Below are 56964 nucleotides of genomic sequence, written 5' to 3' on the forward strand. Positions count from 1 at the left end.
CCCGATCCAGGTCCTTCGACGTCAGTACCTCCGGCCATGTTTCCGCATACAGAGGGGCAGGACACTCAGCCACCACCGCAGAGCACAGCGGAATTTATGTGGTCGATGGGATTAATACCGAGGGCCACAGGGTTCACGTAGACGAAGCCCGGATGCACGGGGGAAAGATTCTGACTCAAGGCGAAAATCATATTGAGATTGATAAATTAACCGCGGTAACCGTATCTGATCATGAGTCTTATCGAGGTACGGGAGTCAGTTTCAATGTAAATGATTTATCACGTCTGAATGGAGGAAAAGCAACCAATCATACCGGTGAGTCTGCTATTGCAGTTGCTGAAGTCACCCTGGAGCGTACGGACTATCTGGCAAGGACAACCCCCGTGATTTATGGTGAACTGGAAACCCGGATCCTTATTGACGAATTAGCGGGTGATCTGCATACGACATCGGCTAATGGAACTACCGTCGTCCGGGACGATGAGCTGCGACTGACGCTGGATGTTCCGATTACCACCGGCAGCCACATGCAGACAAGCCGGGAAAATATTAAAGCGGGCCTCGACAAAATAGCCTCCGCTCTCCGGCCAGCTGATATTCCTGCCATTGAGGCAGTGCGTCATGAGAGTGTCACGCAGCCCTCAGCCGGCAGACACGAAGAACAAGTGGATGCGGGCTCGGAAAAAACAGAAGCTGTTATAGACTGTGATTTGTCGTTATCGCCTGAAGAACAAAAAATACTGTGGGATGGTGTCTGGTCGCTTATGTCTGAGGATGACCAGATAAAAATCAAAGCAGATCTTATCACCGTCATGGCCGAATGGAACGCCGGGATCTTCAATTCGCCCGCTCAGAATAAGCTCGATAATGATATACAGTGCGCCTATCTGGAGGTGTTTAAAGCAATTTCAGTGGAGAAGTGGGGAGTAATAAGCCGGCAACTAAGAACAGACGTGGCCGACAAATTATTTCATGCTCTGAAATCTCCGGCTAATTTATCGACGGTGCATGTTCAGACCTGTTTCGGTCCCAAAGGGGTTTTAATCAGTTTTGTTTTTAATCTGGGTTTAAACTCCAAAAAAAATGTGCCGGATCTGATTAAAGCAGCTGTTACCACAACAGCGGGTGATGTTAGTTTCAGTATTGCGTTAAGTAGAGTATTGGGCTCTGCTGCGGGTCCTGTCAGCTGGACCGTGCTGGGCCTGCAAGCGCTGGATGCGATGATTTATGATTCGAAGTATGTAGATAATATGCTTAAGGATGAGGTTCGCTTAATTTATGAAGCGCAGAAATCAATCAAAGAAGGCAAGCTGTTACTGGGCATAGCTGAACAAATGATGGCTACCGATGAACTCGCACTGGCTAACGAAATGAGAGGGTTTCATAATGCACTGGCACTTGTATCCTGTTTTGGAGATGCATTTGCAGCCGTTTGGGATAAAGTAGCGGGTGCTGGAAAATCGGCCACGTCAAGGTATGAAAGACCACAGCAGGCGGCAGGTTCTGGGCATACTTTCTTCCGGACAGCACGACCGGCTGCAGCCGAACGCTCAGATTCTGAGTCGCTAAAGATGCCTGCATCCCGCTGAGGGAGGTAATCGGCTTGAAATCATACCAGACTGGTTTTGGTCTGAAGCAGTTTTTGAGGAATGATGTGCAGGTATCCCAGTGAAAAGGCTTTTTCCACCAGCTCTGATTTACTGTAGCAATTGAATTTATTTTTTATATTTTCAAAATAATATTCGATCGTCCTGACCGACAGGTTCAGAATAGCGGCAATGGATTTTGCCGAGTGCCCCCTGATAAGATAAAAAAAACACTCCGTTTCCCGTTCAGAAAGATTCAGCTCGGGATACTCATCTTCGATAATATAGCTTTTTTGATTATGAATATCGTTTGACTTATTTTTCGTCAGCGATTCAAATTCATACAACATTGTTAAATTAAAAACATTATTCTGGGTGACATCATAAAAATGCTGGGCAATAGCGGTTAACTGATTGTTTTCATTTTTTAGTATGAATTTTTCACCAAATATAATCCGCCAGTCATCATTGTTATAACAATAATGCCCAAGAATTCTTATTGACTTTTGTTGCTGGACAACCAGCCTGTCCTGATGACAAAACACCTCATGCTGTTCAGCCGCCTTGCATTTCATATCGCGGTAGGAATGGCCCTGCATTTTATCCAGCGTTTTAAAGCCGGAGAGTTGAAGAGAGCGGGTGTTTCCATACAAAAACCTGGAATTTAAATCTAATATTGAAAAATAGCCTGGAATTTGATCAATCAAATGGTTTGCATGAAATTCATAAGCAAAATGGTTCATATGTACATCGATTGATTAAAATTAAAGCTATTATCCGCTAAACTGAAAAAAAAAGCAAGATGTTCCTGTATAGTACAATGCCTGGCAAAATTAGCAAGCGGGCATCGGGCGCTTCTTCTTGAAGTAAGCGAAAATAGTACGCTACACTCTGCTTCGAGCTGTTTAGCTCGGTTGATGGATCAATTAAATGGAAATCGTACTAGTAGCTTATCAACAAGTAAATAAGGACACGTAAGATGTTTAGAGCACCGAAAAGTACAGAGGCAACCTCAAAATATGCTGGTATTATTTCTGAGATGCGCGACAAAACGAAAGAATTTGAAGACGCCCTCAGAAATGCTGATATCCTGCATTCCCAGCCCGACAGTCATCACTTCTCACCTGAGGAACGTAACAGTGTTGAAGTGGGTCATAATAATTTTTATTCCAGAGCGACCGTTATCAAGTTTATTGATGGGCTCAAGAGACGCATAGCCATACTTGAAGCAATCATCAGCGAAGAATCAATATCGAGTGAAGACCATGCCTTTTTGATAATGGCACCCACCTTCAAAGAAGATAAACATATTTCAGAGTACCCGAATATTTCGAGTGGCCCTAAGCCATAATCCAAACCTCTCCTTAAATAAACAAGCGTAGCCCGTATTAGACGAAGTCTTAATACGGGAACCTATCTGAGCAAACCGCTCAAATGCGCGCTCCACAACAATCTTTTGTGATGCGGAAGATATTCTCATGGAAATAGAGCATTCCCGATCCGATAATGCACTTAAGGACATGAAACAACGAATCCCTTAATCCTCTGAAAAATCAAAAAAAAATCCTCTCCACGCAGTCACAGTTTCCTCATTTTTATAGTGCCAGTAATAGTGGATAATTATTTTTATGTATGGTACTTTCCAGCCTTTTTAAAGCCAATAAGAGGACCATTATGTTTGCGATGCAATCTGCGATTAATTTTATGAATAGTATTAAAACGTCAAATAAAGCAATCAAATGTGCTTTTTTTGACGGTGCCAGGCAAATGATAATGGCGCACAGCAGACCAGAAGAATATGGAAATTTTTCATTAAGATGGCCGGCTATAACGAACAGCTCTGAGGTAATTGGCTTACTGGTACAAGACGAAAGTATAAGGGGTTGCCTAAACGTAATTTTTGCTATTTCAAACCTTGGCTCAGACAAGCCTTGCGTCGAATTTATGAATCAGGATGGTGAACTGGTAGCGCAGGATTTAAGCAAGGAATTACTATCTGACCTGGTAACAAAGTATCAATTACCGGAAGATTTAGCACGTGTAATATTTGAGATGTGCGATATTGCAGATTTCTCTTCCGTGTTCCGGGCCTAGGTCGGACGCTTCACTCCACATTTCATTATCTCCATAACCCGCCTGGTTGAATAAATCTCTCTTGAAATAAACAAGCGTAGCCCGTATTAGACGAAGTCGTAATACGGGAAATTATGAGAAATTCCTGGAGCGAGCATGGCAGAACGTGGGATCGCTAAAATGATGGTTTAATTTATAACAGGCACGCCGATCGCTTCAACAACCAGAGATCTTAATGACCTTGTTAAAAAAAATTCTCAAACGAACCGGCGAACTTAAAGCGACCCGTTATTTTTTAAATCTCGACCATATCAATTAATCACAGCATGTCCGGCTTTAGCCAATACGATTGAGCTGAGCGCCCGATCTGCGTTTCATATTGAAGTGTGCTGAAATAATACGCTACAATTTATTTCGAGCCGTTGTAGCTCAGTTGGCAGAGCAATTGATTCGTAATCAAAAGGTCTGCGGTTCGATTCCGCGCAGCGGCATATTAAATCAATGGGTTACGAGATTGTAAATTTAAAATTATCTTCCGTGTCGAATATGTGTCGAATACCTACGAAAGCAATTTCTTTATATGATCAGATTTCATACTATAATTCACGTACATATAAAAAATATGGAATGTCATGGATAAATGGACAGATAAATGGATTGATCGAATCTATTATGATCGAAGACGATACTCTTCAGACAGGTGTAACTATAGCCGAGATAGGGCGAGGATAATCCATTCTTCCGCATTTAGGCGCTTACAAGGAAAAACTCAAATTTTTGGATTGGGTGAAAGTGATTTTTATAGAACACGGTTAACTCACTCAATGGAAGTAGCTCAAATATCATCAGGTATTGTTGATAAACTAAAAAAAACCACAAAAAAATTTAAAGATATTTTACCTAGTCAAAATTTAATAGAGGCCATTGGGTTAGCACATGATATTGGACATCCTCCATTTGGACATGGCGGTGAGAAGGCATTAAATTATTGTTTAGAAAAGCATGAAACTAGTTTTGAAGGTAATGCCCAAACTTTTAGAATATGTACTACTTTAGGTGAGCATAGCGCAGAAAATGGATTTAATCTTACACGACGAACTTTGTTAGGGTTAATTAAATATCCTCTAAGTCTAGAGCAGGCTCGAAATCCTTTAAAATATGACAAAACCACAAGCCCACTATGTATTAAATCGTTTGATCCGCCAAAGTGCATTTATGAGCATGACAGAAACTTTTGTTGGGTTATAGACCCATTTTCACCTCGTGATAGAAAAACATTTTGTGAACCTAAAAAAACAAATGAGACTAATGAACACAAGAAAGCATTATATAAGAGCTTTGATTGTAGCATTATGGAGTTAGCAGATGATATATCCTATGGGATTCATGACCTTGAAGATGCCATTGCTTTAAAATTTATTGATAAAGATATTTGGCAAAAGGAAGTTATTGAGAAGATAAAAGGCTCAGATACAGATTTTCAAAAGAATTGTTATAATCCAAGTATTGTGGAAGACCTTTTCTCTGACTCAAGTTTTAAAAGAAAAAGAGTTATAAGTGATTTTATATTTTATTTCATTAGTAACGTTCAAATAGTCCAACAATCGATTTTCGAATCTGAGTTGCTAGATTTAAAAGCTCAATTTCCGGATTATGTTAAGGATGAGCTTAAAATTATGATGGATTTAGTGCGGAAGCATGTAATTAAAAACAAAAATGTTCAGATGTTGGAGTATAGTGGTGAACAATTAATAATAAAATTATTCGATGCAATAAGCTCTGATCCTGCAAGAATGCTTCCCAATGATTTTTATAATAAATATTTGGAAGATAAAAATATTCGTGTTATTTCCGATTATATATCTGGAATGACAGATGCTCATGCTGTAAGAATTTATCATCAGATTTTTTCCCCTGACGGAGGATCAATGTTCACAAAAATATAAGGATAATCTTTATATAATTATTTAAAATTATGCTTTTTAAGCGGTATAAAAAAATATCCTTTAATTATAGCTTTGACTTTCAATGTTGAAAGATTAGAACCCATCAATTCTACGTTTCAATTTTCACTTGAACTTTTATTAGAAAGATTTCTCTCTTTTATTTGAATACAATTGGTTTTCACTTTTAGATAAAGTTTTTCAAAGTTCAGATAAAAACCTATATCTTTTGATTTTCTCCTATAAGCAATATAAATACTAAAGATGTCATAAAAATAAACTATGGAGTTCCCTAACAGATCGCTTACTTCCTCTGTACTTATGGAGTCCTGTGAATGAAGGTAACCAATTGTTTCTAGAAAATCTAAAAAATTTAATAAGCTAATAAATTTTTCGGTTTTACGTTTATCATCATGGAGTTTCATTATTCCAAAGGAAATTATTGCCTTTATTTGCTCATTATTTTCTTTAAATTGGGGATTTAATTCTTTAGCATCAAGATATAGTTCATGGATAACCTCTCTAGCTCTAATTATTTCAGGGCTAGACCATCTTTCATCAATTCTTAATAAGTAATTGGTTCTAGATTGTTTAATTGCTTCTTGGGATTTTATTGAAGCTAATAATATCAAAATAGTAGATAGGGTTACGGTTAATATATAGTAGGCTAGATCGATTTCTAAATTCTGCTTATATTCATCGGCTAAATGCAATATATGATAAACCACAATGAAAATAACTAAAGTTAATATTAAAATAGAAAATGAGGAAATCCCAATATTCTTTTTAATCCATCTCATAATGTCAATCCACTGTTTATTTTACTATGTCGTCATTATCGCCATATTCTTTAATTATGGTGCGTGTAGGATTTAAATATTGCGCTTACATCCTCTTATATGTATCTAAGAGCAGCAAGCGTATCCCTTATTAGACGAAGGTAATACGGGAAAGCATCTTCATTAAAGCCGATACAACCTAATAGATTTTTACATAGAACAAAAAAATACGTGGAACAAATGGAACAAGTGGGACACCCTTGTGGTTACTGAACTTTGGACGTTCCACTATCAAAATCAACAGTGGAACGAGTGGGACAATTAAAACTCGTCAGACCAGACTTTCTCAGTAAAAACATAGAATCTAGGAATGCCAACACCTTTAATTCTTCGTTTTTGAGAGGCTTTACCATCATTACCCGGGACTATCCAACCAGCGTTAATAAGTACTCTATTCACCATTTTAGGTTCAAATCCTTGGCAAATCTCCGTCCTGTAAACTTCGGATAAAACCATAAAAATACGAAAACCTTCTTCATCTGTATGAAAAAAGCCTGCACGGTTATAAAGTCGTTCACTATTGGGATGATTTTCGCTTTCAAATCGACTTGCTCCTTCTTTTTCAAAGAAAGCTCGAACTTGCGATAGTATGGCTCGATCTTCTCGATTACCATGCTCACCAAAATCTGCGAGCCATGCTTTGAAACATGTTTCTGCTGCTTGACATGCTGTACCTCTTTTCCATCCTGTTAATTCAAAGTGAATCGCCATTTCCCCAGCCAGGGCAACTAAAGCAAAACGTCTAGCTACTCGTTGAATTTGACCAGAGTGTTCCGGCTTAGTCACCTTCTTTACAAACTGCTGGATTTTATTAGTGAGTATGGGAATTAATTCGGTACGATGACTAACAATTTTGTGGAGCCATGCTAGTCCAACTGCACCATGATACTGACTGGCAGCTTCTTTTAACGCGAGCGACATAGATGCTGGATTAATATGATCGTGTAACTGTTCAAATAACCCCATCTGAGCACCAGCATCAGCTTCAATATCTGCTAAACGAATTTCTTGCCCCGCATTACATCGCTGACCAGCTTTTGCCATTATTGATGTTAATGACTCCTCGCCAGCTGACAAAAAGAGTAATGACCAGCGCATCGATTGTCTTGCTGTACCACAACGAGATGCTCGTGTTTTACCTTGACCATTGGCAAGCAGATAGGCACATTCACCTGCTTCTTTGGGATCCATTTGACTAAGTTCATCTAAGATTAATAAACCATCATTATGAAGAGAGGCCAATCCTTCTAAGCCGTTAGATGTACTTCGCCACAAACGAATGTAACTGTCTGGCTTGCCCCAAACAGAAGCAGCCACCTTTAAAGCTGTTGTTTTGCCAGAAGAGGAGGCACCTCTAAAATGAAAGCCACCAGAATCTTCGCCAACAAGATTAGCTAGACTTGGTGCAAATGCAGTGGAAATTGCAAATATCAAACGGGAATTACCTTCTGCTAATCGTGCAATAGAATTCCGCCAATCCTCAACACTTCCCGAAGTGGACAATGCGGGTTCAAGACTATTAGCATTTTGAAAAACGATTTGGTCATCCGATTGTCCAATGGTTTCATGAGCGGTAACAAATACTTCTTTATACCAGCCGAGTTTATCGACACACCGAGCACGTTCTTCAACAGGAAAGACTTGTATGTAGGAGGCCAGCAAATCACGAGCTGTTTTACTAGGAGAGATAGTTAATCCCAATCGAGCTAGCTCTCGCCTTACATCACTTGAATCTCCTTGCAATAAAGCCAAAGGCATAGCCCATTGGTGTTTAATCCCATCATCATCGACCCATTCAAGCAACCGACCCCATTCGCCACTATGAGCATCACGAGTTTTAGCAACAACAGACAAAGAAGAGCAAATCCATCGAGGAGGTAGCTCATTATTGTCTTTATCCTTACCTACAAAAATCACCCCATCTGAGGTTAACTGGAATAGTCCACCAGCATACTGAAATGACTTAATGCGTTTAGACTGTTTAAAATCAACATGATATATTTGTTCTGAATTCATTTTCATTCTCTCCAACAACTTTCAGAGGAAGGTGAGCTACCACCTTCCAATTATTCAATAAGACCAAAGCAAGAAAGGCTAAACCGCTTCTTGAAGGGGGTTATGAACACATTGGTGTTGAAGATAATTAATAATATCTAATTTGCGATAGCGAACGGTACGACCAATTTTTAAGTAGGGCACACCCTGACCAGCCCAACGCTTACGCTCAAGCAATTGAACTGAGCAATCTAAAACAGCAGCAAGAGTATTTTGACTAAAGAGGGTAGATTCCGGAGCAGATTCGAATTCATTGATGAGTTGCAAGCGTGATACATTATTTTTAGACATAGTAATACCTTTAAAAGAATTTTCATTCGACATTAAAAAATGCCGCCAAAGAGGCTTTTTCCATAAATCCAATTTGAAAATTCCAGTAACCTGGTACTTTCTATCCAAAAATCCATATAGCTTTATAGCCATTTTTATAAAGCTATTTAATACAACGAACAGATTATTACGTGGTTTGAAAATTAAAGTCAAGAATTGAAAACAAATTCAAAGAAATTGAAACTATTGTGAGCAAAATATGGCTTTTTGTCCCACTGATACCATCATAGGATTTGATGGTGGTACTCCTGAAACTTAGTAATTATCAAGGTGTCCCAGTAGTACCACTTGTACCACTCAAAATTATTAGGGTTACTTTCATTTCAAATTTATACTATAATTCAAATATCACCAGATGATATCTTTGGATTTTTAATGAGGGATGTAGGCTTAGAAACATTACTTGCATTAGATGGTACAGAATACACAGAAGAAAATGGTTATTGGTATAAAATAGAGGTTTTTTTAACCGAGCCAACTGAAGAGAGGCCACATGGCATTAGATATAATTTAACTCTTCATGATAATTTTAATCAGCGAATTTTAGGTTTTGATAATGCTCATGGGATTAAAGTTAAAGGAAATGGTCGTTATTCTGGGCAGATTATTAAATATGATCATGTTCATAAATCAATAAATGATAAGGGTACTCCTTATGAATTTGAAAGTGCTGAGCAGCTTTTAAATGATTTTTTTAAAGAAGTGAATTCAATTATTCAACAATTGAATAATGGGGATAAAAAATGAAAAAACTACGAGTTGGTATTATGTCACGAGAAAAATTTCAAAGACGTACGATTGAAATTGCTGCTGGTCGTTATGTGCCTAAAAAAAATGAACCAAAGATCTGGTTTAGCTCTATTAAATCACTTTGCGAAGTATTAAATGAAAATAATATGAGGCTATTGAAAATAATTGATGAGCAAAAGCCTGAATCAATTAAAGAACTTGCAGTTTTAAGTAAACGTGCACCAGGCAATCTGAGTCGTACTTTAAATACTATGGCTCGTTATGGAATTATAGAATTGAGAAAATCAGGGAAAAACTCTAAACCAATTGCTAAAGCTTTAGATTTTGATATTCAATATAGAGTGGCTGGATAGAATTAGATTGTATAGCCATCCAGTCTCATTCTTTTAAATTTGGAACGCACTGCGTACCAAATTTATCTAAATCCATAATGAGACTTTATCAACCCGCATTATAAGAAATAAAAATTACTATTAATTTATCAGTGGTCAAGGATTACTTGATTACTGAAATTTCTCAATCTTATTAAGAAAGTAGAAAGCTCCAAAAATTAATTTATATTGAAACTCCTGAGTTCAAATTTAACTCTCCCGAAGAAAAGAATTTTCTAAGGGCGCAATATACATTGCTTTGCAATGTTTGAATTTGGACAAAATTGTTTAATGAAATTTGATCATTAAGATAAGTTAATTATTAGCAGCTAACTATACTTAGAGAAACTATTAAATGGAGTTAATGGATGGTATCCATAATGAAATGCAACACCGCTGATGGCTTTTTAAATGAATTAAGTCTCGCAAATAAAAGATGGCATGAAAAAAACGATATAAGTTGTAATTGGATTTTTCGTGGACACAATGATTCTAGTTACGATTTGATACCATCTCTTTACAGAGATACAACATATCTGAATCAATTTGATAAAATAATAGGAGATGTTATACCAGGTGTTCCTACTCCAGGTTTGAGGTCGGCGATTTCTAATATTATTTCTAGTACTTCATTACAAGATGAATTTAAAAATCGATTAGAAAATATAATAAAGAGCGCTTTTGTTGAAATCAGGTTAATCGAAGAGTTTTTGGTTAGAGCTAATAGTATTGGCTTACCAGTGCCTACGTTGAAGCTATTTCAACCACAATCCAATGAAATTAGTTCGGTAGATTATTTCTATCATACTTTATCAAACTATATAAATAATTTTATTTTCATAGATAAAAAGCAAACCGTATTAAGAGAGAATTTTCATCCAAATGACAATAATGCTTTTCCTTATACCTCATTGGTTGAATTTTTTTTCCACAAGCAACGGCATTAGCTCAACATCATGGCATACCAACTCGATATTTAGATTGGACTACTGATCCTTTAATCGCTGCTTTCTTTTCTGCAAGAGGGGTTAATAAATCTAGGACAAAACAAGACATATGTGTTTGGGCATTAAATACGAAATATTTACCGCATTCTACTTTAAAAGGGAGGGTTAAATTACATAAAAGACTACACAGAGTTGGGTTAGAGTTTCTACATAAGCAAAAAGGACTTTTTACTGAAATGATTGGAGCAGAAAGTTATTACTTTCATAATAAGGAATGGCCTAATTTCGAGCAATATTTGCAGGCTTCAAATTATTATAATGAAGGCTTGATTAAAATTGAATTACCTAAGAGTAAAGTAGATAATCTTGTTGGCACACTCAATAATATGGGCATTAATGAGTACTCATTGATGCCAACTTATGACAATGTTGCTCGATCAATTTTGCCTTAGTCCAATAGTGATTTGAAAATTGATAAGGAACTTATTTATTCTTTATATACCCCATTCTAAAGCTTATACTTTTTATTCGGCAAATGAGATTAACTTAATTTGGCTGACAATGTCTGCCAAAATCATATTCAAATGAGTTTGGAGAAAAAGTAGGTTTATTAATTATTTCATTCAATTTGGATCTCACTGCGATCCAAATTAGATGAGCTGGATTTTATAAGATCAGATAATTTAAGGATGCCCATACACTTTAAAAAATAATCTGTAATTAGTTGCATAGGTTTTCTAAGTCGCTCCACATCTGTAATGATATATCCAGCAGTTACATCGTTAGTCATTTTATGATTCATTAATCGTTTTAACGCATAAGCAGAGATATCTAAACTTTCTGCAATTGTTATAAAAGTTCTTCTCAAATCATGAACAGTAAAATGAACCCCAGAGGCTTTGGTCACATGTGCCATCTGTTTACGAGGTTCAATAATATGGCCCGAAGCACCGGTTCCCGGAAATACATAACCATTAATTCTCGCTTCATATCGAGTATTTAATAAATCATAAAGAAAATCAGAAAGGGGTAGGGTATGTGATTCATTATTCTTTGTTTTAACGACAGTAAAAGTTCTTGCTGCTAAATCGACGTTTTCCCATTTTAAGGTAGCTGCTTCCTCTCTTCGTAGACCTGTTAGTAAAATTAACAGCAAGTAATCTCGGAGAGTTTCATTTTCTATGTTTTTAAGAGCTTGATACCAGGCCTCTAATTCATGGGGTTTAATATATGTTTGGCGACGTTCGACTCGATACCATGCGCGAGTTTGTGAAAGGCGCCTTACAGGGTTCTCCATAATAAGTGATTTGCCTTGGGCATCTTCATATTGACCAGCAGCAAAATTGAAGAGGGCGCGTAAAACACGCATTGCAAGGTTGGCATAGGCTTCACCATGCTCTGTTCCTAATTTTTCATGATGCTTACTAATGCGATCTTTAGTAATTGACAAAATAGGCTTATTTTTCCATGTAGGGAATGCCTTATCAATCATATGAGTGTAATTATTAATGGTTTTATGTTTTAAGGTTTTTCGGGTTTGTAAGTATTCTTGAAAAACTTCGTTTAAAGTAATTTCACGCATAGATTGCGCTCTTTTCTCAGCAACAGGATCTTTACCCATAGCAATTTGTCCGAGGAGTTCTGTCGCTTTCTTTCGCGCCATATCAGGGCTAATTTCAGGGTAACGACCAATAGTTATCCGATTAAGTTTTCTATTGATGAGCTTTTCAACAAAAAATGCTTTAGTGCCTCCTGAGGTGACACGTACGCCAAATCCTTTGAGGTTGTCATCGTAATATTTCTTTTGAGCACTTTGCCCTGTTTTAATCGGTTGGGGAATAGCTAAGTTCTCAATATTTGTTTTGTTGATTCGCATATTGTTCTCACTATCTAAAGGTGGCGTGTCGTAACGTGTCGAATATGTGTCGAAGAATTAGGTCAAATTCATTAAAGGAACTTATAACCTAATATAGCTTTAATATCAAATAAGTAAAAGGAATTTAAAAGAAATTCATATCGTGTCGAAATGGCTAAAAACCGCTATTTTCTAATTCGTAATCAATAGGTCTGCGGTTCGATTCCGCACAACGGCATAGTATAATCAAGTAGTTACGTGCAAAGTCTTACTCCAATACATTCATGTGTCGCACTTCAAAAGGGTTTTTATCGTTGAAAATATCTTCGTAAAAATATGCGGAACCAATGCTTTTTTGTGTAAAGCATTACGGACATCATTAAATGTGAAAAATGTGATTAAAAGAATGCTTGATTATAATTGACGAGTTATAAAGCAAATATTTTAACATCATTGATGCTTGTGTTTGTGCTATATGTATATAATAGACCCCAAGGATTATATGAGGAATTTTAACCCGGCCAATATGGAATATACTTTTTTGAATGAGAAATTTAATCTTAGAGATATACAAGTTGTAATTGAACAAATAAAAAAGACTATTGAGCAAGGTGAATGTACAACTAACAACATAACACTACTCTAATGTAGTCTAGTTCGAATCAGAAATCCCGTTTGCAAGCAAACGGGATTTGACTACCTTATTCACTCGAAAAAATATAAGGTTTTAAAAGCTCAACGAGCTGATGTTTATTAACAACCCCTGAAGCTGCTTGTTCAATAATATCTGGTAATTCACTATTTTCCTCCAAGGCACAACCATTCAAGTCAAGAAAATACGTGGCGCTCAGAAAGGCGGTTCGTTTATTACCATTGGGAAAAGCATGTGATTTAGCAATGCCAATGATATAAATAGCCGTTAACTCAACAATATCATTGATATTTTCATAATGATGATATTGTTCAGCACGTTTAAGCGCAGATTCAAGTTTTCCTAAATCAGTAACGAAGCATTAGATAATATTTCGCCTTGAATAAATACCACATCTTCTACTGTTAAAAAAATTAATTCCATTATTTATCCGCTAAAGCCTTAATAGTGGCTGCATGACGCTCTTTTAGTTTAGCAATCGTCTGAGCACGTTTCTCGTACTTTGCTTCTTCAAGTTGAGCATCGGTCGGTGTGCCGATCTTCCCAATAATAAAAGGCTTTTGACCTTTACGAGTAAAGCAGATTTGCTCACCATTGGCGATTTTTTCCATGATTTCACATAAATGTTCGCGCATATGAGTATAAGACACTGTTTGCATGGTTTTTCCCATATTTCCTGTACATGTACAGTATTGTTGATTTTATATACTTGTTTCAAGTTAACCTGGCTAAACGAAGTGCAACCTAACAATACCCGCTAAATTTTTGAATCCGAGTTTTATTAAATTTGAGCACCAGTTTTGCCGTAATTCACTGTATCAGTGTCTAAGATGTCAAGGCACTAACTCATGCTTAATTTGTTCATAATTATTTAGTGTTCATTAAAAATGAACAACATAAAAAAATGAACAAGATTTTCAACAACTATTCTTACGCCATTTTCCTAATTTACTGAAAGATAAGTAATTTGGTTTCTTTCGTAATTAATCCAGGCAGAAATTGATTTATATTCGCAGTTAATTTTCGCCAAAAAATGCAATGATTTCGGTCCCAGCGGTTTATAAAGCGAGCCATAACAATTAACGATATCATTATGCCAATACCATGGCAGCCACTGACGGCCGATTGTGGCTTAAGGGAGGAGCATGACGCCGGTTGCGACCGTATTTATTACGGTAGATTAAAAAACAAATGCCTATAAAATGCTCGGTAGTTACATTTGCTCTCATTTGAAGCAGCAAAAATAACAAGGGCATGTTGACAATTGACCCATAACACCTACGTACTGCGCTTTATGCGCAGTATCCAGCAATTGTGACACCAGGATACGGATAAATTATTTGCCAGGAAAATTTTAACGATATTTCAGAGAGATACTTTTATGTTTGAAAATATTGCAACATGGTTTAAAAATCCCTCGGACTTCTGGTATGAGGCCGCGATGCGTAGCGATATTGATAGAATGAATTTTCATTGGAGGCCATGGTATGATCTTCAAATGGCTTTTTGTGGCAACCCCAATGGAGTTGATACCCATTTTCTTATCAATGCAGTTACCCTGCGCTGGTTACTCGAAAAAAACCTGAGTCTGGATGCAAGAAATGGAAAAGGTGAAACCCCTTTGCATGTAGCGATATTTCTTAGGGATGCGGCTTTAACCAGGGAAATTCTTGAAAAGAATGGAAATCGATATCTTGGTGATAATCAAAACTATTGCCTGAGAATGCCCATTCATTATGCAGCACTTTCGAGTGTCGCGGTTATGCGGTTATTATTCGAGTATGGTGCTGGCAGATATATCCATGAAACCGATATGAACGGTGAAACACCACTCCATGTGGCAGCCAGAGCGTGTAACCCTGGCGTCGTCAGTTTCCTGCTGAAAAATGGAGCGCATACTGATATACACACAGTCAGTAACAGAACCGTGGCATGGAGCGAGCATCGAAGAAACCGGTACGCAGCATCTCATGGTTTTCCGAGCCGCGATGGATTCGAGGATTTTGTGGATGGTACAGCTACTCCTTTCGCTGCCGCCCTGTATTATGCTCAGGACAGGAGTCCCAAAAGAACGCGTACCCTGCAATTGCTTATAGATTATGGCTGTGACATTTATATCGTGAAAGAAACGCTACATGATGCCTGTCAAGCGTCGCACCCCTATGTAGGTGTTATTCGCCTGTTACTTGACTATGGCGCGCACCAATTCGTCAATGCGGTTTACTCTTCTTGTCAGTATGGTCCCACTCCCTTACACGCTCTTAACCGACATTTTCGTGAAGTAGTGATACCCTTCCAGCTTTTTAGGAGAACGGAATACTACAATCCGTATGTAAGTCAGAATGAAATGAGAGAAATCGCACATACGTTGGTTAACGCGGGTGCGAATCTTGACGCCGTTGACAAGAAGGGAAAAACGCCTCTGATCAACATGATTTACAACAAAAAAAATCCTGGATTCCCGACTTATAAATTAACATTCAGAAAGTCGCGACGCCGGGATCTCTCGCCAACCCTGACAAGGGATGTTCATTTCAAGGATAACGTTGGTGCTACTGTGTTACTGCGGGCTGCGTCAGCCGGAAAAAATCGACTGATTGATGACCTGGTCCGTCGTGGTGCGAATGTTGATGAGCGAGATAAGAGTGGCTATAACGCATTAATATGGGCGGCAGCATGCGGGCACAACCAGACTATCGATCACCTGGTACTTCATCACAATGCCAATATTTTCTGCAGGACCTGTAAGGGCACTACGCTTTTGGGAGTCGCGGCTTTTTATGGTAAAGCTGACACGGTTAACCACTTGCTGGGAAAATATAAACTCGACATTCTTGCTAAAAATAACCTCAATGAGACCCCGGCAATGTTAGCGCGGGAAAGGGGGCATACGATTTTAGCCAGGTATCTGGAGGATATTGCTGCAGGAACCCGATCGGCCAGACCATCAAGTACAATGTCTCCCGTGTCAGGTTCGAGCTACTATTCTTCAAGTTCGAGCTGCTCCTCGTCAAGTTCGAGCTGCTCCTCGTCGAGTTCGAGCTGCTCTTCGTCAAGTTCGAGCGGCTCCTCGTCGAGTTCGAGCGGCTCCTCGTCAAGTTCGAGCTACTCCTGGTCAAGTCCGAGCGGCTCCTCTTCAAGCTCGAGCGCTTTTCCGGCAGGCTCAAGCTTGAACCGATCGCCGCAAGGGAAAAAGATACCGCAGGCTATTATAGACAGATTGTCCGAAACCAGAAATGCATTAATTAAAATACTGGTACTATCGCTGCGTGCGCAGCCATCACAAGCCATTGACAGTGCAATCTATATGACTGCTGAGCAATATGTATCCGAACATAATCCCAGGATACGTACTGAGACGGTATCCATTCAAGATGCATATGTTGAATCAATAGCGGATGTGATAAAGCAAAAGCTTGGGGCTATTTATATGCAAATACAAGAATTTCAATCAGAAGGGAATTCGCGGCAAATACTAAAACTTCCACGCGGTGACACGAAGGCTGTCGATAGCCAGTCGAATGATTGGGGATACACCGTAAATACAGAACAGGATAAAATAAATATCGCATTAATGGCAGCGGCTTCCGAGGGTGACAGGATGTCTGTCGAGCGACTCATAAATCTTGGCGCGGAGGTAAATGCGTGTGATAAGGAGGGTAATACCGCGTTACTGTTTGCCGCAGGAAATGGTCACATAGATGTTATAGCTCTGTTAGTAAGACTTGGCGCAGATGTCAATGTGAGAAACCGATACGGCCTTAACGCACTAATGTGGGCAACTAAAGGCGGGAAAAATGATACCATAGATTACCTTGTGAACTATCATGGCGCGGATGTTCATGCAACGGATAACCAAGGCAACACGGCGTTGTCCCTGGCCATGGTAGGACAGCCGGACAGGACGACTATCACTCACCTGGCGCTTTTCTACCCGTTAGACAGTTACGAGACAAATAAAGCGGAGCAAAGAGCCAGATTACTGGGTTACAATGATTCAGTAGAGCATTTACGTGCCGTTATGGCTATGCGTCATGCAAAATCACTCAGCGAACCAATCACAACATCTGATATGCCAGCAGGATCGTCATGCACAGAAGCTGGTTCGCCGTATCGGCCAACCAATATTCTCTCGTCGGCGTCATCATTCACGTTATTTGGACAATCGGCAGTAAGGCCCGGCTCTGACAACGTATTAGCCGATTCACGACATCCCGTGGTCGCTGCGGAAGATGATGCACCAAGGCATTTATTGGATCCCATCAGCTCGGAGCTTATGACCAATCCTGTGACATTAACGGAATCAGGGCAGGTATACCAAAGAGAGAGTATTGAAGCATGCCTTGCAAATAAAATGGCATGTCCAGTTTCAAACATTACTATTGTTTCTGCCACGATGACTCCAGCTTCTGTGGTTCGCGATACGGTTGAATTTTATCTTGCTTCCAAGGGGTTTAAAACGATTGAATCCTATCTGGTGGCGAAAGAAGAGCTGAAGCAGCTGAACAGTCAACCAGATGGACTTTTCTCGTGACGCCCTCGGACAGGAGAGTCTTCACGTGAATATACAAGGAAAACGGCGAACGAAAATAGCAAAATCAATTCTCATGAGTAGCACCTTTCATTGAGACAACAGGGGCATTATTCGCCCCGTTTTACATGGTATTGGCCACATGCAGTTGATATGCCCAAAGAGGTCGTAGCAGTTTTTGATAAGCATGGATTTCAATCGATGGGTAACTATTTATCCATTGCTGTTGAGCAGGCGTAGCCCGTATTAGACGAAGTCGTAATACGGGAAATTATCTTCATTCGATCCCAGAAGGTCATTTTATTGAGCGCTTACTTAACTGCTCACCGTTATACCGTCACTTAGATGACAATCAAATGAATTGCTGGTCCGTTGTTTATAGGTAGATGGATTAAACGTTTCAATGGTTACATTCACGAAGTTATCCTGACGTATGTAATAGCGAACATTTTCAAGAACCAGTTCATCAGGATCTCCATTAGCATCGGTTGTAATAGATGAGTGTGTTGATAATAAATTACCGTTTGAACTGGTAGAAAAAGTATTAGCAGTGTATACACTTTCAATAAAGAATGCCGTTGGGTCAACTCGAATCGGCGTACAGCGGCTATATTTAACGTGAAAATGTACTGGTTGACCCGTCACGACATAATTTTTGATATCACGGAAGGTGTAAAAATTATCGGCGTAAGAAATCGTCGGTGTAAGGATGATGCTTAACATTAAATATTTTTTGATTAAATCAAACATTTTAATTTGCCCTCCAGGCATTATTTTATTCAAGAACGGTAATGTTCAATGCGGCTCCATTGCAAAAATTGACTGGTCTAAGTCAACTCATCAAAGAAAGGGAGTACGTTTGGCACAGTACCAATCATCAGACCCTAAATGTTGCCATTTTTATGGCGAAGTCATTATGCAATGTGAACGTTGCTATTGTAAATGTGGGGAAAATTACAGAAACGGACAAATTCTTTCGCCGTTTTAGCATTTAAGCACTACCCAATTTTGGTGTTCTGGCGGAGGTTTTCAAACCTTAAGATCCAGCGAAGGAATAACTGCATCGACTTCACCATGGTTATAGTAAATGACATAAGCAATTCCAAACAGAAGCAAGCCGGCTAAAGTTATTATTCCCCAATAGAAAATTTGTGCAGTTAAATTATTTTCTTCTTTAAGCTCCGGTGCATAAGGTTCGAGAGAGTGGTAGTTTGGATTAAAGCCTGTTAATAAATTGATATGAGAATTTTCACCTTGAATTTCACAAGGTCTCCAATCCATCAGTTTGGACGGAATTTGCCTCACATCGAAGACTCTGCCAAGTTGAACGTCACATATAATGGTGTTTGAATTCCATGTAAGAAAATTGGTAGGATTTGTTTCTTTATTTCGATTGATTACCAGAAATACATGTCCGCCATTTTTTATGCAATAAATTTCGGATGAATAAATATCGTACCTTTCTTTTAAAATTTTTTCAGCAACCAATGAAAAATCTTCACAATTACCCAGCCCTGTTCTATAAGCGGCCTCGATGGCTTTTTCACGCATTAAATCTAAGGAGTTTAGCCTGATTTGTTTGAGGTCGGATAGATTGACATTACCTGCTGAAACACGTGAGTTAATAAACTGAAGCACTTCAAGTTCTATTTTTGCTTTATTGTGTTTAATCTTTGCACGTATGACTTCTCTTTTAGAGGGTGAAAAAGTATTTGCCTCGGGATGAGTTGATGATTCTCGTATAATTTCATGGGTTTCATTAACTGCCTGACAAACAACTCTTAACAGACGTAGTAGTTCATCATTCACAGAAATAGACAGGTTATCTAAAACATCCCCCAATTCCAGACGGGTAGAAATTCTGGATGGGTTATCATTACGGATCAGATTGGTCAGGATTATTTTTAGTGCAATGCGGTCATCCTGAGATAAGATTGATTTATCAATCAGATCGCAGGGTAACTCCCCATTATTATTCACGGTTCTACACATGGATAAAATATATTCTTCATCATATGTTGAAATGAACCGTTTTAATTGTTCGATGTTTTGACAGTTGCGAATTGCTGTATGTAACAGGCTGTCATTCGTATCCGGCCTGAATGAAAAAAAAGAAAAAAGCTGATAAACACATCCATACATAATTCATTTCCCGTAGATTTTTTTTGACAACTGTCTGGCCAATAAGAGTTCTTAAGAACAACAATGATTGTATAGGGTTGACGTGGTCATGCAAGTGTAGCCCATGTTAGACCAGGCCACTTCCGAAATTTTGAACCAGGGCTGGCAGGTTTATGCGGTACTTCCTTACATGACAGTTTTGGGCTTATCTGTTTTGGAATTACGGAATTAAACATCTGGGCGCAAGTAATACATCGATATTATTCAATCTGGTCCCTGTATTTACTGTAGTTATATCCCTGGCCGAGGAGGGGAGAATATATCAACATTGCAAATCCTCGGTGGGGCACTGGTACTGACTGGTGTGTTAATTTTATCGAATTTCATCAGATCTCCTGCCGTTTGCAAAAGTGTTATGGCATCCAAAAGATAATTAACCTATATTGTTGAATGAGCTCCCAGAGCGCCCGCTCAATGCGCCCTGGCTGCTGGTGTACAATATATTCGATTCCGCACAATGGCAAAGTAAAAAAATCAGGCTGGAGGGATATCTAATGCAGTGCGGAAATGGCGTAAATACAGCCAGTGCCTATTTTAATGAAAATTGGCAGCGCTATCAAAGCTCAGTTAAAAACAACACGTTGTATCATCGTGAAATGCTGTCAGCGTTAAAGCAGTTTCTCTCGGCAAATGCAGGCGAGCGTTCTTTTTCCTTTGTAGATGTTGGTTGTGGTGACAGCAGTACTGTTGCACCAGTTCTTGCGGGCAGAGCTATCACAAAATATATTGGAATTGATGCTGCGGAAAATGTTCTACAGATGGCATCGCAATCACTGGCTCATCTTGAATGTGAAAAAGAATTTATTGCTGATAATATGACAACAGCCGTTCCGCGCCTGTCATCGCCTGTGGACATCATTTTTACCAGCTACGCTGTTCATCACCTGTCTTTGCAGGATAAATTTAATTTTATTGAGAGTTGCAGACAAAAGCTCAATCCAAATGGTTTTTTGCTGATGGTTGATGGTGTACTCAAAGAGAAGCAGACACGCGCTGAATGGCTGAATGCCCTGCAGGAAAGAATGGGAGCAACGATTCCCGGTATAAGCCCGGATGAGCTTGCATTTCGTATGCAGCATCCACGTGCGGACGACTTTCCTGAATCGATTGAGACTTTTTCAAATATTGCTCAGCAACAGGCCTGGACACGTTTCGAGCTTATTGTGGATAAAGGGCTGTTTGCCTTTATGGTTTTTTCTAAGTAAATAAGTCCCCCTGCGCAGCAACGCCTTGCAGGGGCATTCAGTTGATTACATTGAAAATCGACTGCTCTGATCGGAGGAAGCAGCTGAACAGTCAACCAGATGGGCTTTTCTCGTGACGCCCTCGGACAGGAGAGTCTTCACGTGAATATACAAGGAAAACGGCGAACGAAAATAGCAAAATCAATTCTCATGAGTAGCACCTTTCATTGAGACAACAGGGGCATTATTCGCCCGGTTTTCTCTTGTAACGGTTCAGATTCATCAGTAGTTCCGCTTGACTGGAGCAAAAACGACAGATAGGTTTAGTGGCAATAAATAACAACAAATAGCAATAATTTAGATGAATAATAAAGGTGTATTAAATATGATGTGGCAGCAACTTGACTCTACTTCCCAGGCGATTTTCCTGAATCTACTTGAGCTGTTTGAGGAATGTATTCTTCATACCAATCCCGATCAATATTACTACTTTGAAAAACAAGATGGCGATATCTGCTTTTCCAGTCAGATTCCATTTCCATTAATGAATGGCATGGTGAGTTACACTGCCAATCCTCAGGAAATCGATACAAAATGTGCTGCTTTAATTAATCGATTTAAAACAAGCTCTTGTCCTGTTACATGGTATTGGCCACATGCAGTTGATATGCCAAAAGAGGTCGTAGCAGTTTTTGATAAGCATGGATTTCAATCGATGGGTAACTATTTATCCATTGCTGTTGAGAGTCACAAAATAAAGAATAACAAGATGACATTGCAGGATGGAGTCTCTATTCAGCCAGTAGAGACAGACAAACAATTTGCCGATTTTCTTCACATCACAAAAGAAGTGTTTGGTATGCCTGAAGCAGGAGCACAAAGCATGGCCAGGCTTTATGGTGCGTATAAATATTCTCAAAAAGTGCGCCTGTATCTGGCATTAGTGGATGATAAGCCCGCCTCGACACTTCTAAGCTATCAGAACAATGAGGTTTTAGGATTATATAATGGGGCAACATTAGAAGCGTACAGAAAACGAGGCTTGCTAACCAATCTCACCATTTATGCGGTCAAAGAAGCGTCTTCAGTTGATTATGTGGTTGCGCAATTAATGGCTTCTCAAAATGCGAAGGGTATTGTTGATCAATTTGGTGGCGAGGTTTATTCACATTTCACACCCATATGCGCGGGATTTAATTAAGTATCGTAATGCAAAGAATAAAAATTAATCTTATTGATCCACAAACAGTGCATATGTATAATAAATAATATTTATAACTATGGTGTCACCATGGATCATGTGGTTTTTCGTCAGTTACAAAATTTATCAGAGCGTTACAGCAATATCGATTATGAATTTAAACAGATAGTCAATTCATTAGCGAAAGCTAAAAAAGATATAAAGCCTGAGGCATATAGCATATTTCAGAAATTAAGTTTTGCGTATCCAACCTATAGGGATGCCTTTGATCGTGCGTTCCTTCTTTATACCGAAGATGGTAACAAAGGAGCCAGGGCAACAAAATTCGATAACTTCCAGAAAACATTGCAGAAGGGAGTCAGAGATCTTGACAGGCTGGAATTTGAACTTGGCTCGTTGCGCACTGCGGTAGATAAAAGAGGGTTTGGCATTTTCAAATTCGGGAATGAGAAAAAAGCGATGGATGCCTCTCTTTCACCGCTGATGATCCGGAATTTACGCGAAGATATGCAAACGCTGCTTGACGCGTTTACCAATGCGCACTCCAGGTTTGATGAATCCTTGAACAGGGTAGCGGCAACGCAGATATTTGATTGGCTCAAGGAATACCGCAACAAACAAAAGCGAGAAGCACTTTTTTCAGAAACCCAGCGCTCTCCTTATGAGGTTATCCTCTCGGTTTGAATTCAGCAGGCGTAGCCCGTATTAGACGAAGTCGTAATACGGGAAATTATCTTCATTCGACCCCAGAAGGCCATTTTATTGAGCGTTTATTTCACTGCTCACCGTTATACCGTCACTTAGATGACAATCTGGCGTGATCTATACGACGAGATTTGTTCCTGACTTAACTATCAATGGATACCGTGGTCACGCCCTGAGAGATCCACACGAAATATAAACCCCTACGTACCGCGCTTTATGCGCGGTATCCAGTACGATGGTCCGAGTAAACCATAAGCGTCATGCCTCGATAAGCCTGCTCTGGATACCGCGCATAAAGCGCGGTACGTAGGGGTTTTTGTATAATTTATTTAAAAACATCAAGTTATATAAAATATTCGCGTGGATCTCTCAGGGTCACGCCGCGGCACGACGGCGTTGGGGGATGGGGATCAAATGTCAACAGCACTTGGAATAACAGTTTAAAAAAACACCGTATTTATCACGGTGTTTAATCAAAATAATCGTATTTATAATGCACACGTTAAATATTTACTTTACTGAGGTGTATGTTATGGCTGCAACTAATCCATTTGAATTTCATAAGAAACGTCCTGCCCGGACTACTTTTTTTTTCGATGCATCCGTGGTCCATTGCTCGGTTACCATTGACCCTGCGACGATGCTCGATGATCCTGCAGCATTACAGGCGACTATTGATGCCAGTATTGCCTCGGCACAGCAGAGGAGTGCTTCGGGCGCTCCTGATTTTTCCGGGAAAATGCGAGCGATGGACTTACAACTTGCCTATTTCTACGCAGAAAATCAGCTTGGATTATCGAAAGATAAATTTGACGGGCGAGACGAACTGGCATTGTTTCTTTATAATCATCAAATAGCAGTTAAAAAATTTTTAAATCGAGGTATCGAAGCGTCGCCGTGGCATGACGCCAGCATTTTTTTAGAAATACCGGAAGCTAATACAAAACTGGTTTTACAAAACATTGAACGTTTTCTTCAGATGGTAACATTAATGGTTGCCAGAGAGTCATGGAAAGAGATACTTCGTTTGGATGCTGAACGTCTGTCCCTTTTGCTGGCTAGACCAAGTCAGGCGCATGCTGTGATGATGGCTATCATCACAGCATATCAGCCAGTTGGCGAATTGTTTTCCGTCTCTACAGACAAGTTGGAAAACATTTTAAGACATGATGCGTTTTATATCGAAAAAATTGAGCCGAGGGCCCGATTAAGCGAGGTATTCGATACCACACCACCATCATCAAGCAGCAGTTTTTCTTGTCGCTAAACGCGAGATTTTACGATCGGGATCCGCTTATTAAGGGGCGGATCCCGTATTGGCATGGTATTCAATCTTTTTTCTTCGTTTTTTCTAAGTAAATAAGTACCCCTGCGCAGCAAAGTCTTGCAGGGGCATTCAGTTGATTACATTGAAAATCGACTGCCCTGATCGGAGGAAGCAGCATAAGAATCGTCTGGTTCTTCAGGGAGAGCGGTGGATGTCACCGTTTGTTTTGAGCTCAGGATTCCTTGTTCTGCCTTCTTCAGACCAGTCTGAATTCTTTCGAGCAGTTCATCGGAAAGAAAGGGCTTGTACTCGGCTCTTTCTGCCACAAGCGCAGCAAACTCAAGCATGGTTTTTGCATCGATGTAATATTCATGGGCCAGAGCAAATGTAGCCCACCTGGATATACTGTGTGCCAGGATAATGATTGCAGTACGAGAGTTCCCTTGCTCATGATAGCTTGGAAGATCATTCTGGATTTTTTTAATAAAACGTAATGCGCGCAATAACAACGATCGCCGCTCAGGAGAAATGCCTGCGTCATTTCCCTTGATATCATCAAATATTGTTGTCATGGCTATGAGGTAACTGCCAACAGCCTTTGTATATTGGATATGATGTGCTGCAACCTGGTGCGTATAAGTCGGTGTCAGAGACAAACTCGAATCATCGTTTTTATGAATCAACCCAGAGTTAATCAACTCATCCAGAGCCGCCTCTATATTGCGGATGTTGATGTGAGGATTTGCGGCAAATACGTACAGTAGTTGACTGGGAAAGGGGCTTTCATCAATGAAATGACAGAACCCAAGCAGTTTAATGCTCTCTGGAGAAAGCTGAGAAACTGTGCGTGACAGCATTTCCTCGAGCTGTTGTGATTTTGCCTTCGCCCGCTCAGCAGCGAGTCTGGCCTTTTCGGTTGCCACAGCCTGGCTGAATAAATTTGAAAACTGCCCAGGGTCAGAACCACAATCAATTTTTATGGTGACAGCGGTGATATCACCATCCGCATCCCTTGTTGCTCTCGATCGATTTTTCAAACCTGCGACAAGCAGTTCCAGAATGTCCTCATAACCAGCGGCCATATTTCCTCCAAATTAAAATAAAAGGTAACTCCCAAGGTTGTGGATAAGATTGGTTTTAAGGTAACCAATACGTACTCACATCATCCTGAACGAAGTGAAGGATCTCCTGAATCTGGCTCGGTTCCGGGCAGGTTGAGATCCTTCGCTACGCTCTGGATGACGTACCTGAGTAGTTACACATAAAATCGATTAGGGTCTGTTGACAATTCAACGCCCTCTCTCTACGGATGATAAAAATTATAAACAGCCAATTGCCTGACAGCGGCCCCGTGTTTTTGTTCAAGGAGGGGGCCAGTTGTCCCTTAAATAGGCGGTCTGCGGTATTTTAAACGGGATTTATGACTGGAACAAGTGTTCCCCTGCACGAGATCCGCTGATATTTTTTGTAACATTTTGATTGTAGCTGGAGAACAGGGAGATGTCGGTCGCAGGGTGATTCAATCTCCCTGGCAAACAATATCCCGCCCCGCAATAGCGGGGACGAAACGCACTGATATTTCTGGATTCTGTGGCAGATTAACTCGTTTCCAGTGCCTTGTCAGGCATGGTTACATTGAGCTCCAGCACCGCGCAGTCTCCTGTTCTTTCCAGGTTAACGCTGACTTTATCGCGGGAAATGGGGATGTATTTGGCAATGACCGCCAGAATTTCTTCCTGCAGCTTTGGTAAATAATCCGGCGTGCTGCGCTGCGTGCGCTCATGCGAAATAATAATCTGCAGGCGCTCTTTGGCAACCGACGCTGTGCTGTTGCTACGTCTTCTTAAGTAACTGAATATGCTCATGCTGGAACATCCTCTTTGTTTTTGCCAAATATACGACGCAATATACCTTTACGCTCAGCATTGATATAACGCATCGGACGGGTTTCACCAAGGAATCGTGCAATCGCATCATGATACGCGCGCCCGGCGTCGCTGTTTTCATCAAGAACAACCGGGGTGCCGGTGTTTGATGCCTTAAGGACGGCCCGCGACTCGGGAATAACGCCAATTAATGGGATGGCAAGAATTTCCTTGACGTCTTCAACTGACAGCATTTCACCCTTTTCAACACGCTCAGGATCATAGCGGGTCAGAAGCAGGTGCTCTTGAACGGGGGATTGATTTTCAACCGCGCGTTTGGTCTTGCTGGCCAGAATGCCAAGGATTCTGTCCGAGTCGCGTACGGAAGATACTTCCGGATTGGTAACGACAATGGCATGATCAGCGAAATACATTGCCATCAACGCGCCGGTCTCAATGCCTGCCGGAGAGTCACACACAATGAATTCGAAATCCTTAGCCAGTTCGTTAAGAACCTTTTCTACACCTTCAAGCGTCAGGGCGTCTTTGTCGCGGGTCTGTGAAGCCGGCAGTATGTAGAGAGACGGTATACGCTTGTCTTTAATCAAGGCCTGGTTTAAGCTGGCCTCACCATTAATGACATTAACAAAATCATAAACAACACGGCGCTCGCAGCCCATGATGATGTCGAGGTTTCTCAGGCCAATGTCGAAGTCAATGACAACAGTTTTATGGCCGAGCAAGGCCAGTCCTGAAGAAACAGCTGCGGACGTTGTGGTTTTACCTACGCCACCTTTACCTGAAGTGACAACAATAATTTTGGTCAATGTCGTGCCCCTGTAAGCCAATATTAATAGATTGACATCAGTGTACACGTGATTGATTGGTCATTTCAAGCTCAGGACAATAATATCCCTTTGCCTTACCAGCTGGTATCGCCGCAACATCCCGCTGTTGTATAACTGCTCACGTCGCCGCATCCCGAGTAGGAGCCGCAGCATCCGCTCAGAGCAAGCGTTCCAGTCAATAGCGCCAGGCCGAGAATTATTTTTTTCATGATGTAGCATCCTTGCAAATGTTTAGCCTAATTATAGAACATAATATTCACTTGCGTTAAAAAATTGAGCGCGTATTATTGTCGGCATTTTTCAGCAAGTGGCAGGAGTAATTATGAAATTGAAAAAATGGGGTTGGAGTCTGGTTATGGCCTTGTCTATTGCAGCAACTGGATGCAGCAAGGACATGTCACCTGGTGACTACGATTCTGAAGAAGTAGGCAAAATTAAAAAAGTGGTTCCTGGCGTAATCGTCTCCATGCGCCCGGTACGTCTGCATAACAAGGCGGCTGAATCTGCTGTTATCTCAGACACCGATACCGGCACAGGGCGCTCGCATGGTTTTGAGTATGTGATTAAGCTAAACAGCGGCAGTATTATTTCTGTTGTGCAGGCTGAAAACATTAAACTGAAAAACAAGCAGCATATTCTGGTTATTTACGGACGTAACACGCGGGTAGTGCCAGACAACGGCAGCGAAAACTATTAATAACGATAGATAATCGCCTGCGTTGGTTTCGTGCCGCTGCAGGCGGTCTCTTAATCTTCGTGCTCGCAATGTCGCACAGGCTGCATCATTGCGAACGAATCAAAGATGGATTATTCATCATCCATGCTAAACGATGATCCACAGCCGCAGGTTGTCTTGGCGTTAGGGTTGCGGATAACGAACTGTTCGCCCTGAATGTTTTTCACGTAGTCGATTTCAGCATTACTTAAATATTGATAGCTGATAGAGTCCACCAGCAGTTTGACCGACGATTGCCCATCAGAACAGGTCTGAGTGACAATGGTGTCATCTTCGTTAATGCTTTCATCAAACGTAAATCCATACTGAAATCCTGAGCAGCCGCCGCCGTTTATGACAACGCGCAGGTTCAGATTGGGATTGCCTTCATCGAGAATCAGTGAGGCCACTTTATCGGCCGCGTTGACGGAAAAAATAATTCCGCTGCTGTTGTTTGTTTCTGCTGCATTAATACTGCCCATGATCGCTCCAGATAAAAAACCGGTTTTATATTTATTATATCGTACTATCGAATAATCTGTTCAATGGTGGCACCACCGAGGCACTGATTCCTGTCGTAGAAGACAACGTACTGGCCCGGTGTGACCGCGCGCTGCATGTCGGAAAACATCACGCAGTGCTGTCCGTTTTGCTCGGGTGAGATAACGCAGGCCTGCTCGGGCTGGCGATAGCGTGTCTTAGCATAGCAGGTCATGGGCAGCTGATCAGCATCACAGTTTGTCAGCCAGTGAATGGGGCTGCAAAGCAGGCCTTGCGAATACAGCATTCGGTGATTCTGACCCTGGGCAACCAGCAGCGTATTGGATTTTGTGTCTTTGTCCACCACGTACCAGGGATCCTCGTTGGCGTTCTGACGACCGCCAATTCCAAGACCCTGACGCTGACCCAGAGTATAAAACATCAGCCCATCATGTCGGCCGAGCAACTCTCCCTGCGTGCTTTTTATATCGCCTGGTTTTGCCAGAATAAATTCATTGAGAAAGGTTTTAAAACGGCGCTCGCCGATAAAGCAGATTCCGGTGGAATCCTTCTTATTGTGTGTAACCAGACCGGCATCTTCGGCCATGATGCGAATATCGCCTTTCAGGTAGTCACCGACAGGAAACAGGGTGCGCTTGAGAGCCGCGGGTGCCACCGCATGCAGAAAGTAGGTTTGATCCTTGTCTCTGTCTTTGGCCTTATACAATGCGCCGTCACGTACGCGGGCATAGTGGCCGGTAGCAATAAAATCGGCGCCAAGGCTAAGAGCGTGCTGCAAAAAGGCGTCGAATTTGATTTCCTTGTTGCACAGCACGTCTGGATTGGGTGTTCTTCCCATTTCGTATTCATGCAGAAAATGAGAAAACACCTTGTCCCAGTAAGCCTGAGAGAAATTAACGCTGTGCAGGGGAATGTTCAGCTGATGCGCGACCGCCTGGGCATCCGCGAGATCGGCGGCAGCGGCACAGTAGCCATCGGCGTCGTCCTGTTCCCAGTTTTTCATGAACAGACCTTCCACCTGATAACCTTGTTCTTTCAGTAGCAGGGCGGCGACGGAGGAGTCTACTCCGCCGGACATGCCGACAATAACTTTTGCGCTCATAGAGTAATTCTGTCCAAAAAAAGGATATTTTACGTTATTTTTATGACATTTTAAATCGCAATTGTTGTCAAATTCGGATAAACTACACGTTTTTTGAGCGAAAGCCATGCTGATAAACCTTAAAACATGTGCACTGAACACCCGGTCAGAACCGGTAACACTGGAAAATATCACACGCCTGCCGGCCAATATTGAAGGCCCGTGCACCCTGGTCTGTGAGTTTCAGGTTCAGAAAGTCGATAACTATTTTCTGCTGAGTCTCAAGGTGGAGGGCGATTTGACGATCATCTGTCAACGCTGCCTGCATACCTACAGGCATCATTACGTTAACAGCTCAACACTGGCTGTGTGTGATACCGATGAGATGGCAGAGCGTCTGCTGCCTGAATACGAAAGTATCGTTGCAGACAACAATCAGGTAGAGCTGGTCGAGCTGATCAGTGACGAACTTTACCTGTATAGCCCTGAAATGCATGCGGAGATTAGCGAATGTGATCGCAGCGTAGACCAGTATATCCGGTCTTAACAACGAATCATCTTTGTAATATAATCAACAAATGCTTGGATTACCGGTAAAAAATCGGTAATATTCCGCCTCAACAAAGACAAATTGCTGGAGTAATGCAATGGCCGTACAACAAAATAAAAAGTCACGTTCACGACGTGACATGCGTCGTTCACACGATGCGCTGACCTTACCAACACTGTCTGTCGATGCGACCACAGGTGAAGTTCACCGTCGTCACCATATCACAGAAGACGGTTACTACCGTGGCAAAAAAGTGCTGGAAAACGACAACGTATACGAAGACAAAGAGTAATCCCAATTGAATGACATCACCATTGCCATTGATGCGATGGGCGGGGATCATGGCCTGAAGGTCCTGATGCCCGCTTGTGTTCGTGCAATAAAAAAAAATCCGAACCTATCGTTATTGCTGGTTGGTGATCAGCTGCAAATCAGCGCGTATCTCAAAAAGCAGGGATTGATGGATAACAGCCAGTTGTCCATTGTTCATGCCTCTGAAGTGGTGGGAATGGACGAGCTGCCGTCCCATGCACTGCGTAACAAAAAAGATTCTTCCATGCGGGTAGCCATCAATCAGGTGAAGGATGGATTTGCTCAGGCCTGCGTCAGTGCCGGTAATACCGGTGCGCTCATGGCCACAGCACGCTTCGTACTCAAAACGCTGCCCGGTATCGACAGGCCAGCTATTATTGCCGAGCTCCCAACTCAGGCGGGGCGCACACGTGTGATTGATCTGGGTGCCAATGTGGATTCCTGCGCAGAGCATCTGTTTCAGTTTGCCGTGATGGGATCAGCACTCATTCAGGCGGTAGACAAAAAACCTAATCCTGCCATCGCTCTGCTTAACATCGGTGTTGAGGAAATCAAGGGTAATGATCAGGTAAAGCGTACAGCACATATGCTGGCTGAATGCAGCCTGATGAATTACGTCGGATACGTGGAAGGTGATCATTTCTATTCCGGTGATGTTGACCTGGTCGTCTGCGATGGCTTTGTCGGCAACGTGGCTTTGAAAGCCAGCGAAGGTCTGGCCAAACTGATGCTCAACACACTGAAGGAATCCTTTACAACAACCTGGTCAGGTAAACTGGCCGGTCTGATTGCCATGCCCGCTTTGCGCCAGCTTAAAAAACGCATGGATCCAGCGCGCTATAACGGCGCCAGTCTGCTGGGTCTGAACGGCGTTGTCATCAAAAGTCATGGCGGTGCCAGCGAGATCGCCTTTCAGCACGCAATCGATCAGGCCGTTCTGCACGTAAAAAATAACGTAGTTGATCTGGTCCGGGATCAAATCAACGAATTTATTAATCAAGGTCTGTTGTTATGACGCATGCTGTTATCAGCGGAACAGGCGGGTATTTGCCTGAACGAATTCTAACCAATCATGAGCTGGAAGAAAAACTGTGCACCAGCCATGAGTGGATTCTGTCGCGGACCGGGATCAGCAGCCGGCATATCGCCGCCGAGCACGAAACCACCGCTTTTATGGCGTCTGAGGCAGCGAGGAAGGCTTTACAGGCTTCCGGTCTTGATGTTGACAGCATAGATCTTATTATTGTCGCTACCTGCACACCAGGCTTTTTTTTCCCAAGCACGGCCTGCCATGTACAGCAGGCTCTCGGTGCGAAACGTCCCATTCCTGCCTTTGATATCAGTGCGGCCTGCAGCGGTTTTGTCTATGCGCTGGATGTTGCCACACAGTACATCAAAAATGGTGCTGCTCAAAATATTATCGTTGTTGGCAGCGAAAGCATGTCACGTGCTGTCGACTGGACCGACCGTTCAACCTGCGTACTCTTTGGTGATGGTGCGGGAGCCGTGGTTTTGAGCGCCAGTGATCGAGAAGGCGTTCTGCCTGGCCTGTTGCATGCCTCCTATGATGCCAACGAGTTGCTGACCTATCCCAACCGGACACCTGATAATACGACGGGATTAATCAGCATGCGCGGTAATGAAGTGTTCAAATTAGCCGTAAATGCCATGGGTGATGTGGTAGACAGCATTTTGCGTAAAAACAATCTGCAAAAATCAGATATTGACTGGCTGATTCCACACCAGGCAAATGTCCGCATTATACAGGGCATCGCCAAAAAGCTGGATTTATCCATGGAACAGGTTATCGTTACGATAGAAAATCAGGGAAATACCTCAGCAGCATCTATCCCCCTCGCTCTGGATTTCGCTGTTCGCGAAAACCGGGTCAAGCGTGGCGATACGCTGCTTCTGGAGTCATTCGGCGGTGGAATGACCTGGGGTGCACTGGTCGTGCGCTACTGAATTTTTTGGAGATTTTGTCACAATGAATCACTTCGCGTGTGTTTTTCCTGGCCAGGGATCACAATCCATTGGCATGCTGTCGTCCCTTGCCGGACATGACTCCCTGATTACTGACACCTTCGCCGAAGTCTCGGCTGCCGTGGGCTATGATCTCTGGCAGCTGATTCAGCAGGGTCCGGAAGCAAAACTGAACCAGACTGAGTTTACCCAGGTTGCCATGCTGACCGCCGATGTTGCGGTATTTCGTCTCCTGCAGAAAAACGGTATGAAGAAAGCGTCTCTGATGGCAGGACACAGTCTTGGCGAGTACGCCGCTCTGGTCAGTGCCAATGCCATTGAACTGACAGATGCGGCCAGGCTCGTTGCAACACGTGGCCGGCTGATGCAGCAAACGATTCCGCTCGGTCTTGGCGCCATGGCGGCCATTGTTGGTCTGACCGATGAGCAGGTTGATGAATTATGCCAGGCTGCGAGCCAGGAGGGCGATGTTGTGACGCCTGCCAACTACAATGCAGTTGGTCAGGTTGTGATCGCGGGGCATGCTGGCGCCGTTGAGCGCGCAATCAGCCTGGCGAATGAAGCCGGTGCCCGCATGGCCATGCTGATTCCCGTCAGCGTGCCCTGTCATTGTCCTTTATTGCTGGATGCGGCTCAGGCCTTTGAAGAGCATCTGGCCGCAGCTCCCTTCAAAACACCAGATACCCGCGTAATCAGTAACGTGGATTTAAGCATTTACGAGTCTGCAGAACAAATCCGCCATTTGCTGGCACGGCAGCTGTATATGCCCGTACGATGGGTTGAAACCATACGCTACATTCAGACACAGGCTGCCTCTTTTGTGCTAGAATGCGGACCCGGTAAGGTATTGAGTGGTCTGATTAAGCGAATTGATCGATCTTTGCAATCTGTTTGCGTCTTTGATGTGGATACATTGCAACAGGCATTGGCATTGCTTTCAGTTCAGGCAACGAGTGCGCCCTGAGCGGCACGCCTGAGACGCATATAATCAAGGGGTAACTATGAGTTCTTTGCAAGGTAAAGTGGCGCTGGTAACAGGAGCCAGCCGTGGAATTGGACAGGCGATTGCGCAGGTACTGGCACGAAAGGGTGCCTACGTCATCGGCACGGCAACCACGACTGAGGGCGCTGAGGCCATCAGCGGGTATTTTAAACAGGAAGGCCTGACAGGAAAGGGCGTCGCTCTGGATGTGACCTGTAAGGACAGCATTGAAAATTTAATGACTGGCCTGTCGGATGAAGACAAGGCACCTGCTATACTGATTAACAATGCTGGTATTACCTGCGATAATCTGCTTTTGCGCATGGATGATGAGGAGTGGTACCGGGTTATTGAAACCAATCTGAATTCTGTGTTCCGTATGAGCAAGGCCTGCATCAAGTCGATGTTTCGCGCGCGCTGGGGACGAATCGTTTCTATTGGCTCCGTTGTGGCAGCCAGTGGTAATTCCGGGCAGTGTAACTACACAGCAACCAAGGCTGGAATCGTTGGATTCTCAAAATCTCTGGCCCAGGAAATGGCCAGTCGCGGAATTACAGTGAATGTGGTAGCGCCTGGCTTTATCGACACCGATATGACCAGCGCCCTGCCGGATATGGTTAAGGATGAAATGCTCAAACGCATTCCCATGAAGCGTTTGGGCAGTGTAAATGACATCGCAGAAACAGTAGCTTTTCTTGTTTCTGACAGTGCTGCCTATATCACAGGAGAAACCATTCATGTGAATGGTGGGATGTACATGGAGTAATGGGGCTTGCGTTCTTTGCAGAATTGAATAAACTAGCCAGCATAAATTTTTTTACTTTAAGAGGAAACACACGTTATGAGTACAGTTGAAGATCGAGTTCGTAAAATTGTTATCGAACAGTTGGGCGTTAAGGGTGACGAACTGAATAATAACGCATCGTTTGTTGATGACCTCGGTGCTGACTCACTGGATACTGTTGAATTGGTAATGGCTTTGGAAGAAGAGTTTGAAACAGAAATTCCTGATGAAAAAGCTGAAAAAATTACGACAATTCAAGAAGCTATTGATTACATTGAATCCAATATGGATAAAGAATAATCCTGGTAACTGACAGGTTTTAATTGTTACAGGTATTTCAAAACGGAATCAGGTTAAGAGCTGACAGATTGTATTGACGTCTTTCAGCTCTTAACATTTGACCCGTTATTTTTTTTGAGGAGCATCCATTGAGTAAGCGGCGTGTTGTTGTGACTGGCATGGGTATGGTTACTCCAGTTGGTCTGAATGTTGAGCAAACATGGAAACAGATATTGGCTGGCAAAAGCGGCGTTGTGCCGGTTGAGGGTTTTGATACCACCGAGTACAGCACCAAAATCTGGGCCAAGGTGAAAGGCTTTAACATCGAAGACTATGTTCCGCTCAAAGACGCTCGAAAAATGGATGTTTTTACGCAGTATGGTGTAGCTGCGGCGGATGAGGCCATTGCTGACTCCGGTCTGATCATGAACGACGAGCTGGCTCTACGTACGGGAGTTGCCGTGGGTGCCGGTATTGGCGGGATTGAGACCATCACCAGCAATCAGGATAAACTGGTTGCAGGAGGACCGCGTCGCGTGTCTCCTTTCTTTATTCCTGCGGGAATTATCAATATGGTCGCTGGCCAGATTTCCATTCGACACAATCTGAAAGGCCCTAATATCTCAGTTGTCACAGCCTGTACGACCGGAACGCATAATATCGGACTCGCTGCACGCATGATAAGCTACGGCGACGCCGATGTGATGGTTTGCGGCGGTGCCGAAATGACCCTGACACCACTGTGCCTCGCAGGATTTTCTGCCGTTCGTTCCCTGTCAAAACGCAACGATGAGCCAGAAAAGGCTTCACGCCCCTGGGACAGGGATCGTGATGGATTCGTAATGGGTGAAGGCGCCGGAATCATGGTTCTGGAAGATTATGAACATGCCGTTGCCCGTGGTGCAAAAATTTACGCCGAGCTGGCTGGTTTTGGCATGTCAGGTGACGCCTACCATATCACCGCACCTGACGAAGACGCCGACGGCGGTTCCCGGGCCATGGCTGCTGCGGTCAAAGATGCTGGTATTGAGCCTTCTGCTGTAGATTACATCAACGCTCACGGTACTTCTACGCAGCTGAACGATCGCAACGAAACCATCGCGGTAAAACGCGTATTTGGTGAACATGCCTACAAACTGGCCATGAGCTCGACCAAATCGATGACCGGCCATTTACTGGGTGCTGCGGGTGCGGTTGAGGCAATCTTCAGCGTGCTGGCCATTCGTGATCAGGTAGCTCCGCCGACTATCAATCTTGATAATCCTGATGAGGGTTGTGATTTGAACTATGTGGCACATGTTGCTCAGAGCAGAAAAATCGATTGCGTATTAAGCAACTCACTGGGCTTTGGCGGCACCAACGGAAGCTTGCTGTTCAAACGTACGCAAGCCTAAATGAGCATCAGTCGGTTCAAATGGCCTCTCCTTATCCTCGTGCTGCTGGCAGTTATTCTGTCTTTGCAGCCGGTCTGGCGGGGCTTTATTTTTTTGCACCGACCCATGTTTGAATCAGGTGAGCCTGTTATTATTGAAGTAAAACCAAACAGTTCCGCCAGCACCCTGGCCAATACCCTCTACGAAAAAAAGCTGATATCTTCTCAACGGATGTTCCTGTATTTCATAAAATGGACAGGAAGCGCAGGTCACCTGAAAGCAGGCGTGTACCAGGTTCTGCCGGGGCAATCGGTACAGAATGTCATCGACAGAATTGTTGCCGGCGACGTGCTTAAACTGCCATTTCGTATTATTGAAGGCAGTAACCTCACACAAGTCATATCCAATCTTCAAGGCGCACCCTGGTTGAACTACAATGCTTCAGACTGGACGTTTTTACCCTTACAGTATCGCAGTGCCGAAGGCCTGTTGCTGGCCGACACATATTCGTACAACGCCGGAACCGATGCCCGCAGCCTGCTGAAGAATGCTAATAGCCAGTTATTGCAGGAGCTCGAAAAAAACTGGAACGATCGCAGTGCGGATTTACCCTACAAGACATCGTATGAGATGTTGATTGTGGCATCGATTCTCGAAAAGGAAGCGTCTTTGCCGGCTGAGCGGGCTCTGATATCTGGTGTGGTTCTTAACCGCCTGCAAAAAAACATGCCCCTGCAAATGGATCCCACCGTTATCTATGCGCTGGGGACTGCCTATAATGGTAAGCTGCACCACCGGGATTTAAGCATTGATTCACCTTACAATACCTACCGGTATCGTGGCCTGCCTCCGACACCCATTGCCATGGTCGGAAAAGGTTCTCTTTACGCGGCAGCACATCCACAAAAATCAAAATACCTGTATTTTGTTGCAAAGGGCGATGGAACACATATTTTTTCAGAGACGTACGCAGAACAGCGGGAAGCAATAGCGCGCTATCTTTCAGGTAATCATTAATATCTAAGGCATCAGGATGACAAAACCAGGGCAATTTATTGTGGTTGAAGGCTTGGAAGGGGCCGGAAAATCGACGGCCATCGAAACCATCCGGCAAGAACTGGAGCGCCTGTGTCCGAGGCTGATTCTGACCCGAGAACCGGGAGGAACCCGGTTAGGCGAGCAACTTCGCACACTGGTAAAAGAGGGTGTGGATGGTGAACACGTGGATGCCCGGGCAGAACTGCTGCTGATGTACGCGGCCCGCGTGCAGTTGCTTGAACAGGTTATTCGTCCGGCTCTGCTGCGAGGCGACTGGGTATTGTCTGATCGATTTGAGCTGTCAACCTATGCTTACCAGGGTGGTGGCCGTGGAATTGATAAAGCCATTATTGACGGGCTGTCGAGGGCCTGTCTGCAGGGCTTTCAACCTGATTTGATTATTTACCTGGATATCTCACCTGAGCAGGGGCTGGAGCGGGTGCGCTCCCGTGGCGCGTCTGACCGGATTGAACAGGAGTCTCTGACATTTTTCAGGCGTGTCCATGAGGCCTATCGCAGCATGATAGCGGGCATGAATAATGTTGTCGCTGTCGATGCAGGTCGGCCGCTGAACGAGGTCCGCGCCGCAATTATCCAGCACGTACATGACTTTTTACAACGGCAGCACCATGCACTTCAGTGAATCAGACGTAGCACTGCCTGTGCATGCCAACATCTGGCAGCAGTTTGAACTGTCTCGCAGCAAAGGACGCCTCGGTCAGGCGCTTCTCCTGGCTGGCTCACCACCCTGGGAGCTGACTCAGCTTGCCTTTCGTATGGCAGCCGCTATTCTGTGCCGCCAGGAGCGTTCTCCCTGTGGAGCATGTCAGTCCTGCCTGCTGGCAGAAAAAAATGAGCACCCCGATTTTCATTATCTGATGCCTGAAAAGGAAGGGAGCGTCATAAAGATTGAGCAAATCCGGCAGCTCCAGCTAAATACCATGACCTCGCCACAATTAGGGCATCAGCGGGTGATTGTGATTAATCCCGCTGACAGGATGAACACAGCGGCGGCCAATGCGCTGTTAAAAATTCTGGAAGAGCCGTCGGACAACACCCGTTTTTTATTGCTGGCTGAGCAGATAAGTACCATTCCTGCTACGATAATCAGCCGCTGTCAGTTATGGCGCTCCGTATCCCGAGCGCGCCTGCAGGATGACTATTTAACGCAGCAAAGCCTGTATGCTCCTGATTCGGCGCGTGGGATAGTACTGGCGGCAGCAAACACCATCATGGGACAGCTCAAAGACCTGCACGAAGGCCGTCAGGATCCTCATGCGCTGGCACAGACCTGGTCACAGTATCCCTTTGCTGAATTGATCTGGCTATTGTATTTGCTGCACGCGCAATTGATTCAGATCGCGCTTGATTCTGCCACGGACCACGCTACAGGAATGGAGCCTCTGCGGCTGCTGGCCAAAGCGGTAAAGCCTTACCATTTGTATGCCAGGCTCGATAAAATAAATGAAATTACTGCTAAGTTAAACCATACTGTCAGTATAAATCAGTTGCTGGCCCTGGAGGATTTGTTGTTGGCCTGGCAGCCTGTTGGCAGGAGAAAACATTAATGAACGAAGAGTTGCAATCGATTAACTGCAGTTTTCCTACCGAAGCCTTATTATATCAGGCATACATGCCTTTTTTACACGATGGAGGTCTGTTTGTTCGCTCCAACTATATTCTGCCTCTGGGTACGATGGTTCGTCTGGAGTTCAGCCTGCTGAACGAAGCTGAACTATATGTTGTCGAGGCTAAAGTAGTCTGGATAACTCCCAGAGGAGCACAGGGAAACAAACCGGCTGGACTGGGTTTTCAGTTTAAAGGCGAAAACAGCCGTTCATTGTGCAATAAAATTGAGACCTGCCTGGCTGGCATGCTAAAATCAACGCAAATGACAGACACCATGTGAATACCATGACTTTAGTTGACTCTCACTGCCACCTGAACCGACTTGATCTGACCGAATTTGATAATAACCTCGACCTGGCTGTTGACAAGGCCCGTTCCGCAGGCGTGCGCCACATGCTGGGCGTGTGTGTCTCGCTGTCTGAGTTTCCGGTTTTATGTCAACTGGCTGATCAGTATCCCGATCTGAGCATCTCGGTGGGTGTGCATCCTGATAACGAACCCGAAAACGATGACATAGACCCCGATGCTGAGCAACTGATTGCTCTGGCCAACAGCCATCCCGCCTGCATTGCTATTGGTGAAACAGGCCTCGATTATTACCGGGTCGAATCGGCTGAGGGCAAGGAGCAGCAGCGCGCGCGCTTTCGCGAGCATATCCGTGCGGCTATCGCTACATCGAAACCCCTGATTATCCACACTCGTCAGGCCGCTGAAGACACGCTGATGCTGATGCGGGAAGAAAAGGCCGATGGCATTGGTGGCGTCATGCATTGCTTTACCGAGGAGCTGTCGATTGCTCTGCGTGCTATTGAGCTGAATTTTTATATTTCCATTTCCGGTATTGTTACCTTTAAAAATGCGGCTCAGGTTCAGGAAGTCGCCCGCAGCATTCCTCTGGATCGTCTGTTGATTGAAACGGATGCGCCGTATCTTGCGCCTGTGCCGTTTCGCGGTAAACCCAATCATCCAGCTCTGGTTCGTGAAGTGGCCCAGAAAGTGGCCGAGCTGCGCGGCGTACCTGTTGATGAGATCGCCCGCCAGACCACCGAGAATTTTCAGCGCTGTTTCCGTATTCAGCCAGACAGCCTCAAGAGGACCTGATGAGCTTATTTATTGGATTGATGTCTGGCACCAGCATGGATGGAATTGATGCCGCTCTGGTTGATATGAAAAAAAACATTTGTCTATATGGCATCACCCGTCCCTACAGCGACGAGGCCCGGCAACAGCTGACACGCCTGCTCAGCGGGCAGGACAACGGTCTGGGTGCCATTAGCCAGCTGAACACGATATTGGGCCGTGAATTTGCACGCGCTGCCTTGCAGTTACTCGATGAAAGCGGACAAAATCCTCAGGATGTCGTGGCGATTGGCAGCCATGGTCAGACCCTGTGCCATGACACAAGCGTCGCCATTCCTTACACGGTGCAGGTTGGCTGTGCTCATACCATAGCCGAAATGACGGGTATTACGGTCGTTGCTGATTTTAGAACCCGTGATCTGGTTCTGGGCGGACAGGGCGCTCCCTTTGCCCCCCTGTACCATCAGGCGGTTTTTCGAGAGCAGGGTTATCCGCTGGCCGTTGTGAATGTCGGCGGAATTGCCAACATCAGCTGCCTGAGCAGCGAAGACGAGGTCAGCGGCTACGATGTCGGGCCGGGAAACTGCCTCATGGATGCCTGGATTTTCAGGCACTTACAAAAGCCTTATGATAAAAACGGTGCCTGGGCCGCCAGCGGCCGGGTTATACCCTCGCTGCTCCGGCAATTGCAGCAGGACGGCTACTTTTCACGACCCATACCCAAAAGTGCCGGGAAGGAATATTTCTCCCTGGAATGGCTGGAACCGTATCTTGATGACGCCTGGTCTGCCGCTGATGTGCAGGCCACCCTGCTGCAGCTGACAGCATGGGCTATTGTGTCGGCAGTCAAGGCGCTGCCAACGCCTCCCCTCCAGGTACTGATATGCGGCGGCGGGGTACATAATCAGGCTTTATGCCGGTCATTATCTCTGCAATTGCCGGAGTCAGGTGTTAAATCCACCGAAGCGGTTCAGGTCAATCCAGATTATCTGGAGGCCATGATGTTTGCCTGGTTTGCGGATAACACCCTGCAAAACAAGGCATTAAACTTGCATGGTATTACGGGGGCCACGCGATCGGCCGTGCTTGGAGCTGTGTATCCGGCCGGCATTGCTGTCAATAATAACTCTAAACGTTTATAGGGAAAACTAACCAGTGAACGCGATTCTGACCAAAACCCGTCCAGCAGCCAAAGTCAGTGCCTACACCGTATTTTTACTTTCAGCGTCGTTTTATCTGTATGAGTTTGTTTTACAGGTGGCGCCCAGCGTGATGGCAGATTCCATGATGACCACCTTTCAGGTCACCGCGGCTGGATTTGGTATCGTTTCTGCCTTTTATTTTTATGCCTATGCTCCCATGCAGTTGCCTGCGGGTCTGTTGTTTGACCGGTATGGACCGAGGAAGCTGATGACTTTCGCCCTTATTCTCTGTGCCGTAGGGTCTTTTTTCTTTGCGGCCACCGACAGTTTGATTACAGCGGCTCTGGGGCGCTTTCTGATTGGTATTGGCTCGGCATTTTCCTTTATCGGCGTGCTGGTATTGGTGTCTCGCTGGTTTCCTCCAAAGCAGTTCGCCTTGCTGGCCGGTGTTGCTCAGCTGATGAGTTCGGTCGGCGCGATGTTTGGGGAAATGCCGCTGGCAAAGCTGATTGAGATAGTGGGCTGGCGAAATGCCAGTTTTATTCTGTCCTTTATTGGTTTGATCCTGGCGATGTGTATCTGGCTTGTTATCCGCGATTATCCCGATCACATGGAGCACCCAACCCACCGGCGCCTGTGGCGCGAAGAGTGGCAACGCCTGCACGCCGTGTGCAGCCGCTCTTATACCTGGATTACCGGAGCCTATGCCTGCACCATCTGGACACCAATTGCCGTGTTTGCCGCCTTATGGGGTGTTCCGTATCTGCAGCAGAAATTTGGCATCAGCGTGCTCACCGCGTCAGGCATGTGCAGCATGATATGGCTGGGTATTGGCGTCGGCAGCCCCTTGCTGGGATGGGTAAGCGACCATATTCGCAGTCGACGCATTTCGCTGGCAATCAGCGCCTTGTTCGGGCTGGTGTCCACTGTTTTTCTCTTGTATGTGCCGGATGTGAGCGCAGGATCGATGTATCTGGTGTTATTTTTCCTCGGTATAGGAGCGGGTGGTCAGACCGTGAGTTTTGCCGTGGTAAAAGATAATAATCCACCAGAACTTGTCGGTACCGCATCGGGTTTTAATAATTTATCGGTTCTGATTGGAGCGGCTGTATTTCAGCCTTTGGTCGGCGTGTTTTTGCATAGCTTTGGCGAATGGCAGCAGATAGACGGAGTGCAGATCTACTCCATCGCCAGTTATAATAATGCCTTAATCATTTTGCCTTTGTGTTATGGAATCAGTCTCTTTCTGACGCTGTTCGTGCTGAAAGAGTCTCATCCGGAACGCGCACGGGCTAAAGCGAATTAAGGTTTTCGCTGACAAGGCTCACGCCGATATTGCCTTTTTTATCCTTTACGCGTTTGAGCAGGCTGTAATTGATAAGGCTCAAATCATTGTTGCTGATAGTCGCCTGGCTCCAGAAATACTGGCTTTCCAGGGTTATGGTGTCCTGGCGCACAGCGAGTTTACCCAGTAGCTTTGATATGTCAGCTGATTTCATCAGGGCCTGGGCTGAGCGCGCATTGATGATCTGATTGGCCTGGTCTTCGGTCAGGCCATTTCCCAGTGACATCAAGACTATCTTCGGTGCCGTGTTAATATTAATAGGAGTCACTTCCGGCAATACGGTGATGTAAGGCTCCATCTGCTGCCATATTGTCGCGTCTACCCCCCAGATCAAACGAAATTCAGACACACTCTGCATTGGAAAACCGCTTTGATAATAAGGTGGTTTCTGTTTCAGATAATAGCTGACCAGCGAGTCATTCCCTCGACCGGGATCATAGGGGGTTAACCACTGTCGTGTTGCAAAGGCAATCAGCTCCCTATCCTTGGTATTGGTTTGCGGCAGGACGTTTTGTAACAGGTTCAGGAAAATACGGTAATAGCGCCTGTCACTTAAGTTATTCAGATTAAAACGATCCTGAGCGTCGATCAGTTTTCCACTGGTCAGAAGATCCGGGTAATTGTTTTGCAGTTTCAACGGAAAACTGCGAATCGCGCCCTGTGCGTTGAGACGGGTCAGTGGCTTTTGCGTGTAGGACAGCTCGCTCATAGCCCAGAAAGTAACGTATTGCGAGGCAAGATAGAGGCTGTCGGCCGTGATGGACAGGCGTGTTCGATAGATATCCAGTTGCAGACGTGTGCTCATGGCAGTTGCCGCAATAGCAACCAGCGTCATAATAAACAATGAGGTGAGCAGTGCACTGCCGCGTTCCAGCCAGCTGCGTTTATTCCCTGACGTTACTGACATACAGTGCCCTTGATAAAATAAAGAGTAAATTCAGCTCTCCCCAGGATTCAAGCGTCAAAGACAATTGAATGGCTTTGGGCAAGGGTTCATCGTCTGCCCTTGGATCAGCCTGACCATGACGCCATTCCGGCAGAACATCCTGATTTTTATTCAAATAAGCGAAGCGACAGGCTTTAAGCCGGCTCAACAAAACCGTGTCCATATATTGACCGCGATCGGTGGTGTCCAGACTGGGCCAGCTGCGTCGGATGAGTTTGTTGTTGGCGCATAAATATGCCACACGTTTCATGGTGCTGCGTTTTTCCTCGCCTCCGGGATTGACAAGGCCGCCGCGTGTAAATTCGGTGTAGCCTGACTGGCCGACAAAAATTGGGAACACACCCATGTCGTTTCCTCGAACTGGTCGAATCACCGCCTGTTGTGCATCCCGCTCCATCAGGGTAATGGCCAACTCCAGCTTTACTATGTATTCGGCCTGTTCTGTTACACGGGTCCGGGTAGTAAACGCGTAGTACATAGTGGATGATGTGATGGCGGCCAGTATCCCAAATACAGCCAGGGCAACGAGAATTTCAATCAGGGTAAAACCGGTCTGCGACTGTCTCATGGTGCGAACCGAAAGGCTGTCAGCGGGCTGGTAAAGGGGCCGCTCTGGTTGCGACTGACGCGAATAACAATCATATCAACTGCCTTGATGGGAGTAGGGGTTATTTTCACTCGCCAATACCACTTTTGATTAAGCAGCTCGGTAACCTGGGTCATCTCTTCGTTGGGTCGGGTCGTCACCAGTCCCAGCTGCAGCATGGATACGCCCTGCATCGCTACCCAGTGACTGATATTTTTTTCCTTCAGCCTCTGCGTGCTCGAAACGGTCTGCGCTGTGGACTTCAGCAGCGCGGTCAGGGCAATGGCAATGATGGTCAGTGCAATTAATACTTCAACCAGAGTAAAGCCGCCTTGCTTATCATGCCGGTGAGATAAGGTCATGATTTGGATTCTTTCAGGCTGACGTCACCGTTATGCTGACCAATCAGTGTAGTTTGCGCGGGCCTGGCTTGAGTGCCGAAGGTCATGGTAAATGGCGTCATATCGCCGGAGGCCTGGATAATAATATCCGGCGCCTTGTTGTTATTTTTTAGACTGCTCTTAAAGGAAACCACGACGTTATCGGGAAAGGGATGCCAGCGAAACAGACTGGTTTTTGAACGCGGTTCCCATGTTTTACCTTCGTCAAAACGAAAGGTTTCATAGCCCTGCGCATTGACATTGATTCCGAAGGTGCTCATTTCCAGAATGGCCCGCTGCCTGACCAGCCTGACATAGGACGCAAACTGCTCGGCAAATACAACGGATTTGCGGCTGGCGCCAAAATCGCCAAACGCAAGGATGGAGGCGGTGCTGATAATGCTGATGATAATAATAACCACCAGCACTTCAATGAGGGTAAATCCGCGGTTAATGCGCATCCCAGTTTCCAATTTCACCGTTGATGCCTGTACCGCCTGGCTGACCGTCCGCGCCCAGTGTAAAAATGTCTATGTCGCTGTGCTCGCCGGGGTTCAGGTACAGATAATCACGACCCCATGGGTCTTTAGGTAAGGATTTCAGGTATTGTTTCCAGTCGCGGGGCTCCGGGCTGCTGGTGGGCTTTTCAACCAGTGCCAGTATGCCCTGATCCGTGCTGGGATAAAATCCATTGTCCAGCTTGTATAAGTCCATGGCATTTTGTATGGACAACACGTCCTGCCGGGCTTTGACCGCGCGGGCCTCGTCAGGTCGGCTGATGATTTTGGGTACAACAATAGAGGCCAGAATACCCAGAATAACCACGACAACCATAATCTCGATTAACGAAAAACCCTTTTGTGAGGACATAGCTTCTCCAGTAAATAGTGTTGATGATGTTCAGGACACCAGTTGTTCCATTGAAAAAATGGGCAGCAGCGTTGCAAGAACAATAAATAGTACCACAGCGCCCATAAACAAAATAACCAATGGCTCCAGCAGCGTCAATGCTGTATCAATCAGCCGTTTCACTTCATTGTCCAGATGCGATCCGGTTCTGTCCATCATTGCCGAGATCTGTCCGCTTTTCTCGCCGCTGGCTATCAGGTGGGTGGCCATGGGACTGAGAAAGCCGGTATCTTTCAGGGCGAGGCTGATGCCGGTACCTTCGCGCACACGCACGGTCGCGGCATCGAAGGCGCTGCGCATGACCAGATTGTTGATAAGACTTGCCGATACGCGCATGGTTTCCAATACATTCACGCCGGCCGCAAATAAAATGCCAAAGGTATGAATGTAGCGTGCAACGTTGGTGGACTTGACCAGGTAGCCGCAGACGGGCAGTCTGAGCAGGATGCGGTGCCAGGCCATTTTTATTTTCATGTTTTTCAGGCTTTGCCTGAAAAGGACAATCAAGGCTGCCAGTCCCCCCAGGAGGTACAGACCCCAGGATTTGATAAATTGACTGAAGGTAATCAACACCTGGGTCATGGCCGGCAGGGTTTGCCCGCTGCTGGTAAATACCTCGATAATTTTGGGAACCACAAAAGCCAGCAGAAAAGAAATAATGGCGGTTGATACCACGATCATCAGAGAAGGATAGATCAGGGCCTGCTGAACTTTCTGGCGTGTGTTCTGCTGGTTTTCGGTATAATCGGCCAGCTTTTCAAGTACCAGATCCAGGCGCCCGGTCTGTTCGCCGGCCGCTACCGTCGCCCGATAAAGTTCTGGGAACGCATTGGGAAATTCCGCAAGAGCCTGAGCGAGGGAGTATCCTTCCATGACTTTGGAGCGCACGCCAATGATCAGCTCGCGCGGCTTGCCTTTTTCGGTTTGCTCACTCACGCCGCGCAGGGATTCCTCCACAGGAATGCCGGCGGCGAGCAGGGTCGCCAGCTGTCGGGTCAGCAGGGATAGATCCTGAGCCGAGAGGCTGCTGTGATTTTGTGTTTTCTGCCTGGTGAAGGCACGAACCTGGGTCGGGATCAAGTCACGCTCACGCAACAGCTGGCGGGCGTGTCGTTCGGAGTCAGCCTCGATTACGCCTTTTGTGCTGCTGCCATGTCTGCTTAATGCCTGGTAGTGGTAGGCGGGCATCCTGCTCCTCTGCGATACAAACGCGTGTGTTTTAAAATTCTGATGAATTTAGTGTAATCTATTGGGTTTAACAAGTCACTTGGGGTAAACTCGCTGAGCCAGTTTCTTGCTGTTTTGACAATCGGGAGAGAAGAATGAGTACAGAAGCCGTATTAGCTGCAATAAAAGAGCACGATGCAAAATTTATTGATTTACGTTTCACGGACACACGCGGTCAGGTTCATCACATCACGATTCCTCCATCTGCGGTGGATGAGGACTTTATCGTCAACGGAAAAATGTTTGATGGTTCGTCTATCACCGGCTGGCAGAAAATACACCAATCCGATTTGGCTTTGGTTCCTGATTGCAGCAGCCTGCTTCTCGATCCCTTCTATCAGGATAATACCCTGATTCTACAATGTAATGTTGTCAATCCACAGACCATGATGGGCTATGATCGCGATCCACGCTCCATTGCCTTCCGCGCTGAAACCTATCTGCGTTCTACCGGCATCGCCGACACTGCTTATTTTGGCCCGGAGCCAGAGTTCTTTTTATTTGATGACGTGCGCTGGGACACCCAGATGAACGGCGCTTTTTACAAAATCGACTCCGAAGAAGCACACTGGAATTCCGGTAAGGAATATGCGGGTGGTAATACCGGTCATCGTCCTGGTGTGAAGGGTGGTTATTTCCCCGTTCCTCCAATTGACTCATCGCAGGATATCCGCTCAGCCATCTGCCTGACGCTGGAATCGCTCGGTATCGTTGTGGAAGCGCATCATCATGAAGTTGCCACAGGCAACCAGTGCGAGGTCGCGACCCGTTTTGACAGTCTGGTGAAAAAAGCCGATCAGCTGCAATTGCTGAAATACGTTATTCACAACGTGGCTCATAACTATGGCAAAACAGCAACCTTTATGCCTAAGCCTCTGGTTGGCGACAATGGTAACGGCATGCACTGCCACCAGTCGCTGGCAAAAGATGGCGTCAATCTGTTTACGGGCGATCATTACGCTGGTCTGTCCGAACTGGCTCTTTATTACATAGGCGGTATCATCAAGCATGCACGCGCCCTGAATGCCTTTACCAATCCGGCCACCAACAGTTACAAGCGTCTGGTGCCTGGCTTTGAGGCGCCTGTTATGCTGGCTTACTCAGCCTGTAACCGCTCGGCTGCGATTCGTATTCCACACGTCACCAATCCCAAGGGGCGTCGTATTGAAGTGCGTTTCCCTGACGCCATGGCCAATCCTTATCTTGCTTTTTCTGCCATGATGATGGCGGGTCTTGATGGTATTCAGAAAAAAACTCATCCAGGTCAGCCGATTGACAAGGATCTGTATGACCTGCCTCCGGAAGAACTGGTTGACGTACCTACAGTCTGTGGTTCTCTGGAAGAGGCGCTGGCGCATCTGGAGCTTGATCATGACTTCCTGTTACAGGGAGACGTGTTCAGCAAGGACTTTATTGCCAGTTATATTAACTTGCGAAAAGAGGAAGTAAAACGCATCAGACAGCTGATTCATCCCGCCGAGTTTGAGTTATATTACAGTCTGTAATGGTCGATATGAAGCAGCTCTGTGGCACAGTGCCTTATCAACATTAAATACAGAGGCAGGGTGGGCAAAGGAGCAAAGCGACGTGCCCACCAAGCATTGGCACAGCGCTCAACCATGGTGGGCACGTCGCTTTGCTCCTTTGCCCACCCTACACCAAGTCGGTCGCAATGTTTTTATCTGTCAAAATAAAGTGCAGACTATACTATACTTGTCAACAGACCTGTCACGTGTTTTTTTGTGGAAAAATAAATGAATCGATGCGCAGTGTTGCTGATTTTCCTGAGCCTCGTCAACACCAGTGTGGCACAGGTGTACCGTTGGACGGACAGTAATGGTGTTGTGCATTTCAGTGACAGACCACATCCCGGCTCGCAAATCCTGAATTTACCCGGCAGCCAGCCATTTTCTACGCCGACAGCGACCCCACCAGCTGATACCGCTTCACCGGCTGTGGAAAGCGATCCCGAGCCCGAATACACCGTTGTTGCCATTACCCAGCCTGCCCAAGATGCCACCATTCGCAATAATCAAGGCTACGTCCCGATTATCATTAATATTGAGCCAGAGCTGAGAGCTGGCGATAAGCTGCAGATTCTTTTTGACGACAAACCCATAGGAGCACCGCAGACAGGCAAATTATTTGCCCTGAACGAAATTGACAGAGGCACGCATACAATAGCGGTTCAGGTGATTGATACGGATGGCAATGTCTTGAACCTGAGTGACACGATTACCTTTTATATGCAAAGGCCACGAGTTGGCATGGTACCTGGCACCGTACCCAGACCGAACAATAATTAAATTCCCCCTTGAATTTTTGATTTTTGCCCCGATATCAGTTGTAACTGCGGATACCATACCGTCACAATTTTTTTATTTTAACTGTTCTATTGGAGAAAGTTACATGTCGAGCAAGAAACAAACCATGGGGTTTCAAACCGAGGTGAAGCAAATGCTTCATTTGGTTGTGCATTCACTTTACAGCAATAAAGAAATTTTTCTTCGGGAACTGATATCCAATGCCTCCGATGCTCTGGACAAACTGCGCTTCCTTGCTTTGGCCAATTCGTCTTTGTACGAAGGGGATACCGATCTGCGTATCGTGATTGAATCCAATGAAAAACTGAAAACCATCACCATCAAAGACAATGGTATTGGTATGAGCTGGGATGAGGCCATCGAAAATCTCGGAACGATTGCCAAGTCCGGTACCAAAGAGTTTCTCAGTCAGCTGGGCAGCGAAAACAGCAAGGACTCACAACTGATTGGTCAGTTTGGTGTTGGTTTTTACTCAGCCTTTATTGTAGCCGATAAAGTGACGGTTAAAAGCCGCCGTGCCGGTCTGGCTGCCGACGAAGGTATTGTCTGGCAATCTACTGGTGATGGCGAATTCACTATCGCTCAGGAAAAACGTGCTGAGCGTGGCACAGAAATTACTCTGCATCTGAAGGCTGACGAAGATGAATACCTGAGCGACTGGCGCCTGCGCAGCATCATCAGCAAATATTCCGATCACATCTGCTGGCCAATCGTAATGAAAAAAGCCAAAGATACCGATGATGAAAAAGAAGCTGACAGCAAAGCCGCGGATGAGTTCGAAACGGTCAATAAGGCAACGGCGCTCTGGACCCTGCAAAAATCCGAAATCAGCGATGACGAATACAAGGCCCTGTACAAGCATATCTCTCACGATTATCAGGATCCGCTTGTCTGGTCGCACAACCACGTCGAAGGCAAACAGGATTACATCAGTCTGTTGTATGTACCCGGACATGCCCCGTTTGATATGTGGCAGCAGGAATCCAGGCATGGTCTGAAACTCTATGTTAAACGCGTTTTTATTCTTGATGACGCCGTACAGTTTCTGCCACGCTATCTGCGCTTTATCAAAGGAATCATCGATGCCAGCGATTTACCGCTGAACGTATCGCGTGAAATTCTGCAGGACAACAAGCAGGTCGAATCCATCAAGGCTGCCAGCACCAAGCGTGTCTTATCCATGCTGGAAAAACTGAGCCAGGATCCCGAGGCCTATCAGCGTTTCTGGAATGAATTTGGCCTTGTCATGAAAGAGGGACCGGTTGAGGACTTTGCCAATCGTGAAGCCATTGCCAGACTGCTGCGTTTTGCGTCTACTCATAACGGTTCAGACAAACAAATCACAAGTCTCGCCGATTACGTATCCCGTATGCCAGAAACTCAGGATAAAATTTATTACATCACCGCATCCAGCTATAACGCAGCCAAAAACAGCCCTCACCTTGAAATTTTCAAAAAGAAAGGGATAGAAGTGTTGCTGCTGAGCGATCGCATTGATGAATGGCTTGTCGGTTACCTCAGTGAATTTGAAGGTAAAAAGCTGCAATCCATCAGCAAGGGTAAAGTCGATATTGAAGCAGGTGACGATGAGGAAAGTAAGGCTCAGGAAGAAACCATGGCTCCCATGCTCAAGCAAATCAAAGACGTGCTGGGTGAAAAAGTGAAGGACGTTGCCATTACGAATCGCCTGACTGATTCCCCGGCCTGTGTCGTTGCTGATGAAAACGATATGGGACTTGAAATGCAGCGTATCCTGCAGGCGGCTGGGCAACAACTGCCGGGAAGCAAGCCGGTTTTCGAAATCAATCCTCAGCATGCCTTGATTAAGCGCCTGCATGCCATGGAAGATGATAATCAGTTTTCCGAATGGGTGGTTGTTTTATTCGAACAGGCTGTACTGGCTGAGGGTGGTCAACTGGACAATCCCGCCGATTTCGTCAGCCGTGTTAACAGGCTTCTGCTGTCCGCATAAGCGCACAATAAAAAAGGCTCGCCGCGGCGAGCCTTTTTCAAAAAAGAATAATATTATTCGTCCGTCAGGCGGAAGTATTTTGTACCAAAATAACGTTGCAGTTTCTTTCTGATGGTACCACGGCTGATGCCCAGCATTTTCGCTGCCTGCAGCTGGTTGCCACGTCGTTTTTCCATAACGGCCTGTAACAGAGGTGGTTCCACTTCAGCGAGAATCATGTCGTATAGATAGTCAATCGATTTGCCTTTGTTTTCGGCAAGAAAGCGTGTTACGAGGCTGTAAACCAGGTCCTGCAAACCCTGCTCCTGCTTTACTGTCTGAGTAATGGGTGTATCAACACTATTCATCATAACTTCCTTATTCTTGTTAAATCACACTGTCCAGATACTGACAAAATTCTATCGTCAGTACACAGGATTGTACATCAAGGATTATTGACAATCTACTGGTGTTTATATCTATTTTTTGGGCATAGGATTTTACAGCAATCGTTAACACCTCACAGACAGACACTTTATTTTAGTGGAAGAGCAGGATTACGCTGATAATGCGTGGTAATTTATTGCAATTTCTAGTAAATTAGGCAGCTTTGAAAGCCTAATTTAGAGGATACTCAGGGACATGCTGAATACATTGATCAAAAGAATGTTTGGTAGTCGCAACGAACGTACTTTACGCCGTATGGAAAAAGTTGTTGATGCCATTAACGCGTTTGAACCGGCGATGCAGGCTCTGTCTGACGAGGATCTGGCCGCTAAAACCATGGCATTTCGTGCCCGGCTGACGCAGGGAGAATCTCTCGACGACATACTGCCTGAGGCCTTTGCTGTGGTACGTGAAGTCTCCGTACGTACACTGGGTCTGCGTCATTTCGACGTGCAGCTGATCGGTGGTATGGTTCTGCATGAGGGTGATATTGCCGAGATGCGCACCGGGGAGGGTAAAACACTGGTTGCGACCCTGCCTGCCTACCTGAATGCCGTCAGTGGCCGGGGCGTGCATGTCGTCACCGTCAACGATTATCTGGCTAAACGCGACAGCAGCTGGATGAAACCGATTTTTGAGTTTCTGGGTTTAAAGGTCGGGGTGATTCTCTCCGATATGCCGCACGGCGCTAAAAAAGAAGCCTACGCAGCAGACATCGTGTACGGAACCAATAACGAATTTGGTTTTGATTACCTGCGGGACAATATGGCCTTCAGCCTGAATGATAAGGTTCAGCGCGAACTGAATTTTGCCATTATCGACGAGGTTGACTCCATCCTCATCGATGAAGCGCGCACGCCTCTGATTATATCCGGCGCAGCGGAAGGCAGTTCGGAGCTGTACCTGAAGGTTAACAGACTGATCCCCTTGCTGAAAAAACAGGAAGCGGAAGGGGATGAAGGTGATTACACCATCGATGAAAAGCAAAAGCAGGCACACCTGACCGAAAAAGGGCATCAACGCGTTGAAGAGCTGCTGGCGGAAGCGGGTATTCTCGATGAAGGCGAGAGTCTGTACCATGCCAGTAACATCATGCTGATGCATCACGTTAACGCCGCACTGCGCGCGCATACGATGTTTCATCGTGATGTGGATTACATCGTCAAAGACAAACAGGTTGTTATCGTAGACGAGCACACCGGTCGTACCATGTCAGGCCGGCGCTGGTCTGAAGGTCTGCACCAGGCCATCGAAGCCAAGGAAGGGGTTGCCATTCAACACGAAAACCAGACACTGGCTTCCATCACCTTCCAGAATTTTTTCCGTTTATACAACAAACTGTCTGGCATGACCGGAACCGCTGATACGGAAGCGTACGAATTCCAGCAGATTTATAATCTCGAAGTGGTGGTGATTCCTACCAATAAACAGATGTTGCGTAAAGACGAAGCAGATCTGGTGTATCTGACTCAGGAGGATAAATATCAGGCCATTATTGAAGATATACGCGACTGTGTTAAACGTGGTCAACCCGTTCTGGTCGGAACGGCGTCAATCGAAGCTTCTGAACTGGTCAGCAGTCTGCTGAACAAAATTCATATGAAACACCAGGTATTGAACGCCAAGTTTCATGAAAAGGAAGCTCATATTATTGCGGAAGCCGGTCGTCCGGGTGTGGTAACGATTGCGACCAACATGGCTGGCCGAGGAACGGATATCGTGCTGGGCGGCAGTCTGAGCGCTGTGCTGGCTGCCCTGGGCGAGGACGCCACGGAAGCAGAACGCAGACAGGCGAAAGACGAATGGCAGAAACGTCATGATGAGGTGTTAAAGGCGGGTGGTTTACGCATCATCGGTTCCGAACGCCATGAGTCACGCCGGATTGATAACCAGCTGCGTGGCCGTGCCGGTCGTCAGGGCGACGTTGGCAGCAGCCGCTTCTACCTGTCTCTGGAAGACAATCTGATGCGTATTTTTGCCTCGGAGCGTGTTGCGTCGATGATGCGTCGCCTGGGTATGAAACCTGGTGAGCCTATCGAACACAGCCTGGTGACCAAGGCGATTGAAAACGCGCAGCGTAAGCTGGAAGGTCATCATTTCGATGTGCGTAAGCAACTGCTGGATTATGATAACGTAGCCAATAATCAGCGTAAGGTTATTTATACGCAGCGTGCCGCCATCATGGGAATGGACGATCCGGCGGAGGTCGTTGCGTCAATGCGTGAAGAGGTCATCCATGGCCTGGTAGATTCCTACATTCCCCCACAGAGTCTGGAAGAACAATGGGACCTAGCTGGACTGACTCAGATATTGCAGGAAGATTTTCAGCTTAAGGCCGACCTGGCGCAATGGGTCGAGGAGGATCATCACATTCAACCAGAGCAGATTCGTGATCGTGTTTACGCCATGTGCGAAGCTGTTTACAGGGAAAAAGAGCAACAGGCCGGGCGTGAAGTGATCGCCCAGTTTGAAAAATCAGTGATTTTGCAGACTATGGATAATCACTGGCGCGAGCATCTGGCTTCCATGGACTACCTGCGTCAGGGCATTCATCTGCGTGGCTACGCTCAGAAAGATCCAAAGCAGGAATACAAGCGTGAAGCATTTGCTCTTTTCACAAACATGCTGGATACCTTGAAATATGATGTGGTCAGGCTGCTGACTTCAGTACAGATTCAAAACGAAGATGACGTTAATGCCGTTGAGGCCCAACGCCGTGCCAGTCAGATTCAGAATATGGAATTTCTGCATGAAGACGAAGAGAATGAAGGCAGTGAGCAGTCCGAACTGAATGCGCCCGCAACATTTCGTCGCGTTGAGCAGAAAATTGGTCGTAATGACCCCTGCCCCTGTGGTTCGGGTAAAAAATACAAGAGCTGCCACGGCAGCCTGACGTGAGAGTAGCGGTTGCCGTCATATACGATGCGGAAGGGCGCGTTCTGCTGACGCAACGACCTGCGCATGCGGATCATGGCGGCAAATGGGAGTTTCCGGGTGGAAAACTGGAGACGGGGGAGCTCCCGGCTGACGCCTTAAAGCGGGAGATTATGGAAGAAGTAGGCCTGGATGTGCAGGATATGCGCTTTTTAACGGATATTGAGCACGTCTATCCCACAAGGCAGGTTACGCTGCATGTGTGGCAGGTGACTGGATTTACCGGCTCGCCGGTTTGCCGTGAAGCGCAGACCAGCCTGCGTTGGGTTACGCTCGATGAGCTGGAGCGATACGATTTCCCGGAAGCAAACCAAAAGATTATTCCTTTGCTTTATCTCTCATGAGCCTGGCAATTATCTCAACTTACCTGTTGTACTCTCTTCGGCGCTTTTTAAACCGCGGACGGGAATATCAATGTGGTGCACATAACGCTCGATGATCTGTTTGGCCTGTTCGCTGGATAAGGGCTTGGTGATAGCACCTTCCATAAAATATTCATTACAGTCCACTTTAACCACATCAGCTTCATAGCCTGTGAGAGCGATGATTGGAACACGGTGGCTTGTTTTACTCTCAAGCTGACGGATTTTTTTCGACACCAGATAGCCTGAGCTGTCCTGCAGACCTATGTCCATGAACACCAGGTCATATTTGCCAGGCTTGAACAGCTTAATGGCCTCATCGCTGGAATCGGCGACGTCAACCAGACAGTCCAGCTGCAACAACAATGATTGTGCCGCTTTTTGAGCCAGTAAATTGTCTTCGACCATCAGGATTTTAGGTGGCGTCTGTTTTGAGCGAAGAGCCGCTGGCGGCTGAGACAGGCTTTTACCATCCAGTTTATTAAATTCCTGCAGTTTCTCGCGGATTTTTTCAAGTTGCTCATCCAGTTTTTTTCGCTCGGTGATGTCCGTCAGTACCACGACCATACCTCTGAGGTGTCCGTCTTTATCACGCAGAACGGAGCGTTGCGCTGAGTAATAGATGATATTGCCTTCGGAATCAACAACGGGTGGTTCGATAACATTAATTTGATTTTCGCCCGAGAGCAGGGCGTTAATGTCGTCCCGTTTCAAGCCATTGATCCGGGTTTCGGAATAGCCCGTGTGGTGGATCAGGCGTGAATAAAAGGTTCCTTTCAGGTCTGTTATCTCTTCAATACCAAGAAGTCTGAGAACCTGCTCATTGCAGGCGGTGAGTACGCAATCTTTGTCAAGTACATAGACCAGGTTGGGCATACACCGTATTATTTCCTGATAATAATGATGCCACTCTTTCATACTTACGGATTTTTCTTTTTTATCTGTCGCAGGCATGATTCTTCTCCACAGGATCTCCTGTAGAAAAGTATAGCTCAGGTTTGCAATACCCGCTTTAACCCGCTAAACCATATAAGGTAGCGGACAAGGCTATGATGCCCATAAACAGTACAAAGACATTGCCGCGCAGACCCCGGTACTTCTGCAAGGCCGGAACTCTGGCTATGGCATACATTGGCATCAAAAACAGAATGATGGCAATAACAGGGCCGCCCAGTACTTCTATCATGCTTAAAATACCTGGATTCACGGTTGCTATGATCCAGCAGGTGATGATGATAAATACCTCAATAAGATGATGCAGCAGCTTGCCGCTGACAAGACTTGTTTTTTTCCGTCTCTGCAGGGATTTAGCCAGGAGACCGTGCAGACCTTCCCGGGCACCAAGGTAATGCCCCAGAAATGATTTGGCGATAGCGATGAAGGCAATAAAAGGTGCCACATAAGCGATAACCGGGGTTCTGAAGTGATTGGCAAGATACGATAATATGGAAATATTCTGCTGTTTAGCAATCACCAAATCAGCGGGCGACAGGCTGAAAACGCAGCTGAACACAAAAAACATCACCGTACCTACCATCATGATCTGGCTGTATTTCATAATCGACGTGCTTTTCCTGTCTGCCAGATGCCCATAGCGGACTTTTTGATCCACGGCGAAAGACGAAATAATGGGCGAGTGGTTGAAGGAAAAAACCATCACGGGAACCAGCAGCCACAGAGTCATGAGCAGACCGTGGTGAGTACCGGGTGTGCCGGCCACCAGTGGCTGGTGGAAAATCGCGGTATTCCAGTAGGGAATGAGATAGAGGGCAAGCAACATCAGGATAATGACGAAAGGATAGACCAGCATACTCATGGATTTAACGATCAGTTCCTGACCGTAATGAACGATTGCCATCAGGCCCAGGATTAGGGCGATGGACAGCAGGGCACGGGGTGGGGCTGGTATGCCAAGCTGGTTAACAAGAAAGCTGTTTGTGGTGTTGGTAATGGCCACACTGTACATCAGCAGGATAGGATATATGGCGAAAAAATACAGCCAGGTGATCAACTGCCCGGCTTTGCTGCCAAAGTGTTCGTCTACCACGTCGGTAATATCGTTTTTACCTGAGCCGGAGAGTACAAAGCGGCATAGTGCGCGGTGGGAAAAATAGGTCATGGGAAAGGCGATAACTGCCATAATCAACAGAGGCCAGATACCGCTGATGCCGGCGTTGATTGGAAGAAACAGAGTACCTGCACCGATTGCTGTGCCATAAAGGCTGAGCATCCACACCGTGTCTTGTCTACACCATGCTTCGGAGTCTGTGATTTCGTGGTCTATAGCCGTTATGCTGTGATTATCGGGAAACATATACCTGTCTTTATCGCACGTAATTGCACGAATTGTATCATGGAGTGCTTTATTTGTACCATATTTTATTTTCTAAATCATGTCATATTGAAACAAAAATCCGCGATACGCTGGCAGTGCAGAAAATCAAGTCAGTGCGTGGGGAAGTCAGGAACAGCATTTGTCTGGGTAAGAGGCCCCGGCCTGACCGGGGCTATCGGGTCAGGCTGCTGGTGCGGTTCGCAGGTTATTCATATGTTCCTCGATTTGCTCCAGGTGTTGTTGTCCATCGCTTTTATCAAAAAACAGCCGCACATGGCCACAGGCTATTTTGGAGTAAACCACCCGTCCGAGCAGAGCCAGGCCCAGGCTGAAAATGCCGGCCAGCAGGTTGCCGATTATCATGCCCAGTCTGGCATTGTTCTGATGCAGAAGCGCATCCCGGCTGTGTATTCGCTGGGTAAACTGTGTCTTGAACTGTTCAAGCTCCGCTTCCGTAGGCCCGGCATCACGATGTTTCAACACAAAACGCGCCAAATCTGCCTGGATCTGTTCGACAAGCTCTGTTACGGCATTGGAGCTGGGATCGTCGTCTTCCAGCTCCATGCCAAAGACACGAAGCATGTTA

Annotated in this window: 58 protein-coding genes, 1 tRNA gene and 1 pseudogene (2 of these 60 running past the window's edge); 36 read left to right on the forward strand and 24 right to left on the reverse strand. The window is 45.2% G+C overall.

The features are described 5' to 3' along the window. Positions 1-1589 carry the 3' end of a hemagglutinin repeat-containing protein gene (locus tag ACQUTA_RS02960; RefSeq protein WP_444986711.1) on the forward strand. Its footprint begins 5935 nt before the window's first position, so the window shows 1589 of its 7524 coding nt (coding positions 5936-7524); the start codon falls outside the window, past its left edge; the stop codon is at positions 1587-1589. Positions 1590-1609: 20 nt separating this feature from the next. Here ACQUTA_RS02960 and ACQUTA_RS02965 read toward each other — a convergent pair whose 3' ends face one another. Further along, a complete protein-coding gene (locus ACQUTA_RS02965; RefSeq protein ID WP_444986712.1) occupies positions 1610-2329 on the reverse strand; it encodes a LuxR C-terminal-related transcriptional regulator in 720 nt (239 codons plus the stop codon). Between the two features lie 236 nt (positions 2330-2565). Here ACQUTA_RS02965 and ACQUTA_RS02970 point away from each other — a divergent pair, with 236 nt between their 5' ends. The 4 genes from ACQUTA_RS02970 (at position 2566) to ACQUTA_RS02985 (ending at position 5605) form a co-directional block, all read left to right on the forward strand. Further along, positions 2566-2937, forward strand: coding sequence for a hypothetical protein (locus ACQUTA_RS02970; RefSeq protein WP_444986713.1), 372 nt, complete (start codon positions 2566-2568; stop codon positions 2935-2937). Positions 2938-3260: 323 nt separating this feature from the next. Then, positions 3261-3680 (forward strand): hypothetical protein, encoded by a 420-nt coding sequence (locus tag ACQUTA_RS02975; RefSeq protein ID WP_444986714.1) that lies wholly within the window; start codon positions 3261-3263, stop codon positions 3678-3680. A gap of 397 nt (positions 3681-4077) precedes the next feature. Next, a tRNA-Thr gene (locus ACQUTA_RS02980) sits at positions 4078-4150 on the forward strand. A gap of 141 nt (positions 4151-4291) precedes the next feature. Then, a complete protein-coding gene (locus ACQUTA_RS02985; RefSeq protein ID WP_444986715.1) occupies positions 4292-5605 on the forward strand; it encodes an anti-phage deoxyguanosine triphosphatase in 1314 nt (437 codons plus the stop codon). Between the two features lie 116 nt (positions 5606-5721). Here ACQUTA_RS02985 and ACQUTA_RS02990 read toward each other — a convergent pair whose 3' ends face one another. The 3 genes from ACQUTA_RS02990 to ACQUTA_RS03000 form a co-directional block, all read right to left on the reverse strand. Then, positions 5722-6402: a DUF4760 domain-containing protein gene (locus ACQUTA_RS02990; protein WP_444986716.1), complete on the reverse strand. Its 681-nt coding sequence runs from the start codon at positions 6400-6402 to the stop codon at positions 5722-5724. A gap of 300 nt (positions 6403-6702) precedes the next feature. Then, positions 6703-8457, reverse strand: coding sequence for a DUF927 domain-containing protein (locus tag ACQUTA_RS02995; RefSeq protein WP_444986717.1), 1755 nt, complete (start codon positions 8455-8457; stop codon positions 6703-6705). A gap of 78 nt (positions 8458-8535) precedes the next feature. Then, positions 8536-8787, reverse strand: a complete 252-nt coding sequence (locus ACQUTA_RS03000; protein ID WP_444986853.1) for a DNA-binding protein — start codon at positions 8785-8787, stop codon at positions 8536-8538. Between the two features lie 327 nt (positions 8788-9114). On the opposite strand from ACQUTA_RS03000, the gene ACQUTA_RS03005 reads away from it, so the two are divergent. The 4 genes from ACQUTA_RS03005 to ACQUTA_RS13190 all read left to right on the forward strand — a co-directional run bounded on the left by ACQUTA_RS03005 (position 9115) and on the right by ACQUTA_RS13190 (position 11346). Beyond that, positions 9115-9573: a toxin-antitoxin system TumE family protein gene (locus tag ACQUTA_RS03005; protein ID WP_444986718.1), complete on the forward strand. Its 459-nt coding sequence runs from the start codon at positions 9115-9117 to the stop codon at positions 9571-9573. Then, a complete protein-coding gene (locus ACQUTA_RS03010; RefSeq protein ID WP_444986719.1) occupies positions 9570-9929 on the forward strand; it encodes an HVO_A0114 family putative DNA-binding protein in 360 nt (119 codons plus the stop codon). The genes ACQUTA_RS03005 and ACQUTA_RS03010 overlap by 4 nt, the downstream gene beginning before the upstream one ends. Before the next feature lie 398 nt (positions 9930-10327). Beyond that, positions 10328-10894: a hypothetical protein gene (locus tag ACQUTA_RS03015; RefSeq protein WP_444986720.1), complete on the forward strand. Its 567-nt coding sequence runs from the start codon at positions 10328-10330 to the stop codon at positions 10892-10894. Between the two features lie 14 nt (positions 10895-10908). Further along, a complete protein-coding gene (locus ACQUTA_RS13190) occupies positions 10909-11346 on the forward strand; it encodes a hypothetical protein (protein ID WP_510175184.1) in 438 nt (145 codons plus the stop codon). 167 nt (positions 11347-11513) lie between these two features. Here ACQUTA_RS13190 and ACQUTA_RS03025 read toward each other — a convergent pair whose 3' ends face one another. The 3 genes and pseudogenes from ACQUTA_RS03025 to ACQUTA_RS03035 all read right to left on the reverse strand — a co-directional run bounded on the left by ACQUTA_RS03025 (position 11514) and on the right by ACQUTA_RS03035 (position 14072). Beyond that, positions 11514-12770 (reverse strand): tyrosine-type recombinase/integrase, encoded by a 1257-nt coding sequence (locus ACQUTA_RS03025; RefSeq protein WP_444986722.1) that lies wholly within the window; start codon positions 12768-12770, stop codon positions 11514-11516. A 680-nt stretch (positions 12771-13450) separates the two neighbouring features. Further along, a pseudogene (locus ACQUTA_RS03030) lies at positions 13451-13741 on the reverse strand (type II toxin-antitoxin system death-on-curing family toxin); the annotation flags it as partial. 82 nt (positions 13742-13823) lie between these two features. Next, complete coding sequence (locus tag ACQUTA_RS03035) at positions 13824-14072, reverse strand: type II toxin-antitoxin system Phd/YefM family antitoxin (RefSeq protein ID WP_444986723.1); 249 nt, start codon at positions 14070-14072, stop codon at positions 13824-13826. 710 nt (positions 14073-14782) lie between these two features. Between ACQUTA_RS03035 and ACQUTA_RS03040 the strand changes: the two genes are divergently transcribed. Next, positions 14783-17935, forward strand: coding sequence for an ankyrin repeat domain-containing protein (locus ACQUTA_RS03040; RefSeq protein WP_444986724.1), 3153 nt, complete (start codon positions 14783-14785; stop codon positions 17933-17935). Positions 17936-18247: 312 nt separating this feature from the next. Here the strand turns inward: ACQUTA_RS03040 and ACQUTA_RS03045 are convergent, their stop codons facing one another. Then, positions 18248-18682, reverse strand: a complete 435-nt coding sequence (locus ACQUTA_RS03045) for a VirK family protein (protein WP_444986725.1) — start codon at positions 18680-18682, stop codon at positions 18248-18250. 279 nt (positions 18683-18961) lie between these two features. Then, positions 18962-20074 carry a hypothetical protein gene (locus ACQUTA_RS03050; protein WP_444986726.1) on the reverse strand — a complete coding sequence of 371 codons (1113 nt, stop codon included), beginning with the start codon at positions 20072-20074 and terminating at the stop codon, positions 18962-18964. Positions 20075-20262: 188 nt separating this feature from the next. On the opposite strand from ACQUTA_RS03050, the gene ACQUTA_RS03055 reads away from it, so the two are divergent. The 5 genes from ACQUTA_RS03055 to ACQUTA_RS03075 all read left to right on the forward strand — a co-directional run bounded on the left by ACQUTA_RS03055 (position 20263) and on the right by ACQUTA_RS03075 (position 24470). Further along, a complete protein-coding gene (locus ACQUTA_RS03055; protein WP_444986854.1) occupies positions 20263-20412 on the forward strand; it encodes an EamA family transporter in 150 nt (49 codons plus the stop codon). Between the two features lie 195 nt (positions 20413-20607). Beyond that, a complete protein-coding gene (locus tag ACQUTA_RS03060; RefSeq protein WP_444986727.1) occupies positions 20608-21318 on the forward strand; it encodes a class I SAM-dependent methyltransferase in 711 nt (236 codons plus the stop codon). A 364-nt stretch (positions 21319-21682) separates the two neighbouring features. Next, positions 21683-22498 carry a GNAT family N-acetyltransferase gene (locus ACQUTA_RS03065; protein ID WP_444986728.1) on the forward strand — a complete coding sequence of 272 codons (816 nt, stop codon included), beginning with the start codon at positions 21683-21685 and terminating at the stop codon, positions 22496-22498. Between the two features lie 90 nt (positions 22499-22588). Next, the gene (locus tag ACQUTA_RS03070; RefSeq protein ID WP_444986729.1) at positions 22589-23182 is read left to right on the forward strand and encodes a hypothetical protein; all 594 of its coding nucleotides are present in this window, start codon (positions 22589-22591) and stop codon (positions 23180-23182) included. Between the two features lie 553 nt (positions 23183-23735). Then, positions 23736-24470 (forward strand): hypothetical protein, encoded by a 735-nt coding sequence (locus ACQUTA_RS03075; RefSeq protein WP_444986730.1) that lies wholly within the window; start codon positions 23736-23738, stop codon positions 24468-24470. A gap of 137 nt (positions 24471-24607) precedes the next feature. On the opposite strand, the gene ACQUTA_RS03080 is transcribed toward ACQUTA_RS03075, so the two are convergent. The 3 genes from ACQUTA_RS03080 to minD all read right to left on the reverse strand — a co-directional run bounded on the left by ACQUTA_RS03080 (position 24608) and on the right by minD (position 27162). Continuing rightward, positions 24608-25552, reverse strand: coding sequence for a hypothetical protein (locus tag ACQUTA_RS03080; protein WP_444986731.1), 945 nt, complete (start codon positions 25550-25552; stop codon positions 24608-24610). Between the two features lie 516 nt (positions 25553-26068). After that, entirely contained in the window at positions 26069-26335 is a 267-nt protein-coding gene (gene minE / locus ACQUTA_RS03085; protein ID WP_444986732.1) for a cell division topological specificity factor MinE, read from the reverse strand. Beyond that, positions 26332-27162, reverse strand: a complete 831-nt coding sequence (minD, locus tag ACQUTA_RS03090; protein WP_444986733.1) for a septum site-determining protein MinD — start codon at positions 27160-27162, stop codon at positions 26332-26334. The genes minE and minD overlap by 4 nt, the downstream gene beginning before the upstream one ends. 343 nt (positions 27163-27505) lie before the next feature. Here minD and ACQUTA_RS03095 point away from each other — a divergent pair, with 343 nt between their 5' ends. Continuing rightward, a complete protein-coding gene (locus ACQUTA_RS03095) occupies positions 27506-27880 on the forward strand; it encodes a hypothetical protein (protein ID WP_444986734.1) in 375 nt (124 codons plus the stop codon). Between the two features lie 110 nt (positions 27881-27990). Here ACQUTA_RS03095 and erpA read toward each other — a convergent pair whose 3' ends face one another. Next, the gene (gene erpA / locus ACQUTA_RS03100) at positions 27991-28380 is read right to left on the reverse strand and encodes an iron-sulfur cluster insertion protein ErpA (RefSeq protein ID WP_444986735.1); all 390 of its coding nucleotides are present in this window, start codon (positions 28378-28380) and stop codon (positions 27991-27993) included. 44 nt (positions 28381-28424) lie between these two features. Continuing rightward, a complete protein-coding gene (mnmA, locus tag ACQUTA_RS03105) occupies positions 28425-29501 on the reverse strand; it encodes a tRNA 2-thiouridine(34) synthase MnmA (protein ID WP_444986736.1) in 1077 nt (358 codons plus the stop codon). Between the two features lie 106 nt (positions 29502-29607). Here mnmA and ACQUTA_RS03110 point away from each other — a divergent pair, with 106 nt between their 5' ends. From ACQUTA_RS03110 to ACQUTA_RS03180, 15 genes are all read left to right on the forward strand, one after another. Next, positions 29608-30027: a YceD family protein gene (locus ACQUTA_RS03110; protein WP_444986737.1), complete on the forward strand. Its 420-nt coding sequence runs from the start codon at positions 29608-29610 to the stop codon at positions 30025-30027. Positions 30028-30127: 100 nt separating this feature from the next. After that, positions 30128-30322: a 50S ribosomal protein L32 gene (gene rpmF, locus ACQUTA_RS03115; protein WP_444986738.1), complete on the forward strand. Its 195-nt coding sequence runs from the start codon at positions 30128-30130 to the stop codon at positions 30320-30322. Positions 30323-30328: 6 nt separating this feature from the next. Beyond that, positions 30329-31357, forward strand: a complete 1029-nt coding sequence (plsX, locus tag ACQUTA_RS03120) for a phosphate acyltransferase PlsX (RefSeq protein WP_444986739.1) — start codon at positions 30329-30331, stop codon at positions 31355-31357. Next, on the forward strand, positions 31354-32307 hold the full coding sequence (locus ACQUTA_RS03125) for a beta-ketoacyl-ACP synthase III (protein ID WP_444986740.1): 954 nt from the start codon (positions 31354-31356) through the stop codon (positions 32305-32307). Before plsX ends, ACQUTA_RS03125 begins: the two co-directional genes overlap by 4 nt. A 22-nt stretch (positions 32308-32329) precedes the next feature. Further along, complete coding sequence (fabD, locus tag ACQUTA_RS03130; RefSeq protein ID WP_444986741.1) at positions 32330-33289, forward strand: ACP S-malonyltransferase; 960 nt, start codon at positions 32330-32332, stop codon at positions 33287-33289. A gap of 37 nt (positions 33290-33326) precedes the next feature. After that, positions 33327-34073 carry a 3-oxoacyl-ACP reductase FabG gene (gene fabG / locus ACQUTA_RS03135; RefSeq protein ID WP_444986742.1) on the forward strand — a complete coding sequence of 249 codons (747 nt, stop codon included), beginning with the start codon at positions 33327-33329 and terminating at the stop codon, positions 34071-34073. A 75-nt stretch (positions 34074-34148) separates the two neighbouring features. Next, positions 34149-34391, forward strand: coding sequence for an acyl carrier protein (gene acpP, locus ACQUTA_RS03140; RefSeq protein WP_444986743.1), 243 nt, complete (start codon positions 34149-34151; stop codon positions 34389-34391). A gap of 128 nt (positions 34392-34519) precedes the next feature. After that, positions 34520-35764: a beta-ketoacyl-ACP synthase II gene (gene fabF / locus ACQUTA_RS03145; RefSeq protein WP_444986744.1), complete on the forward strand. Its 1245-nt coding sequence runs from the start codon at positions 34520-34522 to the stop codon at positions 35762-35764. After that, entirely contained in the window at positions 35765-36760 is a 996-nt protein-coding gene (mltG, locus tag ACQUTA_RS03150; protein WP_444986745.1) for an endolytic transglycosylase MltG, read from the forward strand. Positions 36761-36776: 16 nt separating this feature from the next. After that, entirely contained in the window at positions 36777-37424 is a 648-nt protein-coding gene (tmk, locus tag ACQUTA_RS03155) for a dTMP kinase (RefSeq protein ID WP_444986746.1), read from the forward strand. Continuing rightward, positions 37387-38349 carry a DNA polymerase III delta subunit-related protein gene (locus ACQUTA_RS03160; protein ID WP_444986747.1) on the forward strand — a complete coding sequence of 321 codons (963 nt, stop codon included), beginning with the start codon at positions 37387-37389 and terminating at the stop codon, positions 38347-38349. The genes tmk and ACQUTA_RS03160 overlap by 38 nt, the downstream gene beginning before the upstream one ends. Further along, positions 38349-38690, forward strand: a complete 342-nt coding sequence (locus tag ACQUTA_RS03165; protein ID WP_444986748.1) for a PilZ domain-containing protein — start codon at positions 38349-38351, stop codon at positions 38688-38690. The genes ACQUTA_RS03160 and ACQUTA_RS03165 overlap by 1 nt, the downstream gene beginning before the upstream one ends. Before the next feature lie 5 nt (positions 38691-38695). Further along, entirely contained in the window at positions 38696-39511 is an 816-nt protein-coding gene (locus ACQUTA_RS03170) for a TatD family hydrolase (protein ID WP_444986749.1), read from the forward strand. After that, positions 39511-40632, forward strand: coding sequence for an anhydro-N-acetylmuramic acid kinase (locus ACQUTA_RS03175; protein WP_444986750.1), 1122 nt, complete (start codon positions 39511-39513; stop codon positions 40630-40632). The genes ACQUTA_RS03170 and ACQUTA_RS03175 overlap by 1 nt, the downstream gene beginning before the upstream one ends. 13 nt (positions 40633-40645) lie before the next feature. Then, a complete protein-coding gene (locus ACQUTA_RS03180; RefSeq protein ID WP_444986751.1) occupies positions 40646-41938 on the forward strand; it encodes an MFS transporter in 1293 nt (430 codons plus the stop codon). Here ACQUTA_RS03180 and gspK read toward each other — a convergent pair. The 6 genes from gspK to lspF are packed head-to-tail and all read right to left on the reverse strand — an operon-like array spanning position 41925 to position 45986. Then, the gene (gene gspK / locus ACQUTA_RS03185; RefSeq protein ID WP_444986752.1) at positions 41925-42884 is read right to left on the reverse strand and encodes a type II secretion system minor pseudopilin GspK; all 960 of its coding nucleotides are present in this window, start codon (positions 42882-42884) and stop codon (positions 41925-41927) included. The two genes, ACQUTA_RS03180 and gspK, sit on opposite strands and share 14 nt — an antisense overlap. Next, positions 42862-43491, reverse strand: coding sequence for a GspJ family T2SS minor pseudopilin variant LspJ (gene lspJ, locus ACQUTA_RS03190; protein ID WP_444986753.1), 630 nt, complete (start codon positions 43489-43491; stop codon positions 42862-42864). The genes gspK and lspJ overlap by 23 nt, the downstream gene beginning before the upstream one ends. Continuing rightward, positions 43488-43871, reverse strand: coding sequence for a GspI family T2SS minor pseudopilin variant LspI (gene lspI / locus ACQUTA_RS03195; RefSeq protein WP_444986754.1), 384 nt, complete (start codon positions 43869-43871; stop codon positions 43488-43490). The genes lspJ and lspI overlap by 4 nt, the downstream gene beginning before the upstream one ends. Beyond that, positions 43868-44350 carry a type II secretion system minor pseudopilin GspH gene (gene gspH, locus ACQUTA_RS03200; protein ID WP_444986755.1) on the reverse strand — a complete coding sequence of 161 codons (483 nt, stop codon included), beginning with the start codon at positions 44348-44350 and terminating at the stop codon, positions 43868-43870. Before gspH ends, lspI begins: the two co-directional genes overlap by 4 nt. Then, positions 44340-44759 carry a GspG family T2SS major pseudopilin variant LspG gene (gene lspG / locus ACQUTA_RS03205; protein ID WP_444986756.1) on the reverse strand — a complete coding sequence of 140 codons (420 nt, stop codon included), beginning with the start codon at positions 44757-44759 and terminating at the stop codon, positions 44340-44342. The genes gspH and lspG overlap by 11 nt, the downstream gene beginning before the upstream one ends. A 30-nt stretch (positions 44760-44789) precedes the next feature. After that, positions 44790-45986, reverse strand: coding sequence for a GspF family T2SS innner membrane protein variant LspF (gene lspF / locus ACQUTA_RS03210; RefSeq protein ID WP_444986757.1), 1197 nt, complete (start codon positions 45984-45986; stop codon positions 44790-44792). A gap of 134 nt (positions 45987-46120) precedes the next feature. On the opposite strand from lspF, the gene glnA reads away from it, so the two are divergent. The 3 genes from glnA to htpG all read left to right on the forward strand — a co-directional run bounded on the left by glnA (position 46121) and on the right by htpG (position 50321). Next, positions 46121-47530 carry a type I glutamate--ammonia ligase gene (gene glnA, locus ACQUTA_RS03215; protein ID WP_444986758.1) on the forward strand — a complete coding sequence of 470 codons (1410 nt, stop codon included), beginning with the start codon at positions 46121-46123 and terminating at the stop codon, positions 47528-47530. A gap of 249 nt (positions 47531-47779) precedes the next feature. Beyond that, positions 47780-48331 (forward strand): DUF4124 domain-containing protein, encoded by a 552-nt coding sequence (locus ACQUTA_RS03220; protein ID WP_444986759.1) that lies wholly within the window; start codon positions 47780-47782, stop codon positions 48329-48331. 103 nt (positions 48332-48434) lie between these two features. Next, positions 48435-50321, forward strand: a complete 1887-nt coding sequence (gene htpG / locus ACQUTA_RS03225) for a molecular chaperone HtpG (protein WP_444986760.1) — start codon at positions 48435-48437, stop codon at positions 50319-50321. Between the two features lie 53 nt (positions 50322-50374). Here the strand turns inward: htpG and ACQUTA_RS03230 are convergent, their stop codons facing one another. Further along, positions 50375-50671, reverse strand: coding sequence for a helix-turn-helix domain-containing protein (locus ACQUTA_RS03230; RefSeq protein ID WP_444986761.1), 297 nt, complete (start codon positions 50669-50671; stop codon positions 50375-50377). 271 nt (positions 50672-50942) lie between these two features. Between ACQUTA_RS03230 and secA the strand changes: the two genes are divergently transcribed. Beyond that, positions 50943-53645, forward strand: a complete 2703-nt coding sequence (gene secA, locus ACQUTA_RS03235) for a preprotein translocase subunit SecA (RefSeq protein WP_444986762.1) — start codon at positions 50943-50945, stop codon at positions 53643-53645. Then, positions 53642-54025, forward strand: a complete 384-nt coding sequence (gene mutT, locus ACQUTA_RS03240; protein WP_444986764.1) for an 8-oxo-dGTP diphosphatase MutT — start codon at positions 53642-53644, stop codon at positions 54023-54025. The genes secA and mutT overlap by 4 nt, the downstream gene beginning before the upstream one ends. Before the next feature lie 9 nt (positions 54026-54034). On the opposite strand, the gene ACQUTA_RS03245 is transcribed toward mutT, so the two are convergent. The 3 genes from ACQUTA_RS03245 to ACQUTA_RS03255 all read right to left on the reverse strand — a co-directional run. Further along, positions 54035-54997 (reverse strand): ATP-binding response regulator, encoded by a 963-nt coding sequence (locus ACQUTA_RS03245; RefSeq protein WP_444986765.1) that lies wholly within the window; start codon positions 54995-54997, stop codon positions 54035-54037. Between the two features lie 58 nt (positions 54998-55055). After that, entirely contained in the window at positions 55056-56357 is a 1302-nt protein-coding gene (locus ACQUTA_RS03250; protein ID WP_444986766.1) for a serine/threonine transporter, read from the reverse strand. A 201-nt stretch (positions 56358-56558) separates the two neighbouring features. After that, positions 56559-56964, reverse strand: partial view of a hypothetical protein gene (locus tag ACQUTA_RS03255; RefSeq protein WP_444986767.1) — the final stretch only. It continues 4073 nt past the right edge of the window; the window shows 406 of its 4479 coding nt (coding positions 4074-4479); its start codon lies beyond the right edge, outside the window; it ends in the stop codon at positions 56559-56561.

This window comes from Legionella navarrensis, assembly GCF_052527415.1.

Excerpts from the sequence above, each read along its gene's own strand:
- ACQUTA_RS03165 (WP_444986748.1), top strand. The coding sequence starts at position 38,349 with ATGAACGAAGAGTTGCAATCGATTAACTGCAGTTTTCCTACCGAAGCC.
- gspK (WP_444986752.1), bottom strand. The coding sequence starts at position 42,884 with ATGTCAGTAACGTCAGGGAATAAACGCAGCTGGCTGGAACGCGGCAGT.
- acpP (WP_444986743.1), top strand. The coding sequence starts at position 34,149 with ATGAGTACAGTTGAAGATCGAGTTCGTAAAATTGTTATCGAACAGTTG.
- tmk (WP_444986746.1), top strand. The coding sequence starts at position 36,777 with ATGACAAAACCAGGGCAATTTATTGTGGTTGAAGGCTTGGAAGGGGCC.
- rpmF (WP_444986738.1), top strand. The coding sequence starts at position 30,128 with ATGGCCGTACAACAAAATAAAAAGTCACGTTCACGACGTGACATGCGT.
- lspG (WP_444986756.1), bottom strand. The coding sequence starts at position 44,759 with ATGTCCTCACAAAAGGGTTTTTCGTTAATCGAGATTATGGTTGTCGTG.
- ACQUTA_RS03045 (WP_444986725.1), bottom strand. The coding sequence starts at position 18,682 with ATGTTTGATTTAATCAAAAAATATTTAATGTTAAGCATCATCCTTACA.
- ACQUTA_RS02985 (WP_444986715.1), top strand. The coding sequence starts at position 4,292 with ATGGATAAATGGACAGATAAATGGATTGATCGAATCTATTATGATCGA.
- ACQUTA_RS03015 (WP_444986720.1), top strand. The coding sequence starts at position 10,328 with ATGAAATGCAACACCGCTGATGGCTTTTTAAATGAATTAAGTCTCGCA.
- ACQUTA_RS03245 (WP_444986765.1), bottom strand. The coding sequence starts at position 54,997 with ATGCCTGCGACAGATAAAAAAGAAAAATCCGTAAGTATGAAAGAGTGG.
- ACQUTA_RS02995 (WP_444986717.1), bottom strand. The coding sequence starts at position 8,457 with ATGAATTCAGAACAAATATATCATGTTGATTTTAAACAGTCTAAACGC.
- ACQUTA_RS03075 (WP_444986730.1), top strand. The coding sequence starts at position 23,736 with ATGGCTGCAACTAATCCATTTGAATTTCATAAGAAACGTCCTGCCCGG.
- ACQUTA_RS03160 (WP_444986747.1), top strand. The coding sequence starts at position 37,387 with ATGACTTTTTACAACGGCAGCACCATGCACTTCAGTGAATCAGACGTA.
- ACQUTA_RS03070 (WP_444986729.1), top strand. The coding sequence starts at position 22,589 with ATGGATCATGTGGTTTTTCGTCAGTTACAAAATTTATCAGAGCGTTAC.
- erpA (WP_444986735.1), bottom strand. The coding sequence starts at position 28,380 with ATGGGCAGTATTAATGCAGCAGAAACAAACAACAGCAGCGGAATTATT.
- ACQUTA_RS03080 (WP_444986731.1), bottom strand. The coding sequence starts at position 25,552 with ATGGCCGCTGGTTATGAGGACATTCTGGAACTGCTTGTCGCAGGTTTG.
- ACQUTA_RS03095 (WP_444986734.1), top strand. The coding sequence starts at position 27,506 with ATGAAATTGAAAAAATGGGGTTGGAGTCTGGTTATGGCCTTGTCTATT.
- lspJ (WP_444986753.1), bottom strand. The coding sequence starts at position 43,491 with ATGAGACAGTCGCAGACCGGTTTTACCCTGATTGAAATTCTCGTTGCC.
- ACQUTA_RS03250 (WP_444986766.1), bottom strand. The coding sequence starts at position 56,357 with ATGTTTCCCGATAATCACAGCATAACGGCTATAGACCACGAAATCACA.
- ACQUTA_RS03175 (WP_444986750.1), top strand. The coding sequence starts at position 39,511 with ATGAGCTTATTTATTGGATTGATGTCTGGCACCAGCATGGATGGAATT.
- fabD (WP_444986741.1), top strand. The coding sequence starts at position 32,330 with ATGAATCACTTCGCGTGTGTTTTTCCTGGCCAGGGATCACAATCCATT.
- ACQUTA_RS03035 (WP_444986723.1), bottom strand. The coding sequence starts at position 14,072 with ATGGGAAAAACCATGCAAACAGTGTCTTATACTCATATGCGCGAACAT.
- mltG (WP_444986745.1), top strand. The coding sequence starts at position 35,765 with ATGAGCATCAGTCGGTTCAAATGGCCTCTCCTTATCCTCGTGCTGCTG.
- secA (WP_444986762.1), top strand. The coding sequence starts at position 50,943 with ATGCTGAATACATTGATCAAAAGAATGTTTGGTAGTCGCAACGAACGT.
- ACQUTA_RS03125 (WP_444986740.1), top strand. The coding sequence starts at position 31,354 with ATGACGCATGCTGTTATCAGCGGAACAGGCGGGTATTTGCCTGAACGA.
- ACQUTA_RS03220 (WP_444986759.1), top strand. The coding sequence starts at position 47,780 with ATGAATCGATGCGCAGTGTTGCTGATTTTCCTGAGCCTCGTCAACACC.
- ACQUTA_RS02990 (WP_444986716.1), bottom strand. The coding sequence starts at position 6,402 with ATGAGATGGATTAAAAAGAATATTGGGATTTCCTCATTTTCTATTTTA.
- ACQUTA_RS03025 (WP_444986722.1), bottom strand. The coding sequence starts at position 12,770 with ATGCGAATCAACAAAACAAATATTGAGAACTTAGCTATTCCCCAACCG.
- ACQUTA_RS03040 (WP_444986724.1), top strand. The coding sequence starts at position 14,783 with ATGTTTGAAAATATTGCAACATGGTTTAAAAATCCCTCGGACTTCTGG.
- ACQUTA_RS03060 (WP_444986727.1), top strand. The coding sequence starts at position 20,608 with ATGCAGTGCGGAAATGGCGTAAATACAGCCAGTGCCTATTTTAATGAA.
- htpG (WP_444986760.1), top strand. The coding sequence starts at position 48,435 with ATGTCGAGCAAGAAACAAACCATGGGGTTTCAAACCGAGGTGAAGCAA.
- minE (WP_444986732.1), bottom strand. The coding sequence starts at position 26,335 with ATGAGCATATTCAGTTACTTAAGAAGACGTAGCAACAGCACAGCGTCG.
- ACQUTA_RS02965 (WP_444986712.1), bottom strand. The coding sequence starts at position 2,329 with ATGAACCATTTTGCTTATGAATTTCATGCAAACCATTTGATTGATCAA.
- mnmA (WP_444986736.1), bottom strand. The coding sequence starts at position 29,501 with ATGAGCGCAAAAGTTATTGTCGGCATGTCCGGCGGAGTAGACTCCTCC.
- ACQUTA_RS02975 (WP_444986714.1), top strand. The coding sequence starts at position 3,261 with ATGTTTGCGATGCAATCTGCGATTAATTTTATGAATAGTATTAAAACG.
- ACQUTA_RS03110 (WP_444986737.1), top strand. The coding sequence starts at position 29,608 with ATGCTGATAAACCTTAAAACATGTGCACTGAACACCCGGTCAGAACCG.
- gspH (WP_444986755.1), bottom strand. The coding sequence starts at position 44,350 with ATGCGCATTAACCGCGGATTTACCCTCATTGAAGTGCTGGTGGTTATT.
- ACQUTA_RS03000 (WP_444986853.1), bottom strand. The coding sequence starts at position 8,787 with ATGTCTAAAAATAATGTATCACGCTTGCAACTCATCAATGAATTCGAA.
- ACQUTA_RS02970 (WP_444986713.1), top strand. The coding sequence starts at position 2,566 with ATGTTTAGAGCACCGAAAAGTACAGAGGCAACCTCAAAATATGCTGGT.
- ACQUTA_RS03065 (WP_444986728.1), top strand. The coding sequence starts at position 21,683 with ATGATGTGGCAGCAACTTGACTCTACTTCCCAGGCGATTTTCCTGAAT.
- ACQUTA_RS03050 (WP_444986726.1), bottom strand. The coding sequence starts at position 20,074 with ATGTATGGATGTGTTTATCAGCTTTTTTCTTTTTTTTCATTCAGGCCG.
- glnA (WP_444986758.1), top strand. The coding sequence starts at position 46,121 with ATGAGTACAGAAGCCGTATTAGCTGCAATAAAAGAGCACGATGCAAAA.
- ACQUTA_RS03010 (WP_444986719.1), top strand. The coding sequence starts at position 9,570 with ATGAAAAAACTACGAGTTGGTATTATGTCACGAGAAAAATTTCAAAGA.
- ACQUTA_RS03170 (WP_444986749.1), top strand. The coding sequence starts at position 38,696 with ATGACTTTAGTTGACTCTCACTGCCACCTGAACCGACTTGATCTGACC.
- ACQUTA_RS03230 (WP_444986761.1), bottom strand. The coding sequence starts at position 50,671 with ATGATGAATAGTGTTGATACACCCATTACTCAGACAGTAAAGCAGGAG.
- fabG (WP_444986742.1), top strand. The coding sequence starts at position 33,327 with ATGAGTTCTTTGCAAGGTAAAGTGGCGCTGGTAACAGGAGCCAGCCGT.
- lspF (WP_444986757.1), bottom strand. The coding sequence starts at position 45,986 with ATGCCCGCCTACCACTACCAGGCATTAAGCAGACATGGCAGCAGCACA.
- lspI (WP_444986754.1), bottom strand. The coding sequence starts at position 43,871 with ATGACCTTATCTCACCGGCATGATAAGCAAGGCGGCTTTACTCTGGTT.